The sequence below is a fragment of the Spirosoma pomorum genome, assembly GCF_054776615.1.
The window spans coordinates 1-57,671 of record NZ_BAAHBP010000002.1 but is presented as its reverse complement, the minus strand read 5'-3'; the positions used below and the strand labels follow the sequence as shown (position 1 = coordinate 57,671).

Here is a 57,671-nt window from a genome sequence, read left to right as displayed (position 1 = left end):
ACGCTTGTCGGCTCCCTGCTTGGCTACGTTGATCATAGCCTGGCCAACCTCCTCTAACGTGCAAAAGCCAGCTGGATAAATTGCCCGGCCGATGGGATAAAGCCAAGTGAGATATTTGTAGTAGCTTTTCAGGTTGCGCTGGCCCGGAACGGCTTTCATAAAGGCGGGGCGAAACATATACGCGTTTTTAAAGAGCCGCAGTAACGCATTCTCCGTAGCGCCTTTGACTCGCGCCCAGGCGACCCGGCCCTGTTCGCTGCTGTCGGTTCCCGCGCCCGTTACGTAACAGAACGTCATGTCCGGATTCTGAGCCGCCAGGAGTTGCGCTACGTTCAGCGTGAGATCGTAGGTAAGTCGTTTGTACTCCTCCGCGCGCATCCCGACTGACGAAACGCCCAGGCAAAAGAAGCAGGCGTTGTAGCCGACAAGTTCGGAGGTAATGGGGGATAGGTTGAAGAAATCGGCGTGAATGATTTCGCGCAGCTTTGGGTGCGATCGCCCGCCCGGTTTTCGGTTAATAACCAGTATTTTTTCGACGTCGGGATGATTGAGGCATTCGAGTAAAACACCCTCGCCAACCATGCCCGTAGCGCCGGTTATAATTGCCTTAATTTTCATGAGTTAGTTTATCAGATGAACGCTGGAATGCTTCCAGTACTACTGAGATAATAACAGCAGCACCAGCGCCAGAAGTGCCGGTAACGTCTGTACGAAAAGAATTCGCCGACCCGCTGTTGCAGCCCCGTACAGGCCTGCCACGGCGACACACCCCAGAAAGAAATAAGCGACGTTACGTTGCCAGTCCGGATCGCTGATCAGGAGCGACCAGATGAGCCCGGCCGCCAGAAAGCCATTGTACAACCCCTGATTGGCGGCTAACGTTTTAGTGGCCGGAAACAGATCGGTGGGCAAGCTTTTAAATACGTTCGGACCTCGGCTGGTCCAGGCGAACATTTCCAGCCAAAGAATATAGAGGTGAAGAAGGGCAATGAACCCAACTACGGCCAGGGCTATGGTGTGAAGGATGTCCATGTGACGGCGAGGAATAAGTCAATACGGCAGGGGCGTAAGTTAAGGCATAGATAGTCATTGTTTGTACGCTGTAGGGTAATCATTAGTAAAAAGTTAGTCCATAGCCCCGACAGCATTCCAACAGCTGGTTGATACACAACGGCAAACGGAAAAATGAGCTACCCACGCACTTATAATTAGTAAAGGCTTACAGATTTAGGTAGTCGAGCCTATCTAAATCTGTAAGCCCCAAATAAAACAACTTACGTAATTTGTTTGGTGAGTTGACCTAACTCGTGCGTTAAGCCAGTGCTTTACGCGCTTCCCGGTCTGGGTCGTTAACCAGCATCGGGCTGTCGTCCAGGATCATCGTTTCCCCGTTTTGACTGGTGTAGGGTTTCCAATTGGGTAAACCGCCACCGTTCGGATTGCCGGTTTTGACGAAGCTGATAAACGAGTTCGCCATCTTCTCCGACAGAGCTCTTGGGCGTTTACCGCCCCCCGTGTGGGTGAGCATCAGATCGGTATTGTAAAACCAAAAGCAGATATCGTCGCAGTGGAAAGCCCGCATCCGGCCGTCAAACAGCGGTGGCTGCCAGCCGAACCAGGCTAGGTAAACGGGTGCTTTCTGTTGCGCGGCTTTCGCGTCGGCCGCAGCGATGGCGTTCTTACGATTGGACATCACTAGCGACCATATCTCAATGGGCCGGGCTTTCGGAAAGTTCTTGGCGTAAGCGTCTACGATCTCGCCTGCTTTTTCGCCAAAACGAGGCTTCAGCTTTTCTTTCACCTCCGCCATCGAAATGTTCTCCAGAGCAGCATCGGTTCGGCTTGGGCTCTGCTCGTGGAAGGTCGAGCAGACAAGCAAGGGTATATCGGCCGAGAAGTGGTTGACATCCGCGAAGAAGGGGCCGCCGTTGAGGTACGTTCCGTCGGCTACGGGCGAAAAACCGCCCCGCTGTAGATTGAGTCGTTTAGCCTCGTCGGCTGTTTTCTCCGCGGCCCGGTTAGCAATGTCGATGTATTCCCGCCACGGAATCTGCTGGAGCTTGTCGATCTCGCCGGGCTTCAGCCCCGCTTCTTCCATTACCTTCAGCCCCAGTTTATTGGCGTATTCGTTGTTAACGCCAGCCAGCGAACTGCCGCTCAGCGCAACGGCTTTGTGAAACAGTCCTTTCGCCGAGGGCATATTCATCAGCGTGGTCACTTTGGCTCCGCCACCCGACTGCCCAATGATCGTTACGTTGTTGGGATCTCCACCGAAATTGGCAATGTTATTCTTGACCCATTCCAGAGCCGCTACCATATCCAGATTGCCGACGTTGCCGGATGCGGCATGGCCACCAGCTGCCTGAAGCTGGGTATAGCCCAGTGATCCGAGCCGGTGGTTGAGCGAACAAAAAACCAGGTTACCTAGGCGCGATAGATTCTCGCCGTGGTAGCCGTCCTGCTCAATGCCGTTGCCGTTGACGAAGCCACCGCCGTGCAGCCAAACGACAACTGGGCGTTTCTGCGAATCCAGAGCTGGTGTCCACACGTTCAGCTTCAAACAGTCTTCCGACACGTCGTCGTAATTCCAGTGATCGACAAAGGACGCGTAGGGATTGGCGTAACGCTTGTCCATGATCTGGGGAGCGGTGTTGCCCCACCAGAGCGCTGGACGAACATCCGTCCAGGGCGTGGGCTTCTGCGGAGGCATGAACCGGTTCTTGCCCGACGTATCCGCTCCATAGGGAATGCCCAAAAACTGATGAACACCGCGCAGAATAAACCCCCTGACCTTGCCGTGTTCTGTGTTGGCAATCGCGATGGTATCGCCAACGAACAGGACCTGTTCATCGGCCGACGGTTTAGGTGCTTTCGGCGGGCGAGGAGCTGAAGCAATGGATTGCTGAGAGACACCCAGGCCAGCCACCCCGACCCCCAGTGACTGTAAAAAATTCCGTCTTGACGCTTTCATGAACGAATGTTGGTTAAAAGAAAAGTAAAATCTGGGTTGTTGACAATCAATACATTGCCGCTCAGTACGCAAGCTTGTAGAGAAAGGGGGCGGTTATCCGTTTTTACTTTTCGGGTAAGCGTAAATCTGGAGAAGGAGCGTTCGGTTTGTATTAATTTGGTGGCGCATAACAGGCCGGCCCGATGTATCTAGAGTAAACAAAAGGAGCGCTGATATACACCAGCGCTCCGATAAGCTATTGCACCACGTTTCGGGTCAGCAGTTCTTTCTGGGTTGCCTTCACGTCATTGAGACAAATAAAGACAATGGGTAACAAACCGAGGGGGATAATGAAGAAAGGCAGGGCCAAACTGATGCCTTTCTTGTTCGCTAGCAAGATGGCCATAATCACCAGGGCTGCTAGCATGCCCGCCAGCATCCCGGTTACGAACTTGGTCGTTTTCTTCCGTTTGAGAAGGGCTTCCGTGCTCTGTTCCTGTAGCGTTTTCGGTTTCATTAGGTACGGTTACGTGACGGAGTTATATTACGTATTAGAAAGAAGTCGTTGAGGTTGACCTGCTTTTTACTTCTGACAAGGACCTCATTTAAAGTGGAATACACTATGATTTTACTGTCCGCCTGCGGATTTCAATTCCCAGCAAAGCAAAAGCCGCAGCTGTAATGAAAAAACTAGATGAGTTCCATTCAACGGCTATACCCTTATAGTATTTTACAAAAAGGAAGTAGCCCACTTGCACCAGCAGGAGAATAAGGATTAGGTTACGTAGCCAGACAAGAATTTTTATGTTCATGGTAGTAGGGTTTTTTGCTGGTAAATGACTGTTATTCAGTAGTTTTTGGGTCGATTATAGGTGATCTGGTTACTGCGTGTCTCGTGAAGGGAATTGCCTGGCTGGACAGATAATTTGGCAACTTGTAAAAGGACGGTAGAACTGGAGTACTACTGATGAACTAGACGCTTACGCAAAAAATAAATCCCTCCAATTAAGCAGCACGAGAGACCAATTGCTTTCAGCACTACTCCCCAGCCAATGACGTAATAAGTGGCATAGAGTTGAATGACAAAATCGCCATTCACCCAAAACGAGCCAGCGACTAATAAGACGCCAATCCCCCCAATTATTAATTTACTATTCATTTTAGGATGGTTTAATCTTGTGTGCTTCACCCAACGACCACAGGGGCTGATGGATGAGGAGACCACTCAAGAAAACGAACGTAGCGTCAACCTTTACACCCCTGTTTGGTTGGGCTGCCACACTTTACCTTTTGGGACGAGCTCCCTGTCGCCGGAGAGCTACCCAAACGCGGAGCGCACAAAACACACGTTCCGCTTTTTTACGCTGAAGCGCGAAGCCTAACAACGCACTACATCCGCTTTTGTCAAGCCGAAAGCACCTTCTATATAAATAACTGCTATTACCATTCTCTTATATCACGATCATCCAAATAATCTTGTGCTCTCTTCGGTAATTTATTTATGAGGTTATTATAATTGTTATAATAGATAGGCGTTTGATATTCCTCCAAAGGTATGATTTTAGTCTTCCAATATATTGTTTTTGTATTAGGGAAAAAGAAATCGTTTATCTTAATCTCAACTCCGTCCCTTAGTTTTAGGCTGTGATCTCTCCCATCTAACTTCGAAATTATACTCTCAAAGAAACCAGGATCGTAAGATTTGAAATATGCTTCACTTTCTTCAATCCTTTTATAAATAACTTTCATCGTTTTACCAAAAAGTTCATCTGCCGGAATTCTCAACTTAACAGACTCTACTAATTCTGTTTTTTCGTCAATATTTAGAAAGGCAATAATCTCAAATATATCTTCATAACTATGAGAAACTTTCACTTCTCTGAAAGCTGACCCCTGTTTAGCACCATCTACCCATACTACTGTATAAGGCGTTCGGACATCTTTAGTTTTATATATTCTATCTGCATATAATCCTTTGTAAGATTGATCGTTATGGAGATTCTTTGTCTGACTTTCAGATAAAATGTGATATTGCTTTGGTTTATATACTGTTTTATTTACAACAGTTCGTATAATAAACATTCGATGTTTGTCAGATTTACACAATTTTGTAAGTACCTTCTCTTCTCTATAATATTCTCTGCCATATTTAACTTCATACACAGTTGAAGTTTCTAAACGCTGGAAGTTTATGCCTTCTGCGTATTCTCTGTTAGATGGCAATTCATAATTACTCCAGAAATATCCGAAGCTGCTCAAATAAAGCTTATGAGACTTATTCGAATTAAAAATCCAAAATAACTCACCTCCATTTGGCAACCTCCAATCAGAATATCCCTTATAATCTTCTAAATTTAATTGCTTGACTTTTTGAATAGCTTCTTGCCAATTATAAGTTTCTGTATTACCTAGATCATCTATCATGTGGATTTCTAATGACCTCATTGAAGTAAAATCCATTTCACGCTTTATTGTCCAAAAACCCATATAATGTGTTCAGTATAATCGATACAATTTGTTCTAAATTTACTTTACAACTTAAATGTTGCCTAACCGGGGCATTTCCTCTGTCGCAAGCCAGCCCGAACTGGAGGCCCAGAGCCGCCCAACGGGGCGTTTCTGGTGTCGACCGAAAGCACACTAACGAACCCCAAAGTTACCTTGTCGAGACGTGCAGCCTGTCACACGCGACCCGGCACACGAACTTCTTATGCTTGTCTGGCGCACCCAACATACTATTGTACGCAAACACACTAAATCACTATTGATTGATTATCAGTAGATAATGGTTTAGCGCCCATTCTGCGCCTATAACCAAACGCATATTAAACTATTACAGTCAATACGTTACCATAGCCCAACTCATCACCCCCCCCGTATTTACCAAACGGCAGTTACGCGTATATTTAGGGTCGTATTACCGTCTGGTCAACTGCTCGTGCTTACGTCTACTACTTCACTACCGTTTCGTTACGTCTATTCTGCATTGTTGATGGCCTTACTGCCGCTGGGGAGCCGGGGGCAGGGGACGCTGGCTGATTACCAGCGGGCCGAACGCCTGAATGGGGCCTTTCAAAACAAGGTTTACCACGCGCCGGAGCGGGTGCAGTGGCTGCCAAATAGTTCTACGTTCTGGTACGTCCAGACGACGGCTAAGGGCAAGGAGTTTATGAAGGTCGATGCGGGGCGACAGGTAAAAGAACCGGCCTTCGATCAGGCCCGGCTGGCACAGTCGCTGGGGCAACTGACGGGCAAAACTGTTTCGCCCTACCAACTGCCTTTCTCGGACATTATGCTGAAGGCCGATGAGGTGTTGTTTAAGATCGGCGATTCGCTGATTGCCTGCCCGTTTGATACATATCAGTGTACACTCAAGGACGTAACGAAGCCAGTGGCTTCACGCTATTGGGGGGGGCAAAGTGATGAACGTGACGGGCGGCCAGTGCCCTCGCCAGACGGGGCCTACACTGCTTATGTCAAAAATTACAACGTGTATATCCGCCCGACGCGCTCGTCGGCACCGGAAACGACGCTGAGCTTCGACGGGTCGGAAGGGGAGTACTATTCGAGTCGGCTGATGTGGTCGCCGGATTCAAAAAAGCTGGTGGTCAATAAAATCCGGGCGAACACACCGCACCTGATCTACCTGATTGAATCGTCGCCGACCGATCAGCTACAGCCTAAATTGCAGACGCGCTCGTACCTCAAACCAGGGGATGCGCTACCGCAGCGGACACCGACGCTGTTTCTCATCGACAGCAAGCAACAACTTACCGCCCCAACCGCGCTGATCGATAATCAGTATAACCTCACCACGCCCCAGTGGCGCAAGGATAGCCGGGCCGTTACGTTCGAGTATAACCAGCGCGGACACCAACGGTACAGTATTTTCGAGATGAACACTGCGGGAGCCGTCAGGCCGCTGATCGAGGAAACCAGTAAGACGTTTATCAATTACAGCGGCAAGAATTACCGGTATGACGTTGCCGACGGAAAGGAACTGGTCTGGGCGTCGGAGCGCGACGGCTGGAACCACCTGTATTTGTACGACGGCACCGGAAAACTAAAAAATCAGATTACGAAAGGGGAGTGGGTCGTGCGGAGAGTCGTGCACGTAGACGAAGCCAACCGTACGATTCTGTTTGAAGGCAGCGAGCGCGAAGCCGGGCAGGACCCGTATTTCATTCAGCTGTACCGCGTCAACTTCGATGGTTCCGGCCTGACGCCACTAACTCGTGAGAACGGTAACCATCGGACGTATTTTTCGGACGATTATCAATACGTTGTCGATAGTTATTCACGCGTTGACGAGCCCCCCTTGACCGTGTTACGTCAGGCGTCGACGGGAAAAGTGCTGATGGAATTAGAAAAGGCCAACATCAAACCATTGCTGGCGACGGGCTGGCAAAAGACAGAGGTGTTCACGGCCAAAGGGCGCGACGGTAAAACTGATATCTGGGGCATTATCATCCGCCCGTCGAACTTCGATCCAAAGAAAACGTACCCTGTCATCGAATATATCTACGCCGGGCCGCACGATTCGTTTGTACCCAAAAGCTTCGTTACTGACTCGCGGGGCTCCTTGCACGAAATGGCCGAATTAGGATTCATCATTGTGCAAATGGACGGGATGGGGACCTCGAACCGGTCGAAGGCGTTCCATGACGTGTGTTGGAAAGATTTGAAGGACAGTGGTTTCCCCGACCGAATTGCCTGGATGCGCGCAGCTGCGAAACGCTATCCATACATGGATCTGAGCCGGGTGGGTATCTGGGGCAACTCGGCGGGTGGTCAGAGTTCGGCGGGAGCCTTGCTGCACTACCCGGACTTCTACAAAGTTGCCGTTTCCTCCTCGGGTTGCCACGACAACCGGATGGACAAAATGTGGTGGAACGAGCAGTGGATGGGCTACCCTATTGGCCCGCACTATGCTGAATCGTCCAATACAACGGACGCGGCCAAACTACAGGGCAAGCTCCTGCTGATTCTGGGTGAGCTGGATGACAACGTCGATCCGTCGTCGACGTATCAGTTTATCAATGCGCTGATCAAGGCGAACAAGAATTTCGATTTCCTGATGGTTCCAGGCATGGGGCATTCGCTGGGCGGTGACTACGGCGAACATAAACGACGTGATTTCTTCGTCAAACACCTGCTGAATGTCAACCCACCCGACTGGACCTGGACTTCCAGCATTACGGTCCCCAAACCATAGACTTTGGGAGATTTTTGTCCTGTCCTGCTAACCAGTGGTAAGTGCCTCACGTAGTCAGCAGGACAGAGAATGCTTAAAAATTCCATTAAAAAGGCTGTCTTCCGTCGAAAAATAGGCTGTATCTACTGCTAAAAGGGGCTGTTTCCCAAATGTTTCCAAATTTGGGTTCGTGTTTTGCCTGCATCGTATCCGTGAGCCAGAATAGGCTCGGGTACGTTGTTGTCGATGGAGCAAACACAATTAAGACGTACCATTCCCCGAAAATTAACGAGGTGTCTGCTGGTACTGGGGGCGGGCTTGCTGGCGGTTCAGGTGTCGGGGCAGACCCTGAATCTTAACCAGGTAGTCGAGCAGAGCACCCGCCAGTATCCATTTCTTAGAGCTAAACAGGCTGAGGTCAGCAGTGCTCAGCAACGGGCGCAGGCTAGTCGCGTTGAGTTACTGCCTATTGTTACCGTTCAGGATCAATACAACTACGGTACCAGCAACAGCCTCAACGGTGGTTTCTTTCCCAACGATGGTATTGGTGCATCGGTATCCGGCGGTGTCCGGGCGCAGAACGTATTTCAAGGTGGCTTCGGAAGCTTTACCAGCGCCACGATTGACTGGCGAGCCATATCGTTCGGGCGTATCAAAGCCAGCATTGCGGTAGCCGACGCCGATCGGCAACGCAGTGAAGTTGACTACGAAAACGAACTGTTTCAGCAGCAGGTCCGGACGATTGATGCCTATCTGCTGCTGCTGATCAATCAGAAGCTCGTCCAGATTCAGCAGTCAAACCTGGACCGGGCCGAGACGTTCAAACGCGTGGTCGACTCCGGCGTACGGTCAGGGATGCGGGCAGGCGTCGATAGCTCATTGGCAACGGCTGAGGCTGCCCGCGCCCGCTTGTTGCTGCTGCAAAGCCAGCAGCAGGAGCAGGTCCAGCGACTTCGCTTATCGGAACTAACGGGTCTTGTCCGGACGAATCTACAGGTCGACAGCATGCGTTTTTACGCAGCCTTGCCAACCGTTACGTTAGCGGGCGATTCAATTTCGCCCAGGAACCCTGTGTTACGTCTCTTCCAGTCGCAGGTCAACCTGGCAACGGCCCGTTCCGTAGCCACGAACCGGGCCAAACTGCCTATTATCTCGCTAATGGGAACCGGCTGGTTGCGGGGTTCCGGCTTTGCCAATCAGGGCGAGATCCTTTTAGATAATCCAATCAACGGGCTGGGCTACCAGACGTCAAATTACCTCGTGGGCATCGTTGCGCGCTGGAATCTGACAAACCTGCTGCAGGTGCGGCATACTTACAAAAGTGATCTGTTCCAGGTCGAGCGGTTCCGTCAGCTGTACAACGAACAGGAACTACGAATCAATCGCCAGTATCAGGAAGCCGAAACGCAGTATCAGGTAGCGCTGGCGCAGGCCCGGCAGGCTCCGGTACAATTGCAGGCCGCCCGGCAGGCGTACAACCAGGCTAAATCACGCTACCAAAACGGCTTAACGGATCTGCCGACGCTATTACAAAGCGTCCTGACGCTCAACCGGGCGGAAGTCGATGGCTATGTCGCGGTCAGCAATGTATGGCGGTATCTGCTCCTGAAAGCAGCCGCCGATGGCGATTTGTCCCTGTTTATGAACCAGATCAAGTGACGTAGAGACGCAACATATTGCGTCTCCTGACCGGATGGTTTTGGTAGATACGAAATATTGCTGACGCGAATGAGACGCATATATGCGTCTCTACACAACAATAACCAACTAACTATGTATAACATCATTCGTTCCGCCCTGCGCAAACCCATCTCGGTGGTGGTCGCAGTCCTGGGACTTCTCTTCTTTTCGGTGATGTCGCTGTTCACGATTCCGGTGGATATCTTCCCGAACCTCGACTTACCGACGATCTACGTGGTGCAACCCTATGGTGGGATGGCACCCGACCAGATGGATGGCTTTATCGCCACGCGCTACCAGGATCACTTCCTGTACGTGTCTGGTATCCGCGACATCGACGTGAAAACGATTCAGGGATTGTCGCTGATCAAGCTGTCGTTCTATCCCGGCACCGACATGGCGCAGGCGGCCGCCGAAGTGGCCAACAACGTATCGCGGGCGAAAGCGTACATGCCGGAAGGAACCGTGCCGCCCCAGGTGGTCCGCTTCGACGCCAGTTCGGTGCCGGTTGGCCAGCTGGTGTTTGAAAGCCCCAGCCGGTCGCTGAACGAAATTCAGGATTATGCGTCGTCGCGCGTGCGGCCCATGTTCTCCCGCATCGAAGGCGTATCGAGTCCGCCCCCCTTTGGCGGAAACCAGCGGACGGTCATCGTGAAAGTCGATCCGCAACGGGTGCGTAGTTACCAGCTCACGCCCGAAGAGGTGATTAAGGCCATCGTGACCAACAACCAGCCATCGCCCGCCGGGAATATCCGTATCGGTGATAAAACGCTTATGACGCCCGTCAACTCGCTGGTGAAAAAACCGGAGGATTTTCTTAACATTCCGATTCGGGTTGGCTCTGGTCCGACCGTCTTCGTGCGGGACGTGGGTACGGTCGAAGATGGAGCTGACGTCACGGTAAGTTACGCGCTGGTCAATGGTCGTCGGGCGGTGTACATTCCGGTCGTCAAGAAATCGGATGCGTCGACGCTGGACGTGGTCAATAACATTCGCAAAGCCATGCCCGAGCTCAAGGCGGCCGTACCCGAAGACGTAAATATCTCCTATGAGTTTGACCAGTCGGTCTACGTAACGAATGCGTTGAAAAGCCTTGTGACAGAGGGGATTCTGGGGGCCATTTTGACGGGGTTGATGGTATTGCTCTTTCTGCGCGACTGGCGCAGTGTAATCATTGTAGTCGTGACCATTCCGATCTCGATTCTGTCGGCGGTGATTATGTTGAATTTGTGCGGGCAGACGATCAACATCATGACCTTGTCCGGGCTGGCGCTGGCCATCGGAATTCTGGTCGACCAGGCCACGGTGACGATCGAAAATATTCACCAGCACCTGGAGATGGGAAAACCGAAAGCCGTCGCGATCTGGGATGCCTGTAAGGAAATTGTCTTCCCTGAATTCCTGATTCTGCTGGCCATTCTGGCGGTGTTCGCTCCCGCGTTCGTGATGAGTGGTGTACCCCGTTCGATGTTTCTGCCGCTGTCGCTGTCCGTCGGATTCGCTATGATTGCTTCCTTTCTGCTCTCGCAGACATTCGTGCCGGTACTAGCCAACTGGCTACTAAAAAGCCATCCCGCTCACGAAGCGCCGACGCTGGCTCTCGACGAGCGGGAGAGACACATGATTGAAGACGAACGACCCGTTGCTGAACCAACTGGCTTCGATAAGTTCAAGCAGCGCTACTCGGCCGCGCTCGAAAAAATCCTGAACCGCCGGGGGCTGGTCGTTGGTGGGTATCTGGCCGGGAGCCTGGCTGTTATCGTGATCTGTTTTCTGGTGATTGGGACCGATATTCTGCCTCACGGGAATAGTCACCAGTTTCAGATGCGTCTGCGAATTCCCGACGGAACGCGGGTAGAACGTACCGAAGTGGCAACGCTGAAGACGCTGGATATTATCAAGGAAACCGTGGGGAAAGAGAACGTAGACATTTCCTCGGCATACGTCGGCACGGTACCTTCCAGCTACGGTACGTCCAACATCTTCGTGTTCAACAGCGGTCCTCACGAAGCCGTATTGCAGGTGTCGCTGAACGAAGAGTACCCGGTTAAAATGGACGATTTGAAGGAGGAGCTTCGAACGAAAATTGCTAAAGCCCTGCCCAACGCCACTATATCGTTTGAACCGATCGAGTTGACGGAGAAAATTATGAGTCAGGGCGCGTCAACGCCCATTGAGGTGACGGTAGCGGCCAAGGACCTGGCCGAAGCGGGAACGTTTGCCAATAAGATTCGGGAGCGCATGCTGAAAATTGACTTCCTGCGCGATGTACAGATTGCGCAGCCGCTCTCATACCCGGTGCTGAACGTAACGATGAACCGCGAACGGGCTGGTCAGCTGGGCGTTACCTCGACGCAGGTGGCCCGCTCAATGGTAGCCGCTACGTCATCCAGCCGCTTTACTGACAAAAACCTATGGCTCGATGAATCGAAAGGCCTGGCGTACCAGGTGCAGGTGCAGATTCCGGAGTACCAGATGAGCAGTCCCAGCGACATTGGTAATATCCCATTGAAAAGTGGTGATATGCATCCGCTGCTGTCGGACGTAGCGACGTTTTCGGAAGGAACGGCTCCTGGTGAGTACGACCGCGCCGGGCCAAACCGCCTGGTGACGATCACGGCTAATCTGCAAAAGAAAGATCTGGGCTCGGCCCGAAAAGCGGTGGAGTTGGCCATCAAAGAAGCCGGCGACCCGCCACGTGGGGTACTGGTTGAGCTGGGCGGACAAACCAACCTGCTGACCGAGACGCTGAGTAGTCTGCAAACGGGATTACTCGTTGCCATCGTTATTATTTTCCTGCTGCTGGCAGCCAATTACCAGTCATTCAAATTGTCGCTGGTCATTCTGGCGGCTATTCCGGCGGTGGTGGCCGGGGCGCTGCTGATGCTGCTGGCCTGCGGAGCAACGCTGAACCTGCAATCGTACATGGGCCTGATTATGTCGGTGGGGGTATCCGTTGCCAACGCAATTCTGATGGTCACCAACGCCGAAAATCTGCGCCTGGAAGTTGGAGAGCCTCACCGGGCCGCCGTGATGGCCGCCAATAGTCGGATTCGACCAATTCTGATGACCAGTATCGCTATGATTGCCGGGATGATCCCGATGGCCTCGGGTCTCGGTGAGGGAGGGGATCAGATCGCTCCGCTGGGCCAGGCCGTTATTGGTGGCTTGATTATGTCTACGCTGGCGTCGCTGCTGATTTTGCCCTGCGTATTTACGCAACTCCAGTCCAAAGCCACGACCCAGTCCGTATCACTCGATCCGGAAGATCCCGACAGTAAATTCTATCACCAGGAACAACCCAAGCTGAGCCACAGTCTGTAGCCTGCCATTTAGCCAACCTGTATTATCATGAAACCGCTTTTGACATTTATCGGATCAGCATCGGTAGCCGCAGCATCGGCCGCCGTGATCCTAACAGCCTGCTCAACCGCCAGCAGCGATAATAAACCCGCTAAGCAGGAACCCGAGGTGCAGCGGGTAACTATAGCAACCGTCCAGTCGCTCCAGCCCAGTAAACAGGTGACGCTGCCGGGTGAACTGAAACCCTGGAATCGGGTAAACATGTACGCCAAGGTAAAAGGCTTCGTGCGCGAGATTACCGTCGACCGGGGTACTGTCGTCCGCAAAGGACAGGTATTGGCCCGGCTCGATGCGCCCGAAGTTCTGTCGGAGCTGAGCCAGGCCCAGGCGCAGGCCCAGGCTCAGGAAGCCACTCTGACCGAACAAACTACCCGTTCCCGGGCTAGCCGCCTGACGTACCAGCGGATGGTACAAACGGCCAAAATGGAAGGGGCCGTGTCGCTGAATGAACTGGACCAGGCCCACGCCCGAATGCAGGCCGACAGTGCTATGGTGGCCGTGGCGCGGGGTAGCGTGCAGGCCGCCCAGTCGAACTTACAGGCCAAGCGCGAATTGCGCCAATACCTGACGATCACGGCCCCGTTTGATGGCGTCGTAATTGAGCGTAATATCAGTCCTGGCGCCCTGGTCGGGGCGGGCGATAGCGGCAAACCACTATTTGTGCTGGAAGACAACCGGACGTTACGGTTGACCGTCGCCATTCCTGAAAGCTTTGCGAACCAGCTGAAAACCAAAAGCGCGGTGGCGTTCACGGTGAATGCCATGCCCGAGCGTCGGTTCAACGCTCGTCTGGCGCGTTCGGCCGAGAGTCTGGTAGAAGCCAACCGTGCGATGATGGCGGAATTTGACGTAAATAATGCCAGCCATGAACTCAAAGCCGGGATGTACGCCGAGGTGACGTTGCCCGTCGAGCGCTCGGCCAAAACGCTGTTCGTGCCCACAACGTCGGTCGTTAGTTCGAGCGAGAAGCAATTTGTGATTCGGGTACGCGACAACCGGGCCCAGTGGGTGTCGGTGCAGAAAGGTAACGTTGTCGATTCGCTGGTCGAGGTCTTTGGCGATCTGCAACCGGGTGTCGCCATCGTCCGGACAGCCTCCGAAGAAATTCGCGACGGGCAGACAGTACAGGCCGGGCAGAAGTAGCCTTAATTCTAGCAGACTGTAACCACAACTAGAGCGAGCCTTTGCGAAGGCTCGCTCTAGTTGTGTGAAATCAGACAAAGGTCAATCACTCGTAACTAAACGGATTCCCCGACGCGACGTAACCGATGGACATTCCCGGCAGTTGGGGTTTGAGCCAGGACACGAGCCACTCCATCCCGGCGGCTTCGCTCAGAACATGGCCCAGCACCACCAGCGACAACTTTTCTCCCTGTTGGCGGGCATCGCGGACGTATTCGGGCGTTTCCCACTCGCTGACCTCCCCGCACAGAATCACATCTGGTTTGGTGCGTTCAATAGCCGCAATCTGATTGCGCCCCCCCGAGGCTCCCGGCATCAGCAATACCCGCTGGCAGGATTGATTTCGGTCGCCCACGATCCGGACTTGTTTGATGCCCAGTTTCTGCTTGGCGTGAGTAATGATCTGGTGCAGGGGCGCAGCGGGCATGATGAGCAGTCTCGGTTCGTTTTTATCGACGTACTTCTCCCAGCCCAGCGCCGACAGCATACCGGTACGTATTCCGTCGGGCTGATACGCGTGCCAGTAATCATGGAAGCGCCACACGGCAATATTGTGCTTCTCCAGCAACGCCTGCTTTTTCTGAAAAACAGTGTCGTCTTTCAGCCAGTCCGTTTCGTCGGCGTGATTGTAGAACGTGGGCTCGTGGGCGATGATGAAGTTGACCTTGGCGGCAATGGCCTTTTCGATGACGTTCATGGTCGTAAACATGGTCGTGACGATGCCCGTCACGGTCTGAGAAGCCGAGCCCGACTTCAGCGTATCTACGGTCTTGGGAAAGGGGGCGTTAGGAATCTTTTTGAGAATCAGCTCCATCACCTGGCCAACGGTCATTGGAGCCGGAGGACTCCCAATTGATCCGCCCTGGCTTAGAACTGGGGTGTCAATCAGCAGTGAAATGCCTGCCGCTTTGGTTAGGGCGGTTAAAAACTGCCGTCTTCCTGAATCATTTTGCATGGTATCACTAAGGGGTTGGAATCGTGATTGAGTAGGTGCGAAGCGTAACGGGAACCAATCGCCCACCCGCTGAACTTGTCTGCATAAACGCTGCTGCGGTTTTAAAGTAGCGCAATCGCCGAAGCCTTTGCAAGTAGCGATCGGTTAAAATTGCGTCTTGCCCGGAAGACCAACCCAGCAGCGCGTTACGTTAATCTGTAATCGAGTCGATATCATGGAATTAGGGATAAGTAGCTTTGGTGAAGTCATACCCGATGGGGTAGCGGGCAAAGCCGTTCATGCGCACCAACGTGTCCAGCAACTACTGGATGAGATTAAACTGGCCGATCAGGTGGGACTGGATGTGTTTGCCTTGGGCGAACATCACCGGCCTGATTATGTCGTGTCGGCTCCCGAAGTCATCCTGAGTGCAGCCGCAGCGCTAACCAAAACTATTCGCCTGTCGAGTTCGGTAACCGTACTAAGTTCAGCTGATCCGGTACGGGTATTTCAGAACTTTGCCACGCTGGATCTGGTATCCAACGGACGGGCTGAAATCATGGCCGGTCGGGGGTCATTCATCGAATCGTTTCCGTTATTTGGCTACGATCTGAATGATTATAACGAACTGTTCACCGAAAAGCTGGACTTGCTGCTGGCGATCAATCAACAGGAAATAGTAACCTGGCAGGGTAAGCAACGAGCGTCTATTTCGGGACTGGGTGTGTATCCCCGCCCCATCCAACCTAAGCTGCCTATCTGGCTGGCGGTGGGCGGGACACCCGCGTCGGCAGTGCGGGCGGGAACATTGAATCTACCCATGACGGTAGCGCTGCTGGGTGGTACACCCGACCGGTTCGTGCCGCTGGTGAATCTGTTCCGGCAGTCGGCCCAGCAAGCAGGGCACGACGTGAGTCAGCTACCACTGGCAATCAACTCCCATTTTTACATCGCCGATGATTCGCAGAAGGCCGCCAATGAATTTTACCCCTTCTACGCAGCCATGATGAACCGGGTCGGCAAGGAGCGGGGCTGGTCATCACTGGGCCGGGATCAGTTTGAGTATCTGCGCGAGTACGGGCCACTGCTGGTAGGTAGTCCGCAGCAGGTGATCGACAAGATTCTGTATTTCCACGAACTGTTCGGCAACACTCGTTATCTGGCCCAGCTGATCGGCAGCGACACGCAGGAGCACACCAACGCCATGCACGCCATTGAGCTATTCGGTACCAAAGTGGCACCGGAAGTACGAAAAGTCTTGAATGGAGCCAAGGCCGAAGTCGCCAAGTAAATTCGTGTTTCATTCAACATGAGTCGCCCGGCTTCTCGATAAAGAGGAGTCGGGCGACTCATGTTGACGCGCAAGGACTAGAAAAGCCGTCAATGCTTAAAAGCGGCTATTTTCTGAATATCCAGTAACATAATCTGGCTTCCATTGACATCGATCAGTCCCTCATTACGGAAATCGCTTAGGGTACGAATGACGGTTTCGGTCGATGCGCCAACGAGTTGCGACCAGTTCTCGCGCGACAAGGTCATGGGTGGCGATACGATAACTGGTGCATCGGGCGCTGCCGTGGGCCGACCGTAGAATTTTTGGTAAAAAAGAATCAGCGCTTCGGCCACTCGTTTACGTACTGTCTGATAGGCCAGTTTGCAAAGCCGGTCCTGGTAATCGGCTAGATCATCCGCCATCAGCGAGATGAATTGATTGGCGACCTCCTGGCTGTTATGAATCAGCGTCAGGAAATCACCCTTGGGAATTGTACATACCTCCGAATCATCCAGAAATTCGGCCGATTCGGTATACACACCGTCGCGCAATAACGCCAGATAGCCCACGAAATCGTTCTGACCAGCCAGGCTGGTTATGTAGGCGTTCCCGTTTGCGTCGCTCATGAACAACTTCATCTGCCCTCGCCGGACAAAATAAAGCGCCGACGCCGGTGCGCCTTCCTTGAACAAAATTTGCTTCTTCTTAAAATGAGTAATCGGGTACGTGTCGCTGATGCGCTGGCGGGCGTCCTCGCTGTCGGTTAAGGCCTGTTTAAGGGTGTCAAAGCCGCTGATAGCGTGCTGTTGCCCATTCCGATCTTTATTCAGGCGCATCGAGACCGCATTCAGCAGCGTTACGTTATCGAAAGGTTTGATCAGGTAATCGTCGGCGCCCAGCCCCATGCCGAACCGAAAGTCGGCAGCTTCGGCCTTTGCCGACAAGAAGATAAATGGAGTATTAGCTGTAAGCGGGTCTTTACTCAAGATATGTAGAACACCATACCCATCCAGCTCCGGCATCATGACGTCGCATAGAATCAGATTGGGTCGGGTTTGGCGCGCTAACTCAACGCCCTGCTTTCCATTGCTGGCCTGTACGACGGTGTATTGGGCCAGCTGGAGAATTTCGGTAATGTTCTCCAGCATTTCGAGGGTATCTTCAACAACCAGAATGGTTTTCATGCAACGGAAGGCTGTAAGGGGAGCTGAACGGAAAATAGGGTACCCGTACCAAGTTGGCTGGTGAATGAGATTGTGCCGCCCAACAGATCGACGTACCGTTTGACGATGTAAAGGCCCAGACCCGTGCCTTGGACATGAATGGCGTTGCGGGCCCGGAAAAAATTGACGAATAGTTTATCCTTGTCTGTGTCCGGAATGCCAATGCCCCAGTCCCGAACCCAGAGCTGTAGCTGACCAGGCTGGACAGCCGTTGTCAGCTCAATTGGCTTCCCCTCCGCCGAGTATTTACTGGCGTTGGTGAGTAAGTTGATCAGGATATTTTTTACCAGCTGGTCGTCAACCTCAATGGTCGTCGGCCCCTCCCGGTGCTCGTACGTAATGTACTGCTGAGGTTTTAGGGCCGGTCGCATCTCGTCGATAACATCTCGGCAAAACGCCGACAGGTCCAGTCGATGTAAGGTGCTGCAAAACGTTACGTTGTCGAGCTGACTGATGGACAGGAAGTTGGCGAGGAGATTCGTCAGGTTATCGATAGCCGATTTGATGCGCTGAACGTGGCGTTCCCGTTTGTCAAAGTCGTGAACACCGTTGTAACTGCTGATCAATGACGCCGAGGAAAGGATCGTTCCCATTGGGGTGCGGAACTCGTGCGAGGCCAGCGTAACAAAGTTCGATTTCATCTCATTCAACTCGCGTTCCCTGGCCAGTAGCTGCTCAACCTGCTGCCGAACCTGCCGCCGTTTTGTGACTTCCGAAGCGGTAAGAATAATGCGATTCATCTGATTATTCGTGTCAGGAAACGGCGCGTAAACGAAGTCGAAGTATCTAGTTTCAAGCTGTCCCTTCCGATTGAGCGAGACTGGTAGTTCATTCCCGACAAACGACCGACCCGTCGTAAGAACGCCCACCAGCAGATCTTCAAACCCTTGCCCTTTGGTCTCAGGTATGACGTCAAAAAGTGGTCTGCCGATTACTTCATCTTCCTCCCGTCCCCACAATGCACACAGTTGCGGATTCGCAATTTCAATAATAAAATCGGGTCCTTTAAAAATGCCGATAGCCGTGGGAGCGTGGTAAAAAATACGCCGGAGCTGGGCTTCACTGTCTTCAGCCCGCTGCCGGGCCAGTACCTGATCGGTAACGTCAATGCCAGCAATAGCAACACCGGTGATCGCTCCGTCAATGTCACGGAGCGATTCATAGGATAGGTTGATATAGCGTAGTCTGGTTTGGCCGTTACGTCGTAGCATAATCGGCATTTCGTTGCCGGTGAAGGATTTGCCCGTTTGCATAACGGCTGTCAATAATTCTTCGTAACCCTGCCCCGCCGACTCTGGGATAACCGAAAACATCGGCTTTCCCTGTAGTTCCTGCTGCGTTCGATTATAAATAGCACACATCCGGTGGTTCACCAGCTCAATAATAAAGTCTGGTCCTCGAACGATGGCAATGGCCACGGGCGAGTTTTCGATCAGGCTCCGGAATCGGTGCTCACTCTGCTTGATCTGATGCTGAGTTTCCATTTCCCGCGTCATGGAACGGGCTACACCACCGTAATGGTGAACATCACCGAGCGGAGTGTAATAAGCCCGTCCGGTGAAGCGCACCCATCGAATTTGCTGATCATCAGCGCCGATCGTTCGATAGGTCAGGTCAAAATAGTTACTCCGTCGCGCATTCATTCCCCACTGGGTTGCGTCGATGGCCCTAAGGGCGTCGTCGGGATGTACTTGTTTCAGCGCTTCTTGTAAAGAAATAGCATGACAGTTGGAGAAACCGAATAGAGATGCACACGTGGCATCCCAGTGCACCATGCTGGTATGCGGATTGAACTCCCACAACCCAACCTTATTGGTTTCCTCTGGGTGGGCAGGCGATAACAGATTCTGGGGAAATACGGATTGCAAAGTTGTTTCCTGGCAAATTAGCAAGACACCCGCAGCTTGTCCGGAGTCATCGCGAATCAAGCTGTAGCTACCGGGCCAGGGAACCAGACGGGCCTGATTATCGGCGGAAACGGGAATTAGCTGCTGGTCTGCTGACGTGTTTTTTTTGCCTGCCAGTAGCTGGTCAAAGTGGTACTGTAGGGCAGGCCAGATAGGTGTCCAGTAAGCGGCACCTTGTTGAGCCAGCGCAGGTAACTGGTCAGTAGTGGGGCTCAAATTAGGGCTGTAGGCGTCGTTATAAAATTGAATGAACGTATCTCCCCACCATAAAAACATGGGAAAGTCCGACTGCAGTAAAATACTGACCGTTGTCTGTAAACTGAGGGGCCACTGCGCCGGTGGGCCAAGCGTTGTTGACGACCAGTCAAACTCCCGGGTAGACTGGGCCATTTTTCCGTCCCCGTGCAAAAAGGCTGGGACTGACTGACTTGTATCCAGGTTCATGCCGGTAAAATAGACTCGTTAAGAAATTTGGCCGCTGATAAGACTGAGCAGCAACGTGCGTGCATGCGTGACAGATACTTTATTTCTGACGGCGACTAAGAGCCGTTCGTTGGCGGCTTCTTCCAGATCGGATAGTGGCGTATACGTAACATCCTGAACCAGCAGAAGAATGCCATCCCCTGATGCAACGTAAATTTGATGATAAGTGCTGATTACACCATCTAGTTGATACGTTTCGATGTGTTGATCCGGCTCCCCCGTATAAACTGTCTGAGCCAATCGACCGATAACGTCAGTTATGTTGGCATCGTGGGACAGAAACCGCATCGTGCGGTGAATGATATCTTCGATCGGCAAATTCAGCATCGCCTGTAACACATCATTGACCGCCAGGTAGCAGAAGTCATTGATGACATCTTTGTTGCTTCGCTTACCAGCTGCGTTCGATGGTGAAGGTGGAAGGGCCTGTAGTAAGCAAATGCCTAGTGGCGATACCCGAATGATTGCTTGAACCTCATCGGTTAGAAGCCAGTCAATTGGGAACAGTTCCTGATTGTTAAGCGGTTGGGAGACGAGTTCCATCCTGTTGCGGGCTTATTTTTACGCTAAAGGTATAAATGTAAGTTTGACATTTATGTTATAAAAACGCCAGAATTATAGTCAAGATTTGAGATATGCTACTACTAGTTGACAATAATCATACATATACATGACGAAGATCATATCATCTTACGAAGACTGTGATTGCTATCATAGTTCAATGATATAAGTAGAGTTAGTTTTGAAACAAGCACACCTAATTAATATTTTCATAGTAGACGAAGTCTGACTTATGTACACAAAAAAAGATGCTACGATTGGCGGCAGTACTGCCGCCAATCGTGATCCGGGGCGTCCTTTACTGCAATGGATGCAGGCGTGTAATGAGTTCTGCGCCGTACGTAACCAGGTAAATTTCCTGATTAAGCAACGCTTGGCCAGTCGGGAAAAAGAGCCTGAAAAGGAGGGATTTGTGAGTCAATGTTCAACAACTCAGCTTATTCTGCTGGAAATGGACATGACGAAGGAGCTGGAAGGTCTGCTGGGTGATATAAACCAGCACGACGATGGCCTGTTTCCCCAAAAGCTACTAAAACATGTCGCCGTTTTGCAACAATGGAATCAGCGTGCCCTGAGCCTGCTACGTCTGGCCGGACAGTCTACCTGCTAGCGGGTATATGTTCTGGAATTAGTAGGGAAATCTGTTACCTCAGGATATAATAGATGGTGAACCCCAGACCCGCCAGCAAATAGAGCACGTAATAAAGCCGTTTGAGCCAGAACCCCAGCGTGGTAATTAGCAGGAGCACAAGAAGAATCCTCCACCCAAAAATCGGCGGAAGCGATTTGTCCAGCGGGTTACTTAAGTAAAGAACCAGCAGGAGCAGGTCAACGAACAGCGAGAGAAAAATAGAACTGCTTTTATTGACGGGCATAGGCAAAGAATGATGAGGTACACTAAAAAGCTCCGGCGGTCAACCTGACCACCGGAGCTTTTTACCGTTATTTCCAGCCCCCCCCCAGCGCGCGGTATAGATCCACCAGCGAAAGAAACTGAGCCCGTTTGGTATTCATCAGGTTTAATTCTGCCTGTAGGATTGAGCGCTGAGCCGTAATGACTTCCAGGTATGTTGCGTAGCCGGTTCCGAACAGATCGTCGGAGGTGGTTGCTGCTAACCGGAGTTCAGCCACTTCTTTTGTCTGTAAATCGGCCACGTTGCGGTAGTTCTCCAGTCCTTTCAGGCTGGTCCTTACTTCCGAGACGCCCGTCAGTACCGTTCGCTGGTACGTGTAATACGCTTCCTGGCTCTGTGCCTGTGAGATCCACAGATTGCCTTTCAGCAGCCGTCGGTTAAAGACCGGCGCGGCCAGACCACCCAGAATCCCCGCGGCCACCGATTGCGGATTGAGCAGCACACCGGGCCGGAACGCATTCAGACCCAGGTACGGGCTCAAGTTGAGGGAAGGCAGAAACTCGGCTCTGGCCACGGCTATGTCGATATTGGCGGCTTCGAGTTCCCGCTCAGCCTGCCGAATGTCGGGCCGACGTTGCAGTAGCTGCGTGGGCAGGCCAGCCAGCAGGGTTGGTGGCAGCTGCTGCTCCCGGATGGAAACACCCCTTGGGATAGGTCCCGGATACCGCCCCAGCAAAATATTCAGCTGATTTTCGGTGTCCACAATCCGTTGTAAAACCCCACCTTCGAGACTCTGCGTGTTGAGCAATTGAGCCCGGAACTGCTGCACGGCCAGCTCCGTAACCCGGCCCGCGGCTTTCTGCACTTCCACCAACTCCACGGCCTGTCGTTGCAACGCAACATTTTCGCGGATGATTTCGAGTTCGCCGTCCAGTGCCAGCAGGGTGTAATACAGCCGCGATACGTCGGAGATAAGCGTCGTCAGCAGCAGGTGACGGCCTTCCTGAGAGGCCATTACGCGCTTGTAGGCCGCGTTTCGCTGGTTCTGGAGTTTACCCCAGATATCAACCTCCCAGTTACTCCGGAAACCGACGAAAAAGTCGGGCGTTGGGTTGGGGATCGTACTGGAGCCCGTTACGTTGTCAGAAAGGTTGGTGTCGAAATTACCCACCCCGTTGAGGGTGTACCGCCCAAACCGATCGACTCCCGTTGTCGCTACTGCGTCGACCTGGGGCAACAGGGCACCCCGGCTGATGTGAAAATTTGCCTGCGTCACGGCGATACGCTGCCAGGCAATTTTCAGGTCGAGGTTGCGCGCTAACGCCGTATCGATCAGCGCTACCAGTCTGGCGTCAGTGAACAGCATTCGGTAGGGTAAATCGCCAATTCCCAGCGAATCTGCTACACCCGGATCAGGACCATCAACGTTAACCCGCTCTACGTAAGAATCCGGGACGGACATAGCGGGCGACGAGGGCGGAACTTTGGCCACCTGGCAACTGCTCAGCGCGGCCGATACGCCCAGAAATAGACAGAAAACTAATTTATGACTCGTGAACGACACTGTTAACCGCAGGTTTAGTGGAAATGGAATGAACGTCATCATCGGGCTCTGGCTTGGGTGGACTGATGCGTTCGGCCAGCGACGCAAACAGGACGTACAGGCCGGGAATGAGCACCAAACCGAAGATGGTACCGATCAGCATCCCCCCGGCTGCCGCGGTACCGATCGAGCGGTTCCCGAGGGCACCTGCACCCGACGCAATACAAAGCGGAATCAGGCCGGCAATGAACGCAAATGAGGTCATCAGGATCGGGCGTAGGCGGGTAACGGCTCCGTTAACGGCGGCCTCCCATATCGATAGCCCTTCCTTCCGGCGCTGGTTGGCAAACTCCACAATCAGAATGGCGTTTTTGCCCAGGAGACCGATCAGCATGACCAGCGCCACCTGCGCGTAGATGTTGTTCTGCAAACCAGCCAGTTGCAGACACAGGAACGAGCCGAAGATGCCGGCGGGTAATCCCAGCAGGACGGGCAGGGGCAGAAACAAACTTTCATACTGAGCCACCAGCAGGAGGTAGATAAATACCAGGCAGACGAGGAAGATGTACACCGCCTGATTGCCGGACAGAATCTCCTCCCGCGACATACCCGACCACTCGAACGAATACCCCCGCGGCAGGTTTTTCTCCGCCACGGCCTGGATGGCGGCCAGCGCATCACCACTGCTGTAGCCCGGTGCCGCCGATCCGTTGATCAGCGCCGAGGTGTACATGTTGTAACGAGTCAGCTGCTCGGGACCGTAGACGCGTTCCAGCCGGATGAAGTTCGAGTAGGGGACCATCTCGCCGTCTTTGTTCTTTACCCGCATCGTCAGGACGTCCTCGGGTTTGGTCCGGTATTCGGGGGCGGCCTGAACAAACACGCGGTACATCTGCCCGAATCGGATAAAGTTAGTGGCGTAAAAGCTGCCCATCAGGGTTTGCAGCGTGCCCATGGCGTTCTCGATCGACACGCCCTTCTGGGCGGCTTTATCCTGGTCGACATGCAGCATGTATTGCGGGTAGCTGGGGTCGAAGCTGGTAAAAGCATCGGCAATGGCCGGCTGCTTCTTCAGCGAGTCGATAAAGGCCAGCGCTACCTGCTGGGTTTTCTGGAGATCACCCTTGCCGGTTTTGTCGAGCATCCGAAGTTCAAAGCCGCTGGAGTTCCCGAAACCGGGTACCGTCGGGGGGGAGAAGTACTGGATGCTGGCCCCCTGAATATGCTGGGTTTTCTGCTCCAGCTCGTTGATCAGGTCGTCTACCGACTGCTTGCGTTCGTCCCAGTTCTTCAGGTTGATCATGCCCATGCCGTAGGAAGCTCCGGCCCCGTCGGTTAGCAGGCTGAAGCCGGAGAGCGTCGATACGTTTTCAACGGCCTCCAGCTTCGAGGCTACCCGTTGAATCTGCGCCATGACGTCCTCTGTACGCTGTACGGTGGCCCCGGCGGGTGTCGTTACGTTGACGTAGATCATGCCCTGGTCTTCGGTGGGGATAAAACCGCCGGGCAGCACCAGGTTAACGCCCCAGGTACCAGCGACAAAGGTCAACAAGAACCCCACCGTAATCACCCGGCGACTGACGGTCCGGTAGAGCAGGCCCTGGTACTTGCCCGTCAGCCGGTCGAATAGCCTGTTGAACCCGGCAAAGAAACGAGCTAGTAACCCCGTCTGGAGTTCATGCTGGTGCGGGCGTAACAGGAGCGCGCACAGAGCAGGCGTCAGCGTCAGTGCGTTCAGCCCCGACAGCAGAATAGCCACGGCCAGCGTCAGGGAAAACTGTCGGTAGAAAACGCCAACTGGGCCCGACAGGAAAGCCACGGGAATGAATACCGCGGCCATAACCAGCGTAATGGCGATCAGGGCGCTGCTGATTTCACGCATGGCGGCAAACGTAGCGGCCCGGGGTGACAAACCTTCGGCCATCTTAGCGTGCACGGCCTCCACGACGACAATGCCATCGTCGACCACAATCCCGATCGCCAGTACCAGCGCGAAGAGGGTAAGCAGGTTGATGGAAAACCCGATCAGGCTCATGAACGCAAAGGCTCCCACCAGCGCGACCGGTACCACCAGCGCGCAGATCAGCGTGGAGCGCCAGTCCTGCAAAAACAGGAAGACTACCAGGAACACCAGCACGAAGGCTTCCAGCAGGGTACGCACGACCTCGTGAATCGACGCGTCCAGAAAGCGTGATACGTCGTAGGCGAAGTTGTAGGTCATGCCCGGCGGGAACGTTTCTTCCTTCAGCTCGGCCATACGCTCTTTAACGTTGGCAATGATCTCGCGGGCGTTCGAGCCGGGCCGTTGCTTGAGCATGATGGCTGCCGAGGGCCGCCCGTCATTGCGGGAAATAACGCTGTAATCGGCGGAGCCAAACTCCACCTGCGCTACGTCCTTCAGGCGCAGAATCGACCCGTCAGGGTTGGCTCGCAGTACGATGTTGGCGTACTGCTCCGGCTCGAAAAACTTACCGGTATAGCGAAGGACATATTGCAGTACCTGCGGAGCGCGGTCGGCGCTTTCGCCCGCTTTGCCCGGTGCCGCTTCGACGTTCTGCGCCTGGATGGCTTCGACCACGTCGTCGGCCGAGATGGTATAGGCCGTCATGCGGTCGGGTTTGAGCCAGACCCGCATCGAATACTCGCGGGCACCCATGATATCGGCCAGGCCTACGCCATCGATCCGTTTGAGCTCGGCCAGGACATTGATGTCGGCGAAATTGTAAATGAATTTCTCATCCACCGACGGGTCGTCGCTCACCAGGTTGAGGTACAGCAGCATGCTGTTTACCTCTTTTTCGGTGATAACCCCCGCCCGGATTACTTCGGCGGGTAGTTCATCGAGGACGGAGGTCACCCGGTTCTGTACGTTCATGGCCGCCAGATCTGGATCCGTACCGACCTGGAAAAACACCTGGATCAGCGTCGTGCCGTCGTTACCCGACACGGAGTTCATGTAGGTCATGCCCGGCACCCCGTTGATGGCCCGTTCGAGTGGCGTTGCGACAGCCTTAGTGCAGACTTCGGCGTTGGCACCGTTGTATTTGGCCGTTACGGTGACGGAGGGAGGAACAATATCCGGAAACTGGGTGACGGGTAATCCCGTCAGAGCCAGGACGCCCAGCAGCGTGATCAGCACGGAAATTACGGCTGACAGCAGGGGGCGTTTGATAAATACATCAAACATAGATCGAAGAGCGGTTAGTTACGGGCCATGGTTGTCTGCGCCGGAGGAACGCTGGCCAGGTACAGGCTGTCAGTTGAGAGCGTACGGGGAACGATCTGAGCCCCATCCCGGATATTCTGGATACCTTCGTACACAACGCGGTCGCCGGGTTCCAGCCCCGACCGAACCAGGTAGTATGAACCACTACGCCCCTGCGGTACGAAACTTCTCGACTTAGCCCGGTTATGCTGATCGACTACGTAGACGTAATTCTTGTCCTGCACTTCGAAGGTGGCCTGCTGCGGCACCAGCAGAGCCTGAGCCATGACGTTCTCCAGCCGGACTTTTCCTGACGAGCCATGTTTAAGCAGGTGTTTGGGATTGGGGAAACGGGCGCGGAACGCGATCGTACCGGCGCCGTCTTCGAAGACACTTTCCATAACTTCGATCCGACCCTTGTGCGGATACAGACTTTCGTCGGCCAGTAGCATATCGACTGGCTTCGCGCCCTTGCCCAGCAGGTTCCGGTTATTTTTGATGAAGCCCAGGTATTCCCGTTCCGATACGTCAAAATAGGCGAAGACTTCGTCAAGGTCGGAGACCGTTGTCAGCAGGGCACCTTCTTCGACCAGGCTGCCCATCTTTAGTGGAATCCGGTTGATGATACCGTTAAAAGGAGCCCGGATGCTAGCCTGGGCCACCCGCAGCGCGGCCATCGCCTGCGCCGAACGAGCATCGTCGATCTGGGCGCGAGCCGATTCCAGCTTGGCCTGCGCCAGGTCGAGTTCTGATTTGGATACGACGTTTTTAGCGATCAGCAGTTTGACGCGCTCCACTTCGACCTCTGCCGTTTTAGCATTGGCAACGGCATTTTTATGCGCTGCTCTAGCCTTATCGGCTTCAGCGCGATACTCGGCTGCATTCAACGTAAAGAGGAGTTGCCCCTGCCGAACCGGCTGCCCCTCATCAACGTGGATTTTCTCCAGAAAGCCGGACACGCGGGCACGGATTTCAACGTTCTGGACGGCTTCCAGCGTACTGACATATTCGCGGTGGAGGGCGGTATTCTGTCGCTTCAGGGCGACGACGGGCAAAGTGAGTTTTTCGGCCGATTGATCCGCGTCGGTTTTGCGGTCGGCACAGCCTACGGCCAGCAGGCCGACCAGACAACTGGTCAGCACTTGTTTCGTGAACATAACGAATTGAATAAAGCGCTGACGATGTGGTCAGCTTCAGGTTGGTTGCAGTAAGATTGGGCGCGACAGCGCAACGGGGTTGACCCGAACGGACGTAGCTAATCAGCTCCGAAGGAGTGGTTAGTCAGAAAAGTCCAGAACGGGTAACCCAGTAGGGGGCTATATTAACGAGCGCCTTGGGGCGGGGGAGACGTAATGTCCGGGATGTAGGTGGAAACGGGCGTCGACGTGAAGGCAATCACATCGGTCAGCAGGAGATAAATTGACCGGACGGGGGGACGTAACGTAAACGTCTGCGTGAAGATATAATCTTGCAGCGAGAGGAGCTGACCAGCTTCCTCATCATGCTCGTCGTGTTCAGGAACGGCGTTGACCAAGCCAAAACATTCTTCCAGCAATAGCTCGCCAATACTTTCGATATCGTTGATGGAAAGGTCTTCCTGTTCCTGAATCAGCGCATTTGATCGGGTATACCGGTCGGGGGAGTCGATGCTGAAATTGAGGACATGCAGCGCCATCAGCAGACAGAACAGTCTGTACAGAACGGGGCTATGTCGTTGGTTTAGTATTCGCATCGATCAGGATTCTGTTAAAGATACCACCGAAACGAGCTTGGTGTAATGTCTAAAGATTGATTTATTGGAATAGTTAAATTTTGTATGTGTTATGTATAATACTTTCGTTAATGCTGATGACTAAGGCAGATGCTGCCTGGCCTGCAACAAATGACGCTCGTTGTGGACAATCAGAAACTGGAGCAGATCGCCCAGATTCATCCTTAACCAGTGGGCTACCGACACCGGAATACGGATCGCATCCAGGTTAACCCGTCGAGCCTGACGCAGGTAGAGCAGAAGTTTCTCCTGCTGCTCAATAAATTCAGCGATAACCTTAGGACCCGAAAGGTTGATCTCCGGCTGGTGCTGCCGGGCTGCTTTGAACTTCTTGCCGCTAGCCATCGGGTCCATCAGTCGGATGAAATAGCGCCCCAGCCAGGTTCCGCTAACGGAGTTGCTGGCCGGGGCATGGGGTTGCGTTGCCAGCGCCTGTTTAATACGGGGCAGGTAATAATTCCCGTAGCTGTTCAGGTGCGCCAGACACTGGGCAATGCCCCAGCCGCCATCCGACGCTGGTTTCAGCAACGAGGCATCGTCCAGGTTCTGAAACTGCCGGATGGCTACCTGTAGATGCCGCTCCACCGCCAGTTCAAGCGAGGTGAGTAGTTCCTCGCGGCTGGTCAAACTCATGCTCGTTGCTGGTTAGAGCCTAGCGACCGTTTGCTGGTGATCAGTAACGTGACACCAATCAGGCAGAGGATTGATTCGATTATCAGCCACTGCTGACCAAACGCTCCCAGATTGCCTTCCGCAAAAATGGTAACGATACGTGACAGGGTATACGAACCCCAGAGCAGGGTCAGAAAAAGGAGCCCTTTCCGTATATCGTGAAGCATTAGATAGAGCAGGCTGATAAACAGAGTGAGACCAACGCCACCGTAAGCACCCCGGATGGAACTGAACGCATCGGTGTTGGTGAGCTGGACGTTCACGAGGTTCATGACGGATTGCGGATCGGTGAAGGCCATGACGCTGACGGACAAAAGAGCCAGGGCGGAAAGCAGGATAAAGCCCTGTGCGACTCGGGTTAATAAAGTTAGTGAGTGCATCGAATTGGATGAAAAAGTGCGATGCAAAGGTGGCGGGTAGTGCTTCGGCAAATGTTGGTATTTACCAAGATTTCAAATGCGGACGCTGTTCATGAGCTTGCTGAAATTCGTGGCGTTAACGCCGATGTAGTTCGCCAGGTATTTGTGCGGAATCAGCTGGAGCAGGTGCGGGCTCCGTTGCAGCAGCTTCTGCATCTTCTCGGCGGACGAATAGCATTGCAATTCGACCAGACGCTCCAGTAAGCCCGACAGGGTATGGGTCATCCCCAACCGAACCATCGACTCAATGGCTGGCCGACTGTGCATGCCCGCCTGTAATTCCGGAAAAGATGCCCGCAGGAACGTAGAGGGTGTCAGTGTTTCGTAGAAATAGCGGGAAGGTTGTTGTAGCATCAGCGAATCAATCACCCCGCCGAAGGAAGGTGCGTACGTAAACACCAGCGTCGCTTCCCGATCCTGATCGTCCAGGTAATAGACGCGCTGAACACCCTCGACCACAAAATAGAGGTATGACTCCTGTTCTCCTGTTGCCGTAATCATCTCTTTTCGCTTCGCCGAAAAGGGCTTCCAGATGGCTGAGAAAGCCTGCCATTCGTCTGGGGGGAGTGGAGTGATTGCGTCCGTAGTCTGTTTGAGCAGGGTAAGGGCGTCAGGCATAAGTAAAGGTTGAAAAAACGAAGAGACCTATAAACTGATTGGACAATTTACAACCCCGGCCGGACAACCGGCGCGAATAGACTAAAAGTTGAGTAACCGTATGGGCAACCGTAAAATTCTACACAGGCCACCCGCAATTCCGTAACGTACCGGACTTTGTTTCGATCGAACTTTGTTGGGTAAGAAAGGAAACTACGTTATGACGACGAATGAGACGGCTTTGGCGAGGAAATCGACTTCGATAGCTGTGAAAAAAACATATCCAGTGCTGGAAATGAGCTGTGCGGCCTGCGCCGTCAGTGTCGAATCCGTTCTGAAAAATACGCCCGGTGTCGTTGACGCGGGTGTCAATTACGCCAATCAGGACGCCTGGGTGCAGTACGATCCCAAAACTGTTACGTCCGCCGATCTGCAAAACGTCATTCGAGCCGCTGGGTACGATCTGGTGATCGACGTCGAAAACCCGCAGGAAGTACAGCAACAAGCGCAGCAACAGCAGTACGAAAAACTAAAACGCCGGACGATCTGGGCCATCGCGTTGTCCATACCCGTCGTGCTGATTGGTATGTTCGGCATGGGATGGTCGCCGGGTAACTGGATTATGCTGGCGCTTTCGGCTCCGGTCGTCTTCTGGCTAGGTGGACCGTTCTTCCGGAATGCAGTGAAACAAGCACAACATGGCAAGGCCAATATGGATACGTTGGTCGCGCTCAGTACGGGCATCGCGTTTCTGTTTAGCCTGTTTAATCTGCTTAATCCCGAATTCTGGCTTCGTCGGGGGCTGGAGCCACACGTCTATTTTGAAGCGGCCTCGGTCGTTGTTACGTTCATTCTGCTGGGGAAACTGCTCGAAGAACGGGCGAAGTCGAACACCTCGTCAGCCATTCGGAAACTGATGGGGCTACAACCCAAAACAGTACGTATTGTCGAGGAGACGACCGAACGCGAAATCCCAATAGCGGAGGTGCGCGTCGGTAATCTGCTCGTGGTACGGCCGGGTGAACGGATTCCGGTCGATGGGCTGGTTGAGTCGGGCGGTTCGTATGTAGACGAGAGTATGATTTCGGGTGAACCGGTGCCGGTCGAGAAGCAGGCGGGGGCAAAGGTATTTGCCGGGACGATCAACCAGAAAGGTAGTTTCCGCTTCCGGGCCGAGCAGGTGGGTGGCGATACGTTGCTGGCACAGATTATCCGGATGGTGCAGGAAGCCCAGGGCAGCAAAGCGCCGGTGCAAAAACTGGTCGACAAAATCGCCGGAATTTTCGTGCCGGTGGTGCTGGGTATTGCGCTGCTGACATTCGTGACCTGGCTGCTGATCGGGGGGGATAATGCCCTAACGACGGCCCTATTAACATCTGTTACGGTGCTGGTCATTGCCTGCCCCTGCGCGCTGGGACTGGCGACGCCCACGGCGATCATGGTCGGGGTGGGGAAAGGAGCCGAGAACAACATCCTGATCAAAGACGCCGAAAGCCTGGAACTGGGCTATAAAGTTAACGCCGTCGTGCTGGACAAAACCGGTACGCTGACCGAAGGACGCCCCGTCGTGACAGACATTCAGTGGACGATATCAACCGATTTGCGGCCTGACCTATCGCAGGTCTTATACGCGCTGGAAGCGCAGTCGGAGCACCCGCTGGCGTCCGCTGTGACGACCTATTTGGCTGGACATAACGTAACGGGCGCTACGCTCACCGATTTTGCCAGCGTGACGGGCAAGGGCGTAACGGCCCAGTACCGTGATCAAACGTATAGCATCGGTAACCGGGCTTTACTGGCTGAGCGGGGCGTTACGCTGTCTGAAGATGTATCGCAACAGGCAGCCAGCTGGCAGGGACAGACCAAAACGGTTGTGTTCTTTGCTGATAGTGAGCAGGTACTAGCGCTGATCGCCATTGCTGACCCCGTCAAAGTGACATCGAAGCAGGCCATCGAAACGCTACAGAAACGAGGTATTGCCGTGTATATGCTTACCGGCGACAACGCCCAGACGGCGGCCGCCGTGGCCAGCCAGGTTGGTTTGCAACATTACCGCGCCGACGTACTTCCCGCTGACAAAGCGCAGTTTGTGCAGGAATTACAACGTAACGGTAAAGTCGTGGCAATGGTGGGTGACGGTATCAACGACTCGCAGGCGCTCGCCCAGGCCGACGTAAGTATTGCCATGGGGAGAGGCTCCGACATCGCGATGGACGTGGCCAAAATGACTCTGATTACCTCCGACCTAATGAGTGTACCCCAGGCGCTGTACCTCTCCCGACGCACCGTGCAAACCATCCGCCAGAATCTATTCTGGGCGTTTGTCTACAATCTGATTGGTATTCCCATCGCGGCCGGCGTATTGTATCCTGCCTTCGGTTTCCTGCTAAGTCCCATGCTGGCCGGAGCGGCTATGGCACTCAGTTCGGTGTCGGTCGTGAGTAACAGCTTACGCCTGCAAACGGCCCGTTTGTAATCAAGATCAGGCACCAGCGGAGACAACCCGCCACTCGATCCGCCGATTCAATCGCCGATTTTCGTCGGTAGTATTCGGAGCCAGCGGGCGGGTTTTGCCGTAACCAATAGCCTTGATGCGGGCGGGAGCAATACCGCCCGTACTGGCCAGGTACGTAACGACGGACTGCGCCCGCTTCTGCGAAAGCGTCAGATTAGCGGCTGCATCGCCCGTATCGTCGGTGTGCCCGGATACCTCAATGGTAACAGTTGGGTTTGCTTTCAGGAAAGCCGCTAGTCGGTCGAGTTCCGTTCGGGATTTATCGGCCAAATCGTAGCGGCCGTATTCGAAAAACAGATTGCTCAGCGTTTCACTGGCTGTTTTGCCGCCGGCAACAGGTTCCAGCGGAACGCTCAGATTAACAGCCTCGCCCTGCGATTTCTGAGTGAAATCGAACGATAGACTTTTGAAAAGGTAACCCGGTATGCTGACGTAAAGCGCGTATTCGCCACCACTGGGCAGCACGGCCGTGTACTGACCCGTCTGTGCATCCGCTTGGACACGCGAAATGACCTGTCGGGTGCTTAGATCGACGAGTTCGACCGTTGCCGACAGCGGTTTTTTGCTCTTCGCGTCGGCAATCGTTCCCTTTAGGTAACTCACTGGTTTCACCCGCTCACGCAGCGATTCTGGCAGGTCGAACGTATAAAGTCGGGACCGTTGCGACACGCCTTCTTTCTGCTCCTCGAACGAATAGTACGCCCGTTTTCCACTGGCCGACACAAACAGCGATGCCTGATCTTCGGACGTATTGATGGGGTACCCCAGGTTCGTCGGGGCTGACCACTGAGTGAGCGTTTGTTTACCGACTGGAGCTCCCTGTGCTGTGGTGCCGCTGGCGGCAATACTGGTTGTTGTCAGGCTGTCGGATACAAACAAGTCATATCCGCCTAGCCCAACATGACCGTCCGACGCAAAAAAGAGACTCTGACCGTTAGCATGAATAAACGGCGAGGCTTCGTTGAAGGGCGTATTGATGGGTTCGCCCACATTGACTGGCTCCCGCCACTGGCCGTCCAGTCCCAAATCACTACGCCAGATATCCCGCCGGCCTTTACCGCCCGGACGGTCCGATACAAAGTACAAACGGCGACCGTCGGCCGAGAGCGACGGCTGGGATTCGTAACTCTGGGTATTAACGATTGGGCCAAGATTCTCGGGCGTCGACCAGTCGCTGCCCGTTTTCTGGCTAACGTACAGATCACAACTACCGTAGCCCTTCCGACCCTGACAGGCCGTAAAGACCAACGTTCGTCCATCGGCCGAGAGGGTGGCCGTGCCTTCGTTTTCGGGTGTATTGATGTCGGATGAGATCGACGTCGGGGGCGTCCAGGTTTCGCCGTTGAACGTCGTTACCATCAGGTCTTCGTCACCTTCGGGCTTGAGGGCCGTAAAGACTAATGTTTGCTCATCGGCCGTCAGGACCGGAAAATACTGCGACAGGGTCGTTTGTAATGCCGATGATAAGGGACGGGGATCAACGGTTTTGGGATGGGCCATCGCATCCAGACCAAACCGAGCCGTCTCGATCTGCCGACCGATGCGTTTCGCCTGCATCGACTGCGGAGCAAACTTTGCCTGAAATTTTTCGAGGTAGGGGAGAGCTTCCGCGTACCGACCCAGGCGCAGCAACGTAGCGCTCAACGCCTGATACGCCACCCCCGATGACGGGCTGTCGGGCTGAAGCTGAATGACCTGCCGGAATGCCGTCAGGGAGGGCTCGTACTGTTTCGTAAACTCGTACAATTGGCCCAGTTTCAGGTGGGCATCCAGAAAACTCGGGTCTTCTTTGGTGGCCTGCTCCATGTACGGAATTGCTTCCCGCGCTTTCCGCTCCCCAAACAGTTTGTTGGCCTGGTCATAAAGCGCCTTCGCCTTTTTCGTCTGCGCAAAAGAAGCAGATCCTACCAAAGAAAACGAAACCAGAAGAAGGAGAAGAAATCGACTCCTGAGAAAAACTCCTTTCGTCCCTTTCCTCCATCCGCGACGGCGGACCGCTCCCTTTCCACCTTGCCCTAAGGAATATCCATGTATTTGTGCGTCTGCAACGAGATCTGCCATTGTGGATGGTCTTTGACGTAATCAACGATGCGAGGTAGCATTTCATTGGAACGACTCCACTCTGTTTGCAAAAAGAGTTTGCAATCGGGACGTAACAGGGGCACGAACGACTCCGCAAAGGCGAAATCGGACTGGTTGTAAATAATAACTTTCAGTTCGTGGGCCCGTTCGAAAATGGCTGGATTGGGCTTCTTGAATTTCTTGGGCGAAAAACAGATCCAATCCCAGGAACCCGTCACCTGCTGGCAGACACCAGACGTTTCAATATTAGTCCGAAAACCGGCGATCTGCAAAGCGGTCGTTAATTCCGTCAAATCGTGCATGAGCGGTTCCCCTCCCGTAATGACAGCCATCCGGCCGGGGTGCTGCAGAGCTCCCTCAACGATCGTGTTAATAGACAGTTTAGGGTGAGCGTCGGCATCCCAGGATTCTTTTACGTCGCACCAGTGGCAGCCCACGTCACAACCACCAAGCCGGATAAAATAAGCCGCCTTTCCCGAATGAGCTCCTTCGCCCTGCAGGGTATAAAACGCTTCCATGACGGGCAGGGCGGTGGATGATGAGTCAGTACTGATCGTTTGTTGTTTCTGTTCCAAAAGCATACGCAAAGATACGCAAGCTTGAATGGAATGGCTATTTTTGCCCATATGCTTGCTCGCGTTCGTCAGTTCCTCAATCGTCCTCTGGCCGAAGATTTCAGCCTGAAATCGCAGTTCAGTCTGTCCGTACAGGCAGCTGTTTACGTCTTTCTTTTTGTCTGTCTCCTCAATAACGCGTTCTCCCACCTCGACCGGCTCACTGCCAGCGCGCTGCTGGCGGCTGGTGTGTTAGCCAGCGCTTTGCTGATGAACGTACTCGTGCCGAAGCTACTACCGGCAATCTATGACGAAGAGCGCTGGACCGTTGGGAAGCATATGCTGCACACGTTGTTAGTGCTGCTGGTCATTAGCGTAAGTAATCAATTGATCCTGGCTGGCCTGGACGCTATTCGTCCTCGCTTTATCGTGATGTACCTGTACGTCACAATTATTGGTTTCTTTCCCATCATGCTGGGCGTGTTTACTGCTGAAAAACGACGGCTGAAACGGAATCTAGCTCACGTACAGATACTCAACACACAACTTGACCAACTACATGAGCCGGTCGCTGCGCCCGTCGAGCCTGAGCTGCCCAAATCCATTCTGCTGGTTTCCGAAACCGGCAATGAACGACTGAGCATACTGCCGAACCAACTGCTTTACGTCGAATCGGTGGGCAATTACGTCGAGGTGTACTGGTTGAATTTCATGTTCCCGCAGAAAACGGTCCTGCGCAGTACGCTCAAAACGGTGGAAGCCGCCCTGGCTGATCATTCGCAGTTTCTGCGCTGTCACCGGGCGTTTATCGTGAATCTGAAAGCCATCAATCACACGAGTGGTAATGCGCGCGGCTATCAATTACAGGTTAGCGGCTCCGACCGCGAGATTCCGGTCTCGCGCAGTTATCTGGCCGCCTTCGATGAGCGCATGGCCGAACTGGTGTAAATCAGAAGCGTACTGTTTGTCTTTGATGGAATGACAAACAGTACGCTTCTAAAAAAAAGAGAAAACGTTACGTTACAGATTTCGTGCTTTGAGCTGAGCCACGGCGTGGTCGGCGGAACGGGCGGTTAACGCCATGTACGTCAGCGATGGATTCACGTTCGAGGCTGAGGTCATGCCCGAGCCGTCCGTTACGAATACGTTCTTGCAGGCGTGTACCTGGTTAAACTTGTTCAATACCGAGGTCTTGGGGTCTTTACCCATACGAGCCGTGCCCATTTCGTGAATACCCAGTCCCATATGGGCAACCGGATTGTCGTAGGCGACTACGTTTTTGAAACCAGCCGCTTCGAGCATTTCGGCTCCGTCGTTCATGATGTCTTTCCGCATGGCCCGCTCGTTGTCGCCGAAGTCAGCGTCAAAAACGACCTGCGGTTGTCCCCATTTATCGAGCTGGGTATTGTCGAGGTAGAACCGGTTGTTCGGATCGGGTAGAACCTCGCCAAAACCGCTGAGGTTAATTTTCCAGGGACCCGGCTGCGTCATCTGCTTTTTGAAATCGGCGCCAAAACCCGTTTCGGCAGCCCCCCGCGACCAGTCGGTCCGGGATGCTCCGCCCTGGTAGCCAAACCCCCGTAGGTAATCCCGTTTGTCGCTGCCCCAATTGCGGAAGCGAGGAATGTACAGGCTCCCCGGCCGGGCACCAAAATAATAATCGTTCTCAAAACCGTCAATGTCGGCCCGGGCACCAACCGCCAGGTGGTGGTCCATCAGGTTGCGGCCAAGCTGGTCGCTGTCGTTGCCGAGCCCATTGGGGAATCGGGCCGACTTGGAATTCATCAGAATCGACGTGGATCCAATGGTGCCCGCGTTCAGGAAAATCACCTTCGCGTAGAACTCCCGCACCTCCATCGTATTCTGATCAATGACTCGTACGCCTTTTGCTTTTTGCGCTTTGTCATCGAGAATGATCTCCTGCACAATCGCGTTGTGCACAACCGTCAGGCGATTAGTCTGGCGGGCGGCAGGCAGTGTAGCGGCCAGCGAACTGAAATAAGCCCCAAACGGACAGCCTCGTGTACAGCGGTTACGAAACTGACAGCTCGCCCGCCCCAGTGCCGTATGCCACGGCTGCGGGTTGGTCAGGTGCGCTACCCGCCCGATGGTAATGGGCCGGTTCAGTTTCTGCGCTACAGATTGTTTCAGGTGAACCTCGGGCGCGGTCATGGCCATCCCCGGCTGGAAATGACTATCCGGCAATACGGCCAGTTTTTCGGCCTGCCCACTGATACCCACAAATTTTTCGACGTACGAATACCAGGGCACCAGGTCTTCGTAGCGGATGGGCCAGTCGATGCCGATGCCCTGTTTGACGTTTGCCAAAAAATCTTCCTGATTCCAGCGATAGGTGTGTTTACCCCACACGAGCGACTTGCCGCCGGTATGGTACGCCCGAATCCAGTTAAAGGGGCGTTTCTGGACGTATGGGTGCTCCTTATCGTTAGTGAACATATACTGCGATCCTTCCTTGGCCGAGAAATACATCGTCGCGTAATGCTCTTCGGCAGCTACGTTGCTGATCTTGCCCCGGTGCTCAAACTCCCAGGGGTCTTTAAAGGCGGTTTTGTAGTCTTCCACGTGCTTGACTTCGTAGCCTCGTTCAAGCATCAGCACCTTAAGGCCTTTTTCCGTGAGTTCTTTAGCGGCCCAGCCCCCCGTCATGCCCGAGCCAACCACAATGGCGTCGTAGGTTTGCCCTTTTTCGGCGTGTATATTTAGATTCATGGTGTTCAGTCGGTGAAAGAGTAGATGTGTGAGGCTGTATCAGGCCTGATTACCGTACATGAAATCTTTTTGGCCGGGCTTGATTTTGATGGCCTCGAACTTGCCCGGAATGGGCTGGTAATCGAACGATGCTTTGATTCCGGCTTCCGAGGTATAATAACCCAGCAGCGTCAACTCTTTGGTGATGAGCCAGAAGGACGGACTACTGTCTTTCGGCGCATCAGCTTCGATCTGTTTCAATAGTCCTGTTTGATCCTCGGGCGATAACGTCAGAAAGCCTTTCTTTTCCAGATTATCAACGCCCGACAGAAACGTATCCTGCGCGGGTTTTTTATAGCAGTCACGTAACATCACTTCCATGAAGTCGGGTACGCCCGCATCGATAGCGCCTGGCGTGTCGGTGCGGGGAATGATGAGGTCGGCAACGCGCGCCATAATTTCATGCTGCGTTTCGGTCAGGAAAGCGCCTTTCTGCTGGCTTGAAGTAGGGTCCAGTGCCTTCCACTGATTCATAGCCTGAATGGTCGGTGCGGAGAAAACTCCGCCTAGTATCCAGGCTACGTGCGTTACTGCGTCCCGTCTGGTCATTGCTGTTTGATTACGTTTGACTAGCCTTTTTCGTGGCTCTAGTTTCTAAAAGGCCAGTATGTCGATTTAATACTTTCCTCTGGTAGCCCTAACTCACCTGTCTATCAAATTCGCTTGTGAGCGCTATAGCCCTGGAAACTATCGTGATAAGCCAAATGCAATTACTGATTTATGGGGGCTAAGCCACATCGGTCGGGAATTCACTTGTGCAATAAACCGGGCCCTATTACCTTTGCGCCATGCTTTCACAACGGGCCGCTGCTTCTTTCTTCCGACATCGTCGCCATCATCATGGCTGCTAAGCCGCGCGACCAATCCGTTGGACCGTTGTATTTCCCTTATTTTTGCCCTCTCAACTTAGTAAATCCGGATGCCGAGCGCTTGCGCTGGTTATGAACGATTTGTCTGTTTTCCTGAATTATGGCTTCTGTGTTGCGTATTGCCTTACAAAAATCGGGTCGGCTGAGCGAAGACTCGTACCAACTGTTTAAGGAGTGCGGTATCCGTTTCGATTACGGTACTGGTAAGCTCCGGTCCATTTCCTCCAATTTTCCCGCCGAGTTTCTGTTCCTGCGCGATGACGACATTCCGGGCTACGTCGAAGATGGCGTGGCTGATCTGGGTATCGTTGGCGAGAACGTAGCGGTCGAAACCGGACGTCCGGTGGAAACGGTGCATCGGCTGGGCTTTTCCAAATGCCGCCTATCGATTGCCATATCACGCGGGACAGAGTGGGAGGGACTGCATCAACTGAACGGGAAGAATATCGCTACGTCGTATCCCAATTTGCTGGGTAGCTATCTGACCCAGAAAGGTGTACAGGCTAACATTCACGAAATTAGCGGCTCGGTCGAAATTGCGCCCAGCATTGGGCTGGCTGAAGCCGTCTGCGATATTGTCAGCTCGGGCAGTACGCTGCTGAGCAATGGCCTGATGGAAGTGGAAACGATTTTTCGCTCCGAAGCCATCCTGATTGCTCAGCCCGGCCTGTCGGCCGACAAGCAGGCGCTGGTTGAGAAGCTGTTGTTCCGTATCAAGGCGGTACAGGCGGCTAAGAACAACAAATACATTGTGCTGAACGCCCCTAACGAAGCCCTCGACACAATTACGGCGTTATTGCCGGGTATGAAAAGCCCAACCGTAACGCCCCTCGCGACGGAAGGCTGGAGTTCGGTGCATTCGGTGCTTAACGAAAACGAGTTCTGGGAAAACATCGAAGCCATCCGCTCCGCCGGAGCCGAAGGAATTCTGGTTATCCCTATTGAGAAAATGATTTATTAAAAAAGGAGGAGAGGAGTAGAGGAGGAAAGGAGAAAGTACACCAATGCTATACAAGTTCTTGGTAGCGATATCCTTTCCTCCTTCCTCCCTTTCCTCCTTCCTCCTTAAAAAGATGAACATCATCTCATTCCCGGCCCGCGCTGACTGGCCGGCGTTGCTGGCCCGACCCGTGCAGTCGACGCAGCAGATTGAAGCTATTGTTGCTCCCATCCTGGCGCAGGTGCGGGAGCAGGGCGATGCGGCTCTGATTGAATTAGCGAAGAAATTTGATAAAGTCGATCTGTCCGAAATGGGGCTGCTGGTACCTGACGAGCAATGGAAAACGGCTGGCGAGCAGCTTGACGATACGTTAAAAAAAGCCATCCAGCAGGCGTACCAGAATATCCGGCTCTTTCACGAGAAGCAGAAACAGCCCATCGAGAAAATCGAAACGATGCCGGGGGTAACCTGCTGGCGGAAAAGCGTTGGTATCGAAAAGGTTGGTTTGTACATTCCAGGAGGTACGGCACCCCTGTTCAGCACCGTGCTGATGCTGGGCATACCGGCGCAACTGGCAGGCTGTCGTGAAGTGGTGTTGTGCACCCCCAGCGATCACCCGGCTATTTACTACGCGGCCAGTCTGGTTGGCGTAACAAAAGTCTTTCGGATCGGCGGGGCACAGGCCATTGCGGCTATGGCTTATGGGACGGAGTCGGTACCGCAGGTATATAAAATCTTTGGTCCCGGCAATCAATACGTAACGGCGGCCAAAATGCTGGTGGCGAAGGAGGGCGTAGCCATCGATATGCCCGCCGGACCGAGTGAGGTGGCTGTCTATGCTGATGACTCCGCCATTCCCGCTTTCGTAACGGCGGACCTGTTATCGCAGGCGGAACACGGGCCCGACAGTCAGGTGCTGCTGGTGTCGACCAGCAAAAAGATGGTCGAGCTGGTGAACATTGCGCTAGTGTCGCAACTGGAAAAACTATCCCGTCGCGACATGGCGGCCAAGGCCCTGCAAAACAGCAAAGCCATCCTGGTCGACAGTCAGGACGAAGCTATCGAGCTGCTCAACGCCTACGCTGCTGAGCACTTGATTCTTAGCGTTGAGAACGCTGAATCCGTAGCCGAACAGATTACCAATGCCGGATCGATCTTTCTGGGCAACTACACGCCAGAGTCGGCGGGTGATTACGCGTCTGGGACGAACCATACGCTACCGACCAACGGTTTTGCCCGCGCCTACAGTGGCGTATCGCTGGATAGTTTCGTGAAGAAAATTACGATGCAGCATATTACGCCCGAAGGCTTGCGGCAGGTTGGCCCTATAGTAGAAGCTATGGCCGAAGCGGAATCACTGGATGCCCACAAGCGCGCTGTCAGTCTGCGACTGGCGAGCCTGGCCGAAGCAAATCCAGCCTGAGTTTGTTATCTTGCTACGAACAGAACTGAGAACCAATGAGCCAGCTACTTATCGAAATCGATTCGCCGGAGGACGAAGCCCTGTTGTTGCAGTTGCTCTCCCGTTTGAACGCACGGGTTGTGATGAAATCTAACTTACCATCCGCCAAACCGAACAGCAAATTGGTAAACATAGCTAGAGAGATAGCAGAGCGGGGAGAAATAGGAAAATCATTCGGCGATCCGTCTGAGTGGCAGCGTGAAATTCGTAGCTGGGATCGGGTTCTTGACGGTCGGGAAGAGTGATTCTAGATAGTAATATTCTTATTTATTTCGTTGATCCGGGTTATGAACGACTTAGAGAGTACTTGGAGCAGCAGGAAACAGAACTTTTCGCTTCGTTAATTTCAAAGCTTGAAGTACTGGGATATCACCAGTTGACGATAGTGAACAGACTAGATCTGGAACGTTTACTGGGTAATATGTCTATTTTACCTATTTCTAATTCAGTCATAGATAAAGCTATCCAGTTACGGCAGCAGCGTCGACGCTCGCTAAGCGACTCTATCATTGCAGCTACGGCCTTATTGTACAATCTGCCAGTTTTAACCAACAACGTAGCTGACTTCTCGACTATCGATGGCTTACGAGTGATTAGTCTGACCGACGTAATGAACGCATGAAACACCTAGCTGATTTACTCCTGTTGGGAGATCCCCGTTTGTACGAAGTCTGCGATCCGGTACTGGAGGTCGAACTACCTCTGGTGCCAGGCTGGGTAGCGGATTTGCACAACGTTATGGAGGAGATTCGGGCAAAATACCAGTTTGGGCGGGGGATTGCGGCCCCGCAACTAGGCATCATGAAACGGCTTATTTACCTCAACGTCGATCAGCCAGCGATCATTATCAACCCGGAGCTGACGGCAGCAAGTGAAGAAATGGACGAACTGTGGGACGATTGCATGAGTTTTCCGAATCTGTTAGTTCGCGTCCGACGGCACCAGAATCTGACACTTTCTTTTCGTGACGAACACTGGCACCTGCAGGTCTGGAACGTAACGGATTGGGGCTTGTCTGAGTTGATCCAACACGAATACGACCACCTGAACGGCATCCTGTGTACAATGCGGGCCGTGGACAACCAGGCGTTCCGCTGGCGACCAACGCCGACTGCATAAAAGAGAATGCTCTGATTGGAACTAGTTAGGAAAAATGTCGTTATTTTTGAGGAAATAGTTCTTGATTATGACAATAACAGCCATTGCCAAACGGCTCGGAGGAGCCAAAGTACTTGGTGAGTCGATTCGGAACGAAGCCGATCTCATGCATCTCATTGAGCAGGGCATACCCAAAGCAACTATTCGCTATTTAGCCGATTCTTTAGGGATTGAGCCTAAAGAACTGATGCAGTATCTGCCAGTTACCTCACGGAACCTGCAACGCTATCAGGAAGAGGATCGATTGAGTGAGATCGTATCGGATCATTTAGTTGCTCTGGCTGAGCTATTCGAACATGGCGAAGTCGCATTAGGGAAAGATTATTTTCGCGACTGGCTACATAGATCGATCCTGGCACTGGGCAATCGGCAACCCGTTGAATTTCTCAAAACGCATAAGGGTATCGGTATCATTGACCGGGAACTGGGGCGGATTGAACACGGAATTTTTGCCTGATGGAGCTGTACCGTATAGTTAAGCAGACGTATGCTCACGATCTATCAGGCAATGGTGCGGCTTTGTATGGCGGCCGGTGGAACGAGGCTGGTCGCCCGGCGCTCTACACGGCCAGCAGCCGATCGCTGGCGATTTTGGAAACGCTGGTTCATCTGCAAAAGCCGCAACCGCCCACCGATTACCGGATTATGGTAGTTTATGTGCCGGATACGGCACCCTTAACCGTTGTAGTCGATCGCCAGTTGCCCAAAGACTGGAAAGAAAACGAAGCGCATACGCAACAACTTGGTAGCCAATGGCTGGCTGCGCAGGAATCGTTGCTGCTACGAGTACCATCGGTTATCGTTCGGGCGGAATACAATTATTTACTGAATCCCGCACAGGCGTTTTTCGCCGAAGTACAACTTGTTTCGGTCGAATCGATTACGTTCGACCCTCGATTTTTTCAGAAATTAAACTGATGAAAGCCTTTACTCTTCAATCGCTCCTGCGCCCGCACATTCTTAGTCTTAAGCCGTATTCGTCCGCGCGGGATGAATATACCGGCAAAGAGGGTGTGTTTCTGGATGCTAACGAAAACCCACTTGGCTCGGTCACGGAGTCGGGTAACTACAACCGTTACCCCGATCCCTACCAGTGGGCAATCAAACAGAAACTGGCACCCATCAAGCATGTAGCGCCCGAGCAGATTTTTCTGGGTAACGGGTCCGACGAAGCGATCGACCTGCTGATTCGGGCAACCTGTCGGCCAGGTATTGACTCTATTCTGATCATGCCACCAACGTACGGCATGTACGAAGTGTCGGCGGGGGTGAACGACGTAGCGATTACGAAAGTCCCGCTAACGCCCGACTTTCAGGTGGATACCGATGCCGTCCTGGCGGGAATCACCGAGACAACGAAACTTATTTTTTTCTGCTCACCCAATAATCCGTCGGGTAATTTGCTGTCGACGGAGGCAATCCGGACGGTACTCCAGGCGGCTACGCAGTCGCTGGTGATCGTGGACGAGGCATACATCGATTTTGCCGATACACCATCGTGGACGAGCGAACTGGCTAATTACCCCAATCTGCTAGTGATGCAAACGTTCTCAAAAGCCTGGGGTCTGGCCGCGCTGCGACTGGGTATGTGCTTCGCGTCGGAGGAGTTGATTCGGGTGCTCAATAAGATCAAACCACCTTACAACATTTCGGCTCCTACACAGCAACTGGCGCTGGAGGCCCTCGCGCATGAGGTCGATAAGAACGAGATGGTTGCTAAGATTTTGGAACAACGGACGATTTTGGCCGAAAATCTGCGTTCTTTGCCGATGGTGCAGGTGATTCACCCCTCCGACGCCAACTTCCTGCTCGTTCAATTTGACGACGCTTTTGCCGTGTTTGAACACCTGATCCAAGAGCAGGTAATTGTACGCGACCGGTCGAAAGTTACGTTATGTGAGGGATGTCTGCGGGTTTCGGTGGGTACGCAGGCCGAGAATGATCGATTGATGGACGTGCTCCGAAACCGGCTGAACGCACCGGTCGCAACCGATCTGCCGCTTGGAACGGGCGAGGTAGCCACCAAGCCGGAGCTGGTGTCGAACACCTGATCGTTTATCCAATAAAGTACGTATGAGAAAACTGCTTCTGCTTTTTACGCTGGCTACTCTGGGTGGGCTGGCATTGCCGAATCGGGCGCAGGCCCAGTACAACAACTGGTCGGTTGGCTTTCGCATTGGCGAACCGGCGGGCGTTAACGTCCGGAAATACTTTGGTAGTAATCATGCGTTCGACCTGAACGTTGGTACGTATGGTGGTTTGTACGGCACGCGCCGGAGCTACCGGACGGGGAATTACCGGACCGTTGGCTTAAGTATCCAGGGGCATTACATCACGCACAAATCCCTAACCAGCAGCGAAAGCATTCGGGGTTATTACGGATTGGGGGGGCAGATCAACACCCGCCGGTATTACCCACCCCGCCTGAACGGTGAATATGAGAGTTCTCTATCCATCGGAGCCTCGGGAGTGGGCGGACTAGAATTTTTTCCTGCAAACAAACCCTATTCGTTCTTCCTGGAAGGTGGAGCCTACGTCGAGTTACTCCAGGCTCCGTTCTTCCTGAACCTCAACACGGGGCTGGGACTGCGGTATAATTTCTAAAGAAGGAGGAAGGAGAGGAAAGGAGTAGAGGAGGAAGGAATGAAGGAAACTGTTAAGCCCGTAATAACCGGGTGATATATTCTCCTCCTTTCCTCCCTTACTGCTTTCCTGCTTTCCTCCATCCTCCTCATGTTCAAAATCTACAGCTCATCGGCCGGGTCGGGGAAGACGTATACCCTGACGAAAGAGTACCTGAAACTGGCGCTCCGACCCGGCGCGAGCAATGATTACTTCAAGCATATTCTGGCCGTTACGTTCACGAACGCAGCGGCTAATGAAATGAAGGATCGGATTCTGAAGAACCTGATGGCGCTGGCCACTTCAGAGCAGGAACCTCCGTTGATGAGCGTGCTCGTTGAGGAGTTGTACGAATCGGAGCCCGGCACCGATGCGTTCGAAAGGGACAAACGGGAACTGCGGCAAAAAGCCGACCGGGTATTCAAAACCATCCTGCACCGCTACGCCGATTTTAGCGTAACAACCATCGACTCATTTACGCAGCGGATCGTAATGGCCTTCACCGACGAACTGGGGTTGCCGTATTCGTTTGAGGTCGAGCTCGAAACCGACGAAGTATTGGAACTCGCCATCGACAGCCTGATTGAAAAAGCAGGCATTGATGAAATGGACGAGATCACGACGATTCTGAGTGAATACTACACCCACACGGCAGCCGAAGGCAACAGCTGGAATCAGCTGCCCGAAGTTCTCAAAGAGTTTGGTCGTAACCTGACATCGGACCAGTTTTATGAGGCCGTTAACGCTGCCCAGGCACTCACGCCAGCCGCGCTGCGTGCTATTCGGACGCAACTGATGGACTACAATCGGCAGATTGAACAGACCGTTGTGGCACACGGCCAGCGGGCCTGGAAACGTATCACCGATGCAGGTCTGGACGAAATGGACTTTTCCTACGGGGCATCGGGTGTGGGTGGTTTCATCAAAGCCGTAGCCGCCGGGGAAGGAAAAAAAGAAGCGGGTGCCCGCGTTGCCAGCGCCCGCGACAAGGGCGAGTGGTATAGCAAGAAAGCCGCTAATCTCCTTAAGGAAACCATCGACGGGATGGTCGATGAACTGACCGATTGTCTGGTTCAGATTCAGACCATTCAGGACGAAAGTAGTCAGCAGCTGGTGCTGTTCGATTGCCTGCTGCCCCACCTGCAAAAACTGGCCCTGCTGCGGCAGATGCGTATCGAGTTTGATGAACTACTGCGCAAAGACGGCCGGGTGCATATCTCCGAATTCAACAAGAAAATTCTGAGTATCGTCGCGTCCGAACCGGTACCGTTTCTGTTCGAGCGGCTGGGCGCTAAATACAACCATATTCTGGTCGATGAATTCCAGGACACGTCTCGGCTACAGTTTGCTAACCTGATGCCGCTCATCGAAAATGCCCTTGGGTTTGAGCATTTCAATCTGGCCGTGGGCGATGGGAAGCAAGCCATTTACCGCTTTCGGGGGGGTGACATGGACCAGATCGTGGCCCTGCACCGGAACGATCTGGAAAGCCTGAAACTGGCGCACCAGCCCGGTTCCTGGACGGCTGAACGTATCGATGCGCTTAACGGGCACATTGAGCAGGAGCTACTGGACACCAACTGGCGAAGTGCCGAACCCATTGTTACGTTTAACAATGAGTTCTTCGATTTTGCGGCCCGGGCGTTTGAGGGTACGTACGGAAAAATCGCGGATGTGTTTGACGCGAAACAGGAGTTTCAGCAGAAAGCCCAGCCCGACGCCCGGCAGACGGGCCATGTCCAGATCGATTTTGTCGCCAAGGACGACGGGGCGAACAAGGATCTGACGATGATGATGCTCGAGAAGACGATAGCGCATCTGGAGCAGGCCCTCGCCGATGGTTATCAATACGGTGATATTGCTATTCTCTGTCGCAAAAAAGCGCATGCCCGTGCCCTGGCGAACGCATTGAACAGCCGCCAGATTCCACTGGTATCAGCCGATTCGCTGTCGCTGGAATTCTCGGATTCGGTCAAGTGGATCGTTACGGTCATGCAGTTACTGCAACGACCCGATCAGGTGTTACTGCGATACGAACTGCTGTATCTGTATCATCGGGTGGTAAAAGGTATTTTTCCCGACGATGCCCTGACGGAACAGCTGCGGACTGTAGCCGACGATATTTCCATCGACAAAGTGTACGCCTATCTGGCCGACGAGGGATACCCGCTTGACCCGTACGCGTTGGGCCAATTAAATCCCTACGAGTTGGCTGAGCGGCTGATTCATCAGTTCAATCTGTTCGAGCAGGCCGAGCATAACCCGTTTTTGTTCCGCTTTCTGGATGAAGTGCTGACTTTCAATCAGAAGCGAAGTGGTCACTTGAGTGATTTTCTGCTGTATTGGGAAAGCGTTCGGGAGAAGATTTCGGTGGAAGGCGATGCCCGGAACGCAGTTAGTATCCAGACCATTCACAAATCGAAAGGACTGGAATATCCGGTCGTGATCATTCCGTTTGCCAACTGGGACGTAACGCCCAATAGTCGCGGAACGATCTGGCTGGATCTAAGCGGTGTCCAGTCGGACTTGCTGTCGCACCAGCTAGGAACCGGTGAGATACTCCGGCTGACCAGCGCGCCCGTCCACCCGAAGAGCGATCTAAAAAAGACGCCTGACATCGTAGCCGAACAGTACGTTGAGGAAGTGACCCGCACCTTTCTGGAGAACATGAACCTGCTTTACGTAGCGTTCACGCGCCCGACGAATCGGCTGTACATTATCAGCGAAGCCAAAAAAGACTTTGATAAGAAAGCGGATGCGACGAAATCATCGACGATTGCGCACTGGTTGTACGCTTTCCTGAAAGACAGCGATCTGGCGCAGCGGTGCGATAGTGGCTGGCAGGCCGAAAAGTCGGAATACATTATCAGCGAATGTTCGGACGCGTTCTCCCACCAGGCAGCGTCGGAAACCGATGAGATTATCTTGGATGAAGTAATCAGCGGGAATCGGGGACAGGATCTGCAACTGCGTCGGCAGGCCGATCGGGTATTCGATGTAGCGACTTTCGCCCGGACCCGCGAGCACGACCGTAAGCTCCAGGCCGCGCTGAGTTTAATCAAGGGGGCGGATACACTGGATAGATCGCTCTGGCAGCTTGTGCGCGAAGGGTTATTACGAAGCTCAGAAACCACCGACTTACGGCAGGAACTGACGCAGCTAATGATGCATCCCGACCTGGCCGATCTGTTCGATCCGGCGCTGCGCGTCGATACCGACCGAAGTATCCTGAGCAGCCGGAAAAGTGGGCGCTCACACGGCGCACCACACCGGGTCGTGCACAAGTCCAGTACGCACGTCGTACTGGTGCAATACGCATCCATATCGGATAATGACGAAGGGGAGGAGGGCACAGACCCAACCCGGACGTTACGTTATTTTACGGATTTATACCGCCAGATGGGCTTTGCCGAAGCCGAAGGGCGGCTAGTATACCTGACTAAACAACCTACGATCCTACGAGTCGTTTAACCTGAAAAATATGCAGTATCGTTTCCGAACGAGAATACCGTCGATTTGTCTAACTGTCTGGTTGAGTGTTTGTACGCTGCTCGGTACTGTTCAGTCAGGTATGGCACAGTCTAACGTGGCCCGGCCTAACGTGGCCCAGTCTGCTGACACTACGCTGGCTACAGAAGGGCCAAACGAGCGTGTTTCGCCGTATCAACTCAACACCCGGCGGGAAGTGGTGCTGGCGGGCGCGGGAATCGTTACATTGGGTACATCCGTAGCCCTGACGCATCAGCTTGATCTACTGACACCAGTTGAAATTAACGCGCTGAACCGGGCTACTATCAATACGTTCGACCGGGGCGCTACGTATCGCTGGAACCCGACGCTGGATCGATTGAGTGACGTGACTTTTGCCGGAAACGTAGCGCTGGCGGGGCTGCTGGCAATTGGTACCAAGCCAATGCGGCAGGACATTAAAACCGTAGCCGTGATGTACCTGGAGACAGCTTTACTTACCAACGGTATTGGGCGAACCGTCAAGGCGGTAACGTTACGTACGCGACCGTATGTGTATAACTCAGCCGCTCCGCTTGACGAGAAGCAAAATAAAGACGCCCGCCAGTCATTTTTTTCAGGCCACGCTAGCAATGCGTTTGCCACGGCCGTATTCACCGGCGAAGTGTTCCGGCATTATTTCCCGAACTCCCGGTGGAAACCTGTCGTCTGGGTTGGCTCGTTAGGGCTGGCTACGGCTACGGCTGTCTTCCGGTATGACGCCGGTCTGCACTACCCAACCGATCTGCTGGTAGGCGCAGCCTTTGGTTCGCTGGTGGGGTGGGGGATACCCAAACTGCACGAAGCCAAAAAAAAGTCGGCGCTGGGGCAGCGGCTGGACGTACAACCCTGGAGTAATGGGGGCGCCAATGGAATCTACCTGCGGTTATTAACGTTTTCCCGTTAGTTTTGCCCGCGTATTGACGCATTCGAACGCGTCGCCTTTCTAATGACAAAAATTACCGAACACATTCAGGCCGCCAATGGGCAGCCAATCTTTTCCATTGAAGTGATTCCGCCAATCAAGGGCGATAACTTGAAGAGTCTGCTCGACAACATCGAGCCGCTGATGGAGTTCAAACCACCGTTCGTGGACGTTACGTATCATCGCGAGGAATACATCGAACGGCCCCTGCCGGACGGGACTATTCAGCGGATCGTGACCCGGAAGCGGCCCGGTACGGTGGGTATCTGTGCGGCCATTATGCACCGTTTCGGTGTCGACCCGGTGCCGCACGTTCTGTGCGGAGGTTTTTCGCGCGACGAAACCGAAGATTTCCTGATTGACCTGCATTACCTCGGTATCGACAACGCGCTGGTGCTACGGGGTGATCCGGCCAAACCCTTTTCTACCTTCAAGGCGAAAGAAAATGGCTATACCTACGCCAGCGAACTCGTAGAGCAGGTGGCTAACATGAATCAGGGCGTTTACCTGCACGAAGAGGATACGCCCCTGTCGCCCAGTAATTTCTGCATCGGTGTCGCTGCTTATCCGGAGAAGCATTTTGAAGCGCTGGATCACGATACAGACTTTCAATACCTCAAGTACAAGGTTGACAAGGGGGCTGACTACATCGTGACGCAGATGTTCTTCGATAACAAGAAGTACTTTGAGTTCGTCGAACGCTGCCGTCAGGCGGGTGTTACGGTTCCCATTATTCCGGGCTTGAAACCGCTGGCGACCCGGCGTCAGCTGGAAATTCTGCCGAAGCTGTTTCACCTGCAAATGCCCGAGGATTTGATACGCGCCGTGCAACGCTGCGAAAACGACCAGCAGGCTAAGCAGGTGGGCATCGAATGGGGGATTCAGCAGGGGCGCGAGCTGATTGCGGCCGGTGCCCCCGTCCTGCATTACTACACGATGGGCAAAGCTGATAACGTGATGAAAATAGCCCGTGAGCTGTTCTAGTTTTTTGTCACCCCGACGAAGGTGGGATCTTAATAGCACAATTGGGGCCCGGATTCAAATCCAGGCCCCAATTGTGCTATACGGTAATATTTATCTGTGGCTTACCAGCCGTTACGCAGTCTGATTCGCTGTAACACCCTGCGCAAACCGCTTCACCATTTCCCGGTTGAAGGCTGGAATGTCATCAGGATTGCGGCTCGATACCAGATTGCCGTCCACCACTACTTCTTCGTCGACCCAGTTAGCGCCGGCATTCTTTAAGTCCGTCTTGATCGAGGGGAACGAGGTCATTTTCTTACCGTCAACAACATCAGCTTCGATCAGGGTCATGGCTGCATGGCAGATGGCTGCTACGGGCTTGTTGGCGTCGAAGAAGGATTTTACGAATTGAACAGCTTTGGTGTCCACGCGAAGGTTGTCGGGGTTCATGACACCGCCGGGCAGGAGCAGAGCATCGTATTGATCGGGGCTGGTTGCGTCGAGCGCCAGATCCACGTCGAATGTTTCGCCCCAGTCATCCATGTCCCAGGCTTTTACTTCACCACTTTTGGGAGCAATAATGTGCACCGTGGCCCCCGCTTCTTGTAGGGCTTTCCGGGGCTCGGTCATTTCAACCTGCTCAAATCCTTCGGTTAAGAGAACAGCTACTTTTTTGCCAGATAGGTTTTTTTGATTGTCCATGTCGTTGAGTTATTCAAGGTTTTGTTGTACCTAAAATAACTACTCGATAGACTAAAAGGTTACGAACGGTTGATTAATAAATAGCTTCGAAAGGTAGTATATACTAGGAAACCAAAACAAACAAAGGGAAGAGTCTATTGGCTCAGGTAGCCGCTGGTTTAGGAAGGTTTTCCAAGTCGCGTAGATCCTGTGGGCGCCCAGTAGCCAGTTTGTTACGTATCAAATCGGGAAGACTGATTACGTTAGTTGCTACGCCTTCAATTTGTAATACAACCTTATTCTGAAAACACTCGTCAAACGTAACACCCAGCGTAAACGTCATTAAATCAATCCACTCATCATACCGGTCAAAAGACAAATAATTTGGTACTGTAGTGAAGTCACTGTGCTCGAATTCGTTACTGGTGAATCCATATTTGTGTAAAGCTTTAAGGATGCGATCGGCATTATCAGAACTTGGACGCACAAAGATGTCAATATCGCCCGTAGTTCGTAAGTATCCATGAGCAATGACTGCATGACCACCTAGTACTACATACTCAACGCCCTCTTCGTTGAATAGGCTTATCAGACTTAAGTACTTGTCCACCATTAGTTAGGGGGGGGTTAGCGGGATTCGACGCGTAAATTGCTTTCGCGCGTTTAATCAGTTTTAACGCGGCTGCCAGGCGCTCCTCCGGGGTTTTCGCCCACCAGTATGCCTTGTCATAAGTTGGGATGTCCTCGAAAGAACTGGATTTGTGAATCTGGCCCATGTCAGAAAGTTACGTAATGTAACGACTGGAATCAAAATGGGGAGCGATATCTGATATATCGCTCCCCATTGATTTTTATCCTTTCTTCTGCTCCTTCGCCCAGCCGTCTTTTAACGTAACGGTCCGGTTAAAGACGGGCCGACCGGGTGTTGAATCTGGGTCGAGAATGAAGTAGCCTTTGCGCATAAACTGAACTTTCAGGTCTGGCTGCTTACTGACGGCCTCGACCAGCGCTGGCTCAACAAAAGCACGGACCACGTCGAGTGAGTTTGGGTTGATCAATTCTTTGAAGTCTCGTTCATCGGCGGCTGGGTTCTCGACTGAGAACAGTCGGTCGTATAACCGAACCTCGGCTTCGACCGCGTGCGGAACCGATACCCAGTGAATCGTGCCTTTTACGTTGATGCCTGACGTATCCGAGCCGCTCCGGCTTTCGGGAATGTACGTACAACGTAGTTCGATGATCTCCCCGGCGTTGTCCTTAACGACTTCCTCACATTTGACAATGTAAGCACCTTTGAGCCGCACCATACCTCCCGGAAAGAGTCGGAAGTATTTCTTCGGTGGATTTTCCATGAAATCGTCCCGCTCGATATACACTTCCCGGCTGAACGGAACCTCCCGCGTCCCAGAGTTCGGATCTTCGGGATTGTTTTCGATGTGCAATATTTCTTCGCCCTGCGTGTAGTTAGTGATAACCAGTTTTAGTGGCTTCTCATCAACTACCGCCATGACGCGGTCGGTGGTTTTGTTCAGTTCCTCACGGATACAGAACTCCAGCAGGCCTACGTCGATCAGGTTATCGCGCTTGGCGATACCGATCCGGTCGGCAAACTCGCGAATACTGGCGGGGGTGTAGCCCCGGCGACGAATACCGGCAATGGTCGGCATCCGGGGGTCGTCCCAGCCGCTGACGTGCCCTTCTTCCACCAGTTGTTTCAGCTTCCGCTTGCTCATGACCGTGTAGGTCAGGTTGAGCCGCGCGAACTCGATCTGCCGCGAGGGGAAAAGATTAAGCTGCTCAATAAACCAGTTGTAGAGAGGCCGGTGTACTTCGAACTCCAGCGTACAGAGCGAGTGGGTAATGTGCTCAATGGCGTCCGACTGACCGTGGGCGAAATCGTACATCGGGTAGATGCACCATTTGTCGCCGGTCCGGTGGTGATGGGCGTGTTTGATGCGGTAGATAATCGGGTCGCGGAGCTGCATGTTCGATGAGGCCATATCGACCTTCGCCCGTAACACTTTTGCGCCGTCCGGGTATTCGCCCGCTTTCATGCGCCGGAACAGATCGAGGTTTTCGTCGACGCTCCGGTCCCGGTAGAGGCTCATCCGGCCGGGTTCGGTTGGTGTTCCCTTCTGAGCGGCAATTTCTTCCGCGGTGGAATCATCAACGTAAGCCAGCCCCTGCTGGATCAGCGTTTCGGCAAAACTGTATAGCTGATCGAAATAATCCGACGCGTAAAACTCGTTTTCCCAGTCGAAACCCAGCCAGCGTACATCATTCTTGATCGAATCGACGTACTCAGTATCTTCAGTGACGGGGTTTGTATCGTCGAAACGAAGATTGGTTTGTCCACCGTATTTATCGGCCAGTCCAAAGTTCAGGCAAATGGATTTGGCGTGTCCAATGTGCAGATAGCCATTGGGTTCGGGTGGAAAACGAGTATGTACACGACCGCCGTTTTTACCGGCAGCCAGGTCTTCTTCAACAAACTGTTCAATAAAATTGAGAGACCTCTCGGAGGAGTCTTTCGGGGCTTCCGTCATAGCACGAGCAACTAAATAATAGGCCGAAATTACGGCGATTGACCGGGTTTGACAAACGGAAACCGTATTCCGCCAATCCCGCGCTTCTGTTTACCGGTAGACGTATCGTTAAAACTCGGCCTGAGTAGTTCATTAAAGTCAATCAAACTGGAGCAAAAAGAAAAATCGGAAGCAGAGCAGGCTGTCGTGTTGCTTGAATGACGAACGACTAGTACATTTGCATAAGTACTTATGTAAATGGCAATGCAAATGGATTTCTTTCGGCAAACTGGGCCAATGGCCCTAGGAAGCCGGTTACGACAGATGAGTGAACGCCTAACACAGGAAGCCGCAAAAATTTACGGCCTTTATGGGGTGACCACTGAGCCGCGTTGGTTTTCGGTGTTATACGCGTTGACGAAGAAAGATAACCAGTCTGTCGCTCAATTGGCTGAGCTGATAGGTCAGTCGCAGGCGTCGGTTAGTCAGGTGATCAAAGAAATGAGCCAGCGAGGATTCGTCATCATCAGCAAGGCCGCCGATGATGGGCGAAAAACAATCATTACGTTATCTGATCAAGCCCGCCAGCAACTCCCGGCATTGCAATATCAACTAACAGACGTGGGCACAGCGGTAGACGCTATGCTGGCGCAAACCGAGCACAATATCTGGAAAGCACTGGATGAACTGGACTATTTACTGGAACAGCAGAGTCTGTTTGAACGGGTCAATGGACAGCGAAAACAGCGCGAACGTCAGCACGTTCAGATTGTTCCGTATACCGACCAGTACCACGACGCCTTTCGCCAGCTCAATCAAGAGTGGATAACAACGTATTTCGTGATGGAGGAAGCCGATTATCAGGCGCTGGATTATCCCGAAAAGAAAATCATTCAGCCGGGTGGCTGTATCCTGATGGCGCTTTACCAGGGCGAGCCCGTCGGCACCTGTGCGCTGATCAAAATGGACGATACAACCTACGAGCTGGCTAAAATGGCCGTGTCGCCCAAAGCGCAGGGGAAGCATGTGGGCTGGCTACTGGGGCAGGCTAGTCTGGATCAGGCCCGGGAACTGGGAGCGAAGCGGCTTTATCTGGAAAGCAACACAATGCTGAAGCCGGCCATTAATCTCTATCATAAACTGGGCTTTCAGCGGATCGTGGGTGCCCCGTCGCCTTACAAGCGGGCCAACATTCAAATGGAGCTTTTCCTGTAAACGGTAGCTGAACGAACTGGTAATGCATGGGCGCTGCCGGGCTAAGCTGGCAAAAGGAATCAGTAGCTAAGCGAACGATTGATGCTTTACCAGTTTGACACATTCCTGTTTTCTGGACTGAGTTTAGTAAGAAATGGAATGGGCTACTTGCTGCAATCCTATGAATCGTACTGATTTCCTGAAAACATCGGCGCTGGCCGGTGCCGCCTTAATCACTGATCCGGGTGAGGTGAGGGCCTTTATCACGCCCAGAAAAGCAGAAAAGTACCGTACGGCGGTGGTTGGCACCGGCTGGTGGGGCGGTAATATTTTACGTTGTGCGGTGCAGGCTGGCGAATCGAAAATCGTGGCCCTTTGCGACGTCGATACGCGGCAACTCAAAAAGGCCAGCGATGAACTGAGCAAGCTAACCACCGACCGGCCGAAGTTGTATCGGGACTACCGGGAAATGCTCGCAACGGAAAAACCCGAGATCGTCATTGTGGCCACCCCCGACCACTGGCACCCGCTCATTGCCATTGCGGCTATGCAAGCTGGTGCTCATGTGTACGTCGAAAAACCAATTGGTCATACGATCAATGAAGGTAAGGCTATAGTGAAAACGGCCCGCCAGACTGGACGTATCTGCCAAGTGGGGATGCACCGGCGCGTTTCGCCCCACAACGTATCGGGGATGGAGTTTATCAAATCCGGTAAAGTCGGAAAGATTGGCATGGCTAGGGCATTCGTGCACTACAGCGGGGGCCCCGGAAAACCGACGCCCGACGGTGAAGTCCCAGCGGAGATGGACTGGAACATGTGGTGTGGACCAGCTCCGTTACGTGCCTATAACCCCGCCATGCACCCCAGGGGATGGCGTAATTTTCTGGACTATGCCAACGGGACACTGGGTGACTGGGGTGTTCACTGGATGGATCAAATTTTATGGTGTACGGACGAAAAACACCCGCGAAAAGTGTACTCGACGGGTGGCCGGGCCATCAGACAGGACAGTACGGACGCTCCCGATCACCAGGTGTCGACCTTTGAGTTTGAAAACTTTACTGCCGTCTGGGAGCACCGAACGTTTGGTGGAAACATGGCCGAGAAAACGCACCCCCAGCAGGCCGTGGGTGTATACTTCTACGGAACGGAGGGGACGTTTCATATGGGCTGGCTCGACGGGTGGACGTTTTACCCGGCAGATTCGAAAAAGCCAGTAATTCACCAGGATGCGCAGTTGAATCAACCCGACGACCAGAATATTGCTCAGCTGTGGGCGAATTTTCTAAGCAGCATCAAATCGAACAAATTACCCGTTTGTGATATCGAGATCGGTCACCGCTCTACCAACATGGCGTTGCTGGGCATGCTCTCCCTGAAGCTGGGACGTAGCGTTGCCTGGGATGGCAGCCAGATACCCAACGACTCCGAAGCCAACAAACTGCTGAGCCGGGCGTACCGGGGGGAGTGGCAGTATCCTACGTAAAAGTCTAATCATTTCGTTAGTACTGGAAATGTAGCTGGATGGCCCCTATGAACGATGCGTAGTATCTGAAGTTAGCCGCCGAAAAATGTCAGCAGGCGACCGGATGTCGATGGTTGAGCCTTTGTAACGGAAAATAAACATTGAGTGATTTGCTGGGTTTGCTAGAAAGACTAAAAGTGAACCCGATGAATCAGGCCCCCGCAAATTTTAAGCCCTTACCATACGATCCTTCCTACGAACAACCTGCTCCCGACGAAGCCCAGACCATCCAGGAGATTATCGGCACCATGGCCGATATTCAACGGAAAACATACGCATCGCAGGGGCATGCGATTCGCAGTGTGCACGCCAAAGGGCACGCTATCTTAACCGGCGAGCTTCACGTGTTTGATAATCTGCCTCCTTATTTAGCGCAGGGACTATTCGCCAAACCGGGTACGTACCAGATCGTGGTTCGCATATCTACCCAGCCGGGTGATGTATTACCTGACAGCGTATCGACTCCCCGGGCTATTTCATTCAAGGTAGCGGGGGTAGAGGGTGAGCATCTGCCTGATTCGGAAGAACCAACAACGCAGGACTTTATTCTGGTGAATAGCCCGGTGTTCCCGAAAGATCTGAAAGATTTCTTGAGTGGTCTAAAACGGTTTGATGCGCTGACAAATAAAGCCGAGGGCCTTAAGGAAGGGCTGTCTAAAACGTTACGTGCCGTTGGGGAGGTCGTTGAAAAAATCAGTGGATCGGATGCTGGCGTGATGGCCGACATGGGGGGACAACTAGCCGTTCATCCGATGGGTGACACATATTATTCGCAGGTGCCTTATTTGTACGGCGATTACATGGCAAAGTTTTCTCTGACGCCGGTATCGTCCACCCTGACCGCGCTTAAAGACCAGTCCATTGATATTGATAGTGACGATAATGCGTTGCGCCATCTGTTACAGACGTTTTTCGCGACCAACACTGGAGTGTGGGAGCTAGGCGTACAGCTGTCCACCAACATTGACAGGATGCCGATCGAGGATTCTTCCGTGGAATGGTCGCAGGAGGAAAGCCCTTACCTCACTGTCGGAAAAGTCATTATCACCCCGCAGGAATCCTGGACAGACGGGAGAGTATCGGTGGTAGACGACAAAATGGCGTTTAGCCCCTGGCATGGTCTGGCCGCCCATCGACCATTGGGCTCTATTCAACGGGCTCGCAACGCAACCTATAAAGCATCGGCCAAGTTTCGCCGGGATATGTACGGTAAATCAGATAATCCCGCGGACGTTAAGTAATCGCGTAGTCTCTGTTCTACGATAACGCGGTTAGCCGAACGATCGTAGACAAAACAGCAACGTATCGGAAACTCATTAGGTCGGTTGCCGCGTTGGGAAACCAATGCGGCAACCGACCGTTTTGTTGATATCGATTAATTATGGCAAACGAAATGCCCAAGAAATCCGGCGGTAGTCTGGGTAAAACCTTCCTGATTGGTGCACTAATTCTGTTCGGACTGGCTCTGCTGGTTGGTACGCTGACGGTACTCTTTCCCTAAGAACGTGTTGGGGAATTAAGTTTGGTAATGATCTTCGATACGCTGTAACATGATCTGGCTGTTGG

49 protein-coding genes (1 of these 49 running past the window's edge) are annotated in these 57,671 nt (G+C 53.2%); 23 read left to right on the top strand and 26 right to left on the bottom strand.

Features of this window, described 5'->3' with window-relative positions; all coding sequences use genetic code 11:
* The 7 genes from ACYVAD_RS06000 to ACYVAD_RS05970 all read right to left on the bottom strand — a co-directional run.
* Window positions 1–618 carry the 5' portion of an NAD-dependent epimerase/dehydratase family protein gene (locus tag ACYVAD_RS06000; RefSeq protein ID WP_461138573.1) on the bottom strand. The gene continues 42 nt to the left of window position 1, outside the view, so only the first 618 of its 660 coding nucleotides appear in the window; its start codon is at window positions 616–618; its stop codon lies beyond the left edge, outside the window.
* Window positions 619–657: 39 nt separating this feature from the next.
* Window positions 658–1,032 (bottom strand): DUF1304 domain-containing protein, encoded by a 375-nt coding sequence (locus ACYVAD_RS05995; RefSeq protein WP_461138572.1) that lies wholly within the window; start codon window positions 1,030–1,032, stop codon window positions 658–660.
* Between the two features lie 280 nt (window positions 1,033–1,312).
* Window positions 1,313–2,971, bottom strand: coding sequence for a carboxylesterase/lipase family protein (locus tag ACYVAD_RS05990; RefSeq protein ID WP_461138571.1), 1,659 nt, complete (start codon window positions 2,969–2,971; stop codon window positions 1,313–1,315).
* A 235-nt stretch (window positions 2,972–3,206) separates the two neighbouring features.
* Window positions 3,207–3,467, bottom strand: a complete 261-nt coding sequence (locus ACYVAD_RS05985) for a redox-active disulfide protein 2 (protein WP_461138570.1) — start codon at window positions 3,465–3,467, stop codon at window positions 3,207–3,209.
* Between the two features lie 103 nt (window positions 3,468–3,570).
* Window positions 3,571–3,762: a hypothetical protein gene (locus tag ACYVAD_RS05980; RefSeq protein ID WP_461138569.1), complete on the bottom strand. Its 192-nt coding sequence runs from the start codon at window positions 3,760–3,762 to the stop codon at window positions 3,571–3,573.
* Between the two features lie 149 nt (window positions 3,763–3,911).
* A complete protein-coding gene (locus ACYVAD_RS05975; protein ID WP_461138568.1) occupies window positions 3,912–4,109 on the bottom strand; it encodes a hypothetical protein in 198 nt (65 codons plus the stop codon).
* 281 nt (window positions 4,110–4,390) lie between these two features.
* Entirely contained in the window at window positions 4,391–5,437 is a 1,047-nt protein-coding gene (locus tag ACYVAD_RS05970; RefSeq protein ID WP_461138567.1) for an Lcl C-terminal domain-containing protein, read from the bottom strand.
* A 505-nt stretch (window positions 5,438–5,942) separates the two neighbouring features.
* Between ACYVAD_RS05970 and ACYVAD_RS05965 the strand changes: the two genes are divergently transcribed.
* From ACYVAD_RS05965 to ACYVAD_RS05950, 4 genes are all read left to right on the top strand, one after another.
* Complete coding sequence (locus ACYVAD_RS05965) at window positions 5,943–8,165, top strand: S9 family peptidase (RefSeq protein ID WP_461138971.1); 2,223 nt, start codon at window positions 5,943–5,945, stop codon at window positions 8,163–8,165.
* 225 nt (window positions 8,166–8,390) lie between these two features.
* Complete coding sequence (locus tag ACYVAD_RS05960; RefSeq protein ID WP_461138566.1) at window positions 8,391–9,803, top strand: TolC family protein; 1,413 nt, start codon at window positions 8,391–8,393, stop codon at window positions 9,801–9,803.
* 114 nt (window positions 9,804–9,917) lie between these two features.
* Complete coding sequence (locus ACYVAD_RS05955; protein WP_461138565.1) at window positions 9,918–13,148, top strand: efflux RND transporter permease subunit; 3,231 nt, start codon at window positions 9,918–9,920, stop codon at window positions 13,146–13,148.
* Window positions 13,149–13,175: 27 nt separating this feature from the next.
* The gene (locus tag ACYVAD_RS05950; RefSeq protein ID WP_461138564.1) at window positions 13,176–14,330 is read left to right on the top strand and encodes an efflux RND transporter periplasmic adaptor subunit; all 1,155 of its coding nucleotides are present in this window, start codon (window positions 13,176–13,178) and stop codon (window positions 14,328–14,330) included.
* Between the two features lie 85 nt (window positions 14,331–14,415).
* Here ACYVAD_RS05950 and ACYVAD_RS05945 read toward each other — a convergent pair whose 3' ends face one another.
* Window positions 14,416–15,324, bottom strand: a complete 909-nt coding sequence (locus ACYVAD_RS05945) for a Nif3-like dinuclear metal center hexameric protein (protein WP_461138563.1) — start codon at window positions 15,322–15,324, stop codon at window positions 14,416–14,418.
* Window positions 15,325–15,538: 214 nt separating this feature from the next.
* Between ACYVAD_RS05945 and ACYVAD_RS05940 the strand changes: the two genes are divergently transcribed.
* Entirely contained in the window at window positions 15,539–16,594 is a 1,056-nt protein-coding gene (locus ACYVAD_RS05940; RefSeq protein ID WP_461138562.1) for an Atu2307/SP_0267 family LLM class monooxygenase, read from the top strand.
* 89 nt (window positions 16,595–16,683) lie between these two features.
* Here the strand turns inward: ACYVAD_RS05940 and ACYVAD_RS05935 are convergent, their stop codons facing one another.
* The 3 genes from ACYVAD_RS05935 to ACYVAD_RS05925 are packed head-to-tail and all read right to left on the bottom strand — an operon-like array spanning window position 16,684 to window position 20,732.
* Window positions 16,684–17,760, bottom strand: a complete 1,077-nt coding sequence (locus tag ACYVAD_RS05935; protein WP_461138561.1) for a response regulator — start codon at window positions 17,758–17,760, stop codon at window positions 16,684–16,686.
* Window positions 17,757–20,150: a sensor histidine kinase gene (locus tag ACYVAD_RS05930; RefSeq protein WP_461138560.1), complete on the bottom strand. Its 2,394-nt coding sequence runs from the start codon at window positions 20,148–20,150 to the stop codon at window positions 17,757–17,759. Before ACYVAD_RS05930 ends, ACYVAD_RS05935 begins: the two co-directional genes overlap by 4 nt.
* 18 nt (window positions 20,151–20,168) lie before the next feature.
* Window positions 20,169–20,732, bottom strand: a complete 564-nt coding sequence (locus tag ACYVAD_RS05925) for a hypothetical protein (RefSeq protein WP_461138559.1) — start codon at window positions 20,730–20,732, stop codon at window positions 20,169–20,171.
* Between the two features lie 250 nt (window positions 20,733–20,982).
* Here ACYVAD_RS05925 and ACYVAD_RS05920 point away from each other — a divergent pair, with 250 nt between their 5' ends.
* Window positions 20,983–21,360 carry a hypothetical protein gene (locus ACYVAD_RS05920; RefSeq protein WP_461138558.1) on the top strand — a complete coding sequence of 126 codons (378 nt, stop codon included), beginning with the start codon at window positions 20,983–20,985 and terminating at the stop codon, window positions 21,358–21,360.
* A 34-nt stretch (window positions 21,361–21,394) separates the two neighbouring features.
* On the opposite strand, the gene ACYVAD_RS05915 is transcribed toward ACYVAD_RS05920, so the two are convergent.
* From ACYVAD_RS05915 to ACYVAD_RS05880, 8 genes are all read right to left on the bottom strand, one after another.
* On the bottom strand, window positions 21,395–21,625 hold the full coding sequence (locus ACYVAD_RS05915; protein ID WP_461138557.1) for a hypothetical protein: 231 nt from the start codon (window positions 21,623–21,625) through the stop codon (window positions 21,395–21,397).
* A 67-nt stretch (window positions 21,626–21,692) separates the two neighbouring features.
* Window positions 21,693–23,210: a TolC family protein gene (locus tag ACYVAD_RS05910; RefSeq protein WP_461138556.1), complete on the bottom strand. Its 1,518-nt coding sequence runs from the start codon at window positions 23,208–23,210 to the stop codon at window positions 21,693–21,695.
* The gene (locus ACYVAD_RS05905; RefSeq protein WP_461138555.1) at window positions 23,149–26,334 is read right to left on the bottom strand and encodes an efflux RND transporter permease subunit; all 3,186 of its coding nucleotides are present in this window, start codon (window positions 26,332–26,334) and stop codon (window positions 23,149–23,151) included. Before ACYVAD_RS05905 ends, ACYVAD_RS05910 begins: the two co-directional genes overlap by 62 nt.
* A 14-nt stretch (window positions 26,335–26,348) precedes the next feature.
* Window positions 26,349–27,509, bottom strand: coding sequence for an efflux RND transporter periplasmic adaptor subunit (locus ACYVAD_RS05900; RefSeq protein WP_461138554.1), 1,161 nt, complete (start codon window positions 27,507–27,509; stop codon window positions 26,349–26,351).
* 164 nt (window positions 27,510–27,673) lie between these two features.
* Window positions 27,674–28,084 (bottom strand): hypothetical protein, encoded by a 411-nt coding sequence (locus ACYVAD_RS05895; protein WP_461138553.1) that lies wholly within the window; start codon window positions 28,082–28,084, stop codon window positions 27,674–27,676.
* Window positions 28,085–28,204: 120 nt separating this feature from the next.
* Window positions 28,205–28,756, bottom strand: a complete 552-nt coding sequence (locus tag ACYVAD_RS05890; RefSeq protein WP_461138552.1) for a DinB family protein — start codon at window positions 28,754–28,756, stop codon at window positions 28,205–28,207.
* Complete coding sequence (locus tag ACYVAD_RS05885; protein ID WP_461138551.1) at window positions 28,753–29,175, bottom strand: DUF4345 domain-containing protein; 423 nt, start codon at window positions 29,173–29,175, stop codon at window positions 28,753–28,755. Before ACYVAD_RS05885 ends, ACYVAD_RS05890 begins: the two co-directional genes overlap by 4 nt.
* A 72-nt stretch (window positions 29,176–29,247) precedes the next feature.
* A complete protein-coding gene (locus ACYVAD_RS05880; RefSeq protein ID WP_461138550.1) occupies window positions 29,248–29,832 on the bottom strand; it encodes a Crp/Fnr family transcriptional regulator in 585 nt (194 codons plus the stop codon).
* A 274-nt stretch (window positions 29,833–30,106) separates the two neighbouring features.
* On the opposite strand from ACYVAD_RS05880, the gene ACYVAD_RS05875 reads away from it, so the two are divergent.
* Complete coding sequence (locus tag ACYVAD_RS05875) at window positions 30,107–32,287, top strand: heavy metal translocating P-type ATPase (RefSeq protein ID WP_461138970.1); 2,181 nt, start codon at window positions 30,107–30,109, stop codon at window positions 32,285–32,287.
* A gap of 6 nt (window positions 32,288–32,293) precedes the next feature.
* On the opposite strand, the gene ACYVAD_RS05870 is transcribed toward ACYVAD_RS05875, so the two are convergent.
* Together ACYVAD_RS05870 and ACYVAD_RS05865 are read right to left on the bottom strand one after the other, a co-directional pair.
* Entirely contained in the window at window positions 32,294–34,387 is a 2,094-nt protein-coding gene (locus ACYVAD_RS05870) for an OmpA family protein (protein WP_461138549.1), read from the bottom strand.
* Window positions 34,342–34,989 carry a 7-carboxy-7-deazaguanine synthase QueE gene (locus ACYVAD_RS05865; RefSeq protein ID WP_461138548.1) on the bottom strand — a complete coding sequence of 216 codons (648 nt, stop codon included), beginning with the start codon at window positions 34,987–34,989 and terminating at the stop codon, window positions 34,342–34,344. The genes ACYVAD_RS05870 and ACYVAD_RS05865 overlap by 46 nt, the downstream gene beginning before the upstream one ends.
* 45 nt (window positions 34,990–35,034) lie before the next feature.
* On the opposite strand from ACYVAD_RS05865, the gene ACYVAD_RS05860 reads away from it, so the two are divergent.
* Entirely contained in the window at window positions 35,035–35,910 is an 876-nt protein-coding gene (locus ACYVAD_RS05860) for a LytR/AlgR family response regulator transcription factor (RefSeq protein ID WP_461138547.1), read from the top strand.
* A 72-nt stretch (window positions 35,911–35,982) separates the two neighbouring features.
* Here ACYVAD_RS05860 and ACYVAD_RS05855 read toward each other — a convergent pair whose 3' ends face one another.
* Window positions 35,983–37,692: a GMC oxidoreductase gene (locus tag ACYVAD_RS05855; RefSeq protein ID WP_461138546.1), complete on the bottom strand. Its 1,710-nt coding sequence runs from the start codon at window positions 37,690–37,692 to the stop codon at window positions 35,983–35,985.
* Window positions 37,693–37,731: 39 nt separating this feature from the next.
* Entirely contained in the window at window positions 37,732–38,280 is a 549-nt protein-coding gene (locus tag ACYVAD_RS05850; RefSeq protein WP_461138545.1) for a gluconate 2-dehydrogenase subunit 3 family protein, read from the bottom strand.
* Window positions 38,281–38,700: 420 nt separating this feature from the next.
* Between ACYVAD_RS05850 and hisG the strand changes: the two genes are divergently transcribed.
* The 12 genes from hisG (at window position 38,701) to ACYVAD_RS05790 (ending at window position 50,198) form a co-directional block, all read left to right on the top strand.
* Window positions 38,701–39,561, top strand: a complete 861-nt coding sequence (gene hisG / locus ACYVAD_RS05845) for an ATP phosphoribosyltransferase (protein ID WP_461138544.1) — start codon at window positions 38,701–38,703, stop codon at window positions 39,559–39,561.
* 112 nt (window positions 39,562–39,673) lie between these two features.
* Window positions 39,674–40,963 (top strand): histidinol dehydrogenase, encoded by a 1,290-nt coding sequence (hisD, locus tag ACYVAD_RS05840; RefSeq protein WP_461138543.1) that lies wholly within the window; start codon window positions 39,674–39,676, stop codon window positions 40,961–40,963.
* Between the two features lie 35 nt (window positions 40,964–40,998).
* Window positions 40,999–41,247: a hypothetical protein gene (locus ACYVAD_RS05835; RefSeq protein WP_461138542.1), complete on the top strand. Its 249-nt coding sequence runs from the start codon at window positions 40,999–41,001 to the stop codon at window positions 41,245–41,247.
* Window positions 41,244–41,624, top strand: a complete 381-nt coding sequence (locus ACYVAD_RS05830) for a type II toxin-antitoxin system VapC family toxin (protein WP_461138541.1) — start codon at window positions 41,244–41,246, stop codon at window positions 41,622–41,624. Before ACYVAD_RS05835 ends, ACYVAD_RS05830 begins: the two co-directional genes overlap by 4 nt.
* Complete coding sequence (locus ACYVAD_RS05825) at window positions 41,621–42,121, top strand: peptide deformylase (RefSeq protein WP_461138540.1); 501 nt, start codon at window positions 41,621–41,623, stop codon at window positions 42,119–42,121. The genes ACYVAD_RS05830 and ACYVAD_RS05825 overlap by 4 nt, the downstream gene beginning before the upstream one ends.
* A 67-nt stretch (window positions 42,122–42,188) precedes the next feature.
* Complete coding sequence (locus ACYVAD_RS05820) at window positions 42,189–42,617, top strand: antitoxin Xre/MbcA/ParS toxin-binding domain-containing protein (protein ID WP_461138539.1); 429 nt, start codon at window positions 42,189–42,191, stop codon at window positions 42,615–42,617.
* Window positions 42,617–43,078, top strand: coding sequence for an RES family NAD+ phosphorylase (locus ACYVAD_RS05815; RefSeq protein ID WP_461138538.1), 462 nt, complete (start codon window positions 42,617–42,619; stop codon window positions 43,076–43,078). Before ACYVAD_RS05820 ends, ACYVAD_RS05815 begins: the two co-directional genes overlap by 1 nt.
* Window positions 43,078–44,211, top strand: coding sequence for a histidinol-phosphate transaminase (hisC, locus tag ACYVAD_RS05810; RefSeq protein ID WP_461138537.1), 1,134 nt, complete (start codon window positions 43,078–43,080; stop codon window positions 44,209–44,211). The genes ACYVAD_RS05815 and hisC overlap by 1 nt, the downstream gene beginning before the upstream one ends.
* Window positions 44,212–44,233: 22 nt before the next feature.
* Window positions 44,234–44,764, top strand: a complete 531-nt coding sequence (locus ACYVAD_RS05805) for a hypothetical protein (protein WP_461138536.1) — start codon at window positions 44,234–44,236, stop codon at window positions 44,762–44,764.
* A 129-nt stretch (window positions 44,765–44,893) separates the two neighbouring features.
* On the top strand, window positions 44,894–48,253 hold the full coding sequence (locus tag ACYVAD_RS05800; RefSeq protein ID WP_461138535.1) for a UvrD-helicase domain-containing protein: 3,360 nt from the start codon (window positions 44,894–44,896) through the stop codon (window positions 48,251–48,253).
* Window positions 48,254–48,353: 100 nt separating this feature from the next.
* Window positions 48,354–49,196, top strand: a complete 843-nt coding sequence (locus ACYVAD_RS05795; protein WP_461138534.1) for a phosphatase PAP2 family protein — start codon at window positions 48,354–48,356, stop codon at window positions 49,194–49,196.
* Window positions 49,197–49,238: 42 nt separating this feature from the next.
* Window positions 49,239–50,198: a methylenetetrahydrofolate reductase gene (locus tag ACYVAD_RS05790; RefSeq protein WP_461138533.1), complete on the top strand. Its 960-nt coding sequence runs from the start codon at window positions 49,239–49,241 to the stop codon at window positions 50,196–50,198.
* A 111-nt stretch (window positions 50,199–50,309) separates the two neighbouring features.
* On the opposite strand, the gene ACYVAD_RS05785 is transcribed toward ACYVAD_RS05790, so the two are convergent.
* From ACYVAD_RS05785 to ACYVAD_RS05775, 3 genes are all read right to left on the bottom strand, one after another.
* Window positions 50,310–50,879, bottom strand: a complete 570-nt coding sequence (locus ACYVAD_RS05785; protein ID WP_461138532.1) for a type 1 glutamine amidotransferase domain-containing protein — start codon at window positions 50,877–50,879, stop codon at window positions 50,310–50,312.
* A 142-nt stretch (window positions 50,880–51,021) separates the two neighbouring features.
* Entirely contained in the window at window positions 51,022–51,471 is a 450-nt protein-coding gene (locus ACYVAD_RS05780) for a nucleotidyltransferase (RefSeq protein WP_461138531.1), read from the bottom strand.
* A gap of 238 nt (window positions 51,472–51,709) precedes the next feature.
* On the bottom strand, window positions 51,710–53,404 hold the full coding sequence (locus ACYVAD_RS05775) for a glutamine--tRNA ligase/YqeY domain fusion protein (RefSeq protein WP_461138530.1): 1,695 nt from the start codon (window positions 53,402–53,404) through the stop codon (window positions 51,710–51,712).
* Window positions 53,405–53,707: 303 nt separating this feature from the next.
* On the opposite strand from ACYVAD_RS05775, the gene ACYVAD_RS05770 reads away from it, so the two are divergent.
* The 3 genes from ACYVAD_RS05770 (at window position 53,708) to ACYVAD_RS05760 (ending at window position 57,346) form a co-directional block, all read left to right on the top strand.
* A complete protein-coding gene (locus ACYVAD_RS05770) occupies window positions 53,708–54,598 on the top strand; it encodes a bifunctional helix-turn-helix transcriptional regulator/GNAT family N-acetyltransferase (protein ID WP_461138529.1) in 891 nt (296 codons plus the stop codon).
* Window positions 54,599–54,758: 160 nt separating this feature from the next.
* Complete coding sequence (locus ACYVAD_RS05765; RefSeq protein ID WP_461138528.1) at window positions 54,759–56,066, top strand: Gfo/Idh/MocA family protein; 1,308 nt, start codon at window positions 54,759–54,761, stop codon at window positions 56,064–56,066.
* A 185-nt stretch (window positions 56,067–56,251) separates the two neighbouring features.
* Complete coding sequence (locus ACYVAD_RS05760) at window positions 56,252–57,346, top strand: catalase family protein (protein WP_461138527.1); 1,095 nt, start codon at window positions 56,252–56,254, stop codon at window positions 57,344–57,346.
* Window positions 57,347–57,671: the final 325 nt, after the last annotated feature.

Coding starts and splice junctions, on each gene's coding strand:
- ACYVAD_RS05875 (WP_461138970.1), top strand. CDS start 30,107: ATGAGCTGTGCGGCCTGCGCCGTCAGTGTCGAATCCGTTCTGAAAAAT.
- ACYVAD_RS05850 (WP_461138545.1), bottom strand. CDS start 38,280: ATGACCAGACGGGACGCAGTAACGCACGTAGCCTGGATACTAGGCGGA.
- ACYVAD_RS05885 (WP_461138551.1), bottom strand. CDS start 29,175: ATGCACTCACTAACTTTATTAACCCGAGTCGCACAGGGCTTTATCCTG.
- hisD (WP_461138543.1), top strand. CDS start 39,674: ATGAACATCATCTCATTCCCGGCCCGCGCTGACTGGCCGGCGTTGCTG.
- ACYVAD_RS05780 (WP_461138531.1), bottom strand. CDS start 51,471: ATGGTGGACAAGTACTTAAGTCTGATAAGCCTATTCAACGAAGAGGGC.
- ACYVAD_RS05765 (WP_461138528.1), top strand. CDS start 54,759: ATGAATCGTACTGATTTCCTGAAAACATCGGCGCTGGCCGGTGCCGCC.
- ACYVAD_RS05965 (WP_461138971.1), top strand. CDS start 5,943: ATGGCCTTACTGCCGCTGGGGAGCCGGGGGCAGGGGACGCTGGCTGAT.
- ACYVAD_RS05785 (WP_461138532.1), bottom strand. CDS start 50,879: ATGGACAATCAAAAAAACCTATCTGGCAAAAAAGTAGCTGTTCTCTTA.
- ACYVAD_RS05995 (WP_461138572.1), bottom strand. CDS start 1,032: ATGGACATCCTTCACACCATAGCCCTGGCCGTAGTTGGGTTCATTGCC.
- ACYVAD_RS05920 (WP_461138558.1), top strand. CDS start 20,983: ATGTACACAAAAAAAGATGCTACGATTGGCGGCAGTACTGCCGCCAAT.
- ACYVAD_RS05795 (WP_461138534.1), top strand. CDS start 48,354: ATGGCACAGTCTAACGTGGCCCGGCCTAACGTGGCCCAGTCTGCTGAC.
- ACYVAD_RS05990 (WP_461138571.1), bottom strand. CDS start 2,971: ATGAAAGCGTCAAGACGGAATTTTTTACAGTCACTGGGGGTCGGGGTG.
- ACYVAD_RS05980 (WP_461138569.1), bottom strand. CDS start 3,762: ATGAACATAAAAATTCTTGTCTGGCTACGTAACCTAATCCTTATTCTC.
- hisC (WP_461138537.1), top strand. CDS start 43,078: ATGAAAGCCTTTACTCTTCAATCGCTCCTGCGCCCGCACATTCTTAGT.
- ACYVAD_RS05775 (WP_461138530.1), bottom strand. CDS start 53,404: ATGACGGAAGCCCCGAAAGACTCCTCCGAGAGGTCTCTCAATTTTATT.
- ACYVAD_RS05880 (WP_461138550.1), bottom strand. CDS start 29,832: ATGCCTGACGCCCTTACCCTGCTCAAACAGACTACGGACGCAATCACT.
- ACYVAD_RS05855 (WP_461138546.1), bottom strand. CDS start 37,692: ATGAATCTAAATATACACGCCGAAAAAGGGCAAACCTACGACGCCATT.
- ACYVAD_RS05860 (WP_461138547.1), top strand. CDS start 35,035: ATGCTTGCTCGCGTTCGTCAGTTCCTCAATCGTCCTCTGGCCGAAGAT.
- ACYVAD_RS05800 (WP_461138535.1), top strand. CDS start 44,894: ATGTTCAAAATCTACAGCTCATCGGCCGGGTCGGGGAAGACGTATACC.
- ACYVAD_RS05955 (WP_461138565.1), top strand. CDS start 9,918: ATGTATAACATCATTCGTTCCGCCCTGCGCAAACCCATCTCGGTGGTG.
- ACYVAD_RS05945 (WP_461138563.1), bottom strand. CDS start 15,324: ATGCAAAATGATTCAGGAAGACGGCAGTTTTTAACCGCCCTAACCAAA.
- ACYVAD_RS05950 (WP_461138564.1), top strand. CDS start 13,176: ATGAAACCGCTTTTGACATTTATCGGATCAGCATCGGTAGCCGCAGCA.
- ACYVAD_RS05815 (WP_461138538.1), top strand. CDS start 42,617: ATGGAGCTGTACCGTATAGTTAAGCAGACGTATGCTCACGATCTATCA.
- ACYVAD_RS05910 (WP_461138556.1), bottom strand. CDS start 23,210: ATGATGACGTTCATTCCATTTCCACTAAACCTGCGGTTAACAGTGTCG.
- ACYVAD_RS05770 (WP_461138529.1), top strand. CDS start 53,708: ATGAGTGAACGCCTAACACAGGAAGCCGCAAAAATTTACGGCCTTTAT.
- ACYVAD_RS05915 (WP_461138557.1), bottom strand. CDS start 21,625: ATGCCCGTCAATAAAAGCAGTTCTATTTTTCTCTCGCTGTTCGTTGAC.
- ACYVAD_RS05985 (WP_461138570.1), bottom strand. CDS start 3,467: ATGAAACCGAAAACGCTACAGGAACAGAGCACGGAAGCCCTTCTCAAA.
- hisG (WP_461138544.1), top strand. CDS start 38,701: ATGGCTTCTGTGTTGCGTATTGCCTTACAAAAATCGGGTCGGCTGAGC.
- ACYVAD_RS05820 (WP_461138539.1), top strand. CDS start 42,189: ATGACAATAACAGCCATTGCCAAACGGCTCGGAGGAGCCAAAGTACTT.
- ACYVAD_RS05970 (WP_461138567.1), bottom strand. CDS start 5,437: ATGGGTTTTTGGACAATAAAGCGTGAAATGGATTTTACTTCAATGAGG.
- ACYVAD_RS05895 (WP_461138553.1), bottom strand. CDS start 28,084: ATGCGAATACTAAACCAACGACATAGCCCCGTTCTGTACAGACTGTTC.
- ACYVAD_RS05975 (WP_461138568.1), bottom strand. CDS start 4,109: ATGAATAGTAAATTAATAATTGGGGGGATTGGCGTCTTATTAGTCGCT.
- ACYVAD_RS05940 (WP_461138562.1), top strand. CDS start 15,539: ATGGAATTAGGGATAAGTAGCTTTGGTGAAGTCATACCCGATGGGGTA.
- ACYVAD_RS05960 (WP_461138566.1), top strand. CDS start 8,391: ATGGAGCAAACACAATTAAGACGTACCATTCCCCGAAAATTAACGAGG.
- ACYVAD_RS05935 (WP_461138561.1), bottom strand. CDS start 17,760: ATGAAAACCATTCTGGTTGTTGAAGATACCCTCGAAATGCTGGAGAAC.
- ACYVAD_RS05890 (WP_461138552.1), bottom strand. CDS start 28,756: ATGAGTTTGACCAGCCGCGAGGAACTACTCACCTCGCTTGAACTGGCG.
- ACYVAD_RS05825 (WP_461138540.1), top strand. CDS start 41,621: ATGAAACACCTAGCTGATTTACTCCTGTTGGGAGATCCCCGTTTGTAC.
- ACYVAD_RS05870 (WP_461138549.1), bottom strand. CDS start 34,387: ATGGCAGATCTCGTTGCAGACGCACAAATACATGGATATTCCTTAGGG.
- ACYVAD_RS05805 (WP_461138536.1), top strand. CDS start 44,234: ATGAGAAAACTGCTTCTGCTTTTTACGCTGGCTACTCTGGGTGGGCTG.
- ACYVAD_RS05925 (WP_461138559.1), bottom strand. CDS start 20,732: ATGGAACTCGTCTCCCAACCGCTTAACAATCAGGAACTGTTCCCAATT.
- ACYVAD_RS05905 (WP_461138555.1), bottom strand. CDS start 26,334: ATGTTTGATGTATTTATCAAACGCCCCCTGCTGTCAGCCGTAATTTCC.
- ACYVAD_RS05790 (WP_461138533.1), top strand. CDS start 49,239: ATGACAAAAATTACCGAACACATTCAGGCCGCCAATGGGCAGCCAATC.
- ACYVAD_RS05835 (WP_461138542.1), top strand. CDS start 40,999: ATGAGCCAGCTACTTATCGAAATCGATTCGCCGGAGGACGAAGCCCTG.
- ACYVAD_RS05930 (WP_461138560.1), bottom strand. CDS start 20,150: ATGAACCTGGATACAAGTCAGTCAGTCCCAGCCTTTTTGCACGGGGAC.
- ACYVAD_RS05900 (WP_461138554.1), bottom strand. CDS start 27,509: ATGTTCACGAAACAAGTGCTGACCAGTTGTCTGGTCGGCCTGCTGGCC.
- ACYVAD_RS05760 (WP_461138527.1), top strand. CDS start 56,252: ATGAATCAGGCCCCCGCAAATTTTAAGCCCTTACCATACGATCCTTCC.
- ACYVAD_RS05865 (WP_461138548.1), bottom strand. CDS start 34,989: ATGCTTTTGGAACAGAAACAACAAACGATCAGTACTGACTCATCATCC.